Origin of the sequence: Actinomadura sp. 6N118, assembly GCF_044326415.1 — a bacterium.
Taxonomy (GTDB): domain Bacteria; phylum Actinomycetota; class Actinomycetes; order Streptosporangiales; family Streptosporangiaceae; genus Spirillospora.
The window spans coordinates 1-55,867 of sequence record NZ_JBIRAZ010000009.1 but is presented as its reverse complement, the minus strand read 5'-3'; the positions used below and the strand labels follow the sequence as shown (position 1 = coordinate 55,867).

Below are 55,867 nucleotides of genomic sequence, written 5' to 3'. Positions count from 1 at the left end.
ACCATCCAGGGCATCCACCACCGCCACGTCCGGCTGCTCCAGCGAGCAGACGGCTACGCCTACACCACCCACCCCGAAACCATCCACGAAAGGGCGACGACCACGTGAACCGCCTGCGCACTGCACCAGGATCCGCCCAGGGGGCGGATCCCCGCCCCCTGGGCTGCTCCGCAGGGACTCCGTTTCTTCCCCGGCCCGAAGGCCGGAGCATCCATGGAGGAATCCGATGACCAGCGGGCAAGACCCTCAGATCGACACCACCAGACCGCACTCGGCGCGGATGTGGAACTACTGGGTCGGCGGCAAGGACAACTATCCGATCGACCGTGAGGTCGGCGACAAGGTGACGGAGATCTTCCCGAACATCATCGAGGTCGCCCGTCACTCCCGGGCCTTCCTCGGCCGCGCCACCCGCTACCTGACGGAGCAGGCGGGGGTCCGCCAGTTCCTCGACATCGGGACGGGCCTCCCCACGCACGACAACACCCACGAGGTGGCGCAGCGGGTCGCGCCCGAGAGCCGCATCGTGTACGTGGACAACGACCCGCTGGTGCTGGTGCACGCCCGTGCGTTGCTGACCAGTACCCCGGGTGGCGCGACCGACTACATCGACGCCGACGTGCGCGACCCGCAGAAGATCCTCGACGGCGCGGCCGAGACCCTGGACTTCGACCGCCCGGTCGCGTTGATGATGCTGGGGATCATGGGCAACGTGATCGACGATGACGAGGCGTACGGCATCGTCCGGCACTTCCTCGACGCCCTGCCCTCGGGCAGCCACATGGCGCTCAACGACGGCACGAGCGTGGTCCACGGCTCGCAGCGCGACGAGTCGATCAAGGTCGCCAAGGAGCGCGGCATGCCCCCGTACGTGTCGCGCACCCCCGAGCAGATCACCCGGTTCTTCGAGGGGCTGGAACTGGTGGAGCCCGGCGTGGTGACGGTGTCGCGGTGGCGGCCCGAGGCGACCCCCTTCGGGGAACCGCCCGAGGTCGACGCGTTCTGCGGCCTCGGGCGGAAACCCTGATCCCCATTCCTCAGGGCTCGATGAACTGCATGTCCAGGGAGATCTTGACGACCTCGCCGAGCATGCCGGGCGCGAACTTCAGGCCGAACTCGCTCCGGCGGATCTCGCCGGTGGCCTCGAAACCGGCATGCCGGCGGCCGTCCACGACGGAGTCGACGACCCCGCCGAACTCGACCGCGAGCGTCACGGGCCGGGTGACGTCGCCGATGGTCAGGTCGCCGGTCATGGTCCAGTCCTCACCCTGACCGCTGATCTCGGTCGACCGGAACACCATCGTCGGCCGGCTCTCGACGTCGAGCAGGTCGGCGGAGCTGACGTGCGCGTCCCGGTCCGCGTTGCCCGTGTCGATCGAGGCGAGCGAGATCGTGGCGGTGACGGCGCATTCGGCCGGTGTCCCGCCGACGACGAGCCCGGCCTCGAACTCGGTGAAGCTGCCGCGGACCTTGGAGATCCCGAGGTGCCGGATGGAGAACCCGACCGCCGAGTGGTACGGGTCGAGCGGCCACTCCCCGGCCACCAGCGGAAGTTCGGTCGTCGTGGTGTTGATCGCGTTGGAAGTCATGCCACCAACCTGCCGACCCCGGCGAGACATAGGGAGACCGTGTCAAGACTGGCCCCGTCAGGGCCAGGCTCGACCTCGCCTACTGATCCGGTGGTGCCGCATCCGGGGCGGGGCGGGTCCAGCCCGTGGAGGCGGTCACCGGGCGGGTGCCGGGCTGGGTCGCCTCAACGGCGCGGCCCTCGTACGGGGTGGAGAGCACGACGTGCGAGTTCATCTCGCCGTGGTCGCCGAGCCGTTCGAGGAGACCTTCGAGGTGCTGCATCGAGGCGACGCGGATCTTGAGCATCGAGCACCAGTTGCCGCTGAGCTTGTGGATCTCGGTGACCTCGGGGAGGTCCTCGGCGGCGGTGGTCTTGAGCAGGCAGCGGCCGTGGGCGCAGCGCATCTGGACGAACGCGGTGAGCGGCAGGCCGACCCGGGCGGGGTCGATCCGGGCCTGGTAACCCGCGATCACGCCGGCCTCCTCCAGCCGCCGGACCCGGTCGGCGACGGCCGGGGCGGAGAGGTTGATCCGCTGGGCGAGCTTGTTGAACGAAAGCCGGCCGTCCCGCTGGAGCTCGGCGATGATCCGCCAGTCGGTCTGATCCAGTGATCTGTCCATGTGGAAGGCCTTCCGCGATAACTCCTTCCAAACTAGAGGCGTTCGCCGCTGAAGACCAGTCATCGCCCATTCCTCGACGAATCTAGGTTTTCTAGCGTAAAAGCATGACCAAAGTGGATGTGCACACCGCACCGGCCGCAGGGCCTGGTGTCCCGCCGGTCGCACGCTCCCGGGCGATGCTGGCGTTGTGCTCGGGCTCGGTGATGATGAACGCGGCGATGGCGGTCTCCAGCGCGACCAGCACCCTCGTGGCCGGTGACAGGCTGGGCGCGGGCTGGGGCGGCGTCCCCAACACGGCGGGGATTGTCGGCACCGGCGTCGGCGCGCTCCTCCTGACCGCGCTCATGAACCGGCGGACCGCCCTTGTCGTCGGCTATGTCGTGGCGGCGCTGGGCGCCTGCCTCGGGGTCATCGCCGTCGCCAACGACGACGTGCTCGGGTTGAGCGTCGGGATGTTGTTGCTCGGCCTCGGCAATGCGGGCGCGCAACTCTCCCGCTATGGCGCGGCCGAGCTGTACCCGCCCGGACGCCGCGGCACCGCCATCAGCATCGTGGTCTGGTCGGCGGCCATCGGCGCGGTCGGCGGCCCGCTTCTCATGGATCCGTCGGGGAACGTGGCGGACGGGCTGGGCCTCGTGCCGTTCGCCGGGCCCTTCCTCCTGGCGGCCGTCACGTGTGTGATCGCCGCCGTGGCGTCGTTCAGGGCACCGGCGGGCGAGATCGCGCCGTCGAGCATGACGTTGCGCTCGCTGTTGCGCACCTCGGCGGCTCGTTCGGCGCTGGTGGTCATGGCGACCGCGCAGGTCGTGATGGTGGCCGTCATGACGGCGGCGCCGCTCCACATGCACATGCACGGCCACGGCCTCGCCTCGGTGGGCTTGGCGCTCTCCACGCACACCCTCGGCATGTTCGCGCTGTCGCCGATCACAGGGCGGCTGCTCGACCGCTTCGGCCCGGCCCCGGTGATCCAGGCGGGTCTCCTCACACTCGCCACCTCGTGTGCCCTGGCCGCGCTGGGTCCGGACGGCACGCAACTGCCCGCGTTGTTCCTGCTGGGGTACGCCTGGAACCTCTGCTTCGTGGGCGGCAGCGCACGCCTGGCCCGTGATGTGCCCGCAGCCGACCGGCCTCACGTCGAGGGCGCAGTGGACGCGGCGGTCTGGACGCTGGCCGCAGCCGCAAGCCTGCTGTCCACGATCGTCCTGTCCGCAGGCGGCTACGACATTCTCGCTGGCGCGGCCGCCGTACTCGCCCTCGTCGTCGCCGTCGTCCTCATCCCCCGCCGAATTGAGCGGACGGCCACGAGCCACGACGGCTGACCCGCCAGCACCGCCAGGCCGCCATGCCGCCGGACCGGCCAAGGCCGCCGGAACACCCGGCGGCCCTGGCAGTTTCGCCGTCCTTTGTCACATTCCTAGCGCTTGTACTTCGCCGGGATCTCGTCGACCACCGTCTGCTTGACGATCGTCCACTGACGCAGCAGGGTGCCCGGCTTCATGCCCGCCATCTCGGCGGACTCCGAAGGGCCGCGACCCTTCGGGTACTTCTTGCCGCCCTTCGGCTGGAACGAACGGTCGTGGTCGACGACCTGGCGCGTGCCCAGCAAGCGGTACGTCTTGGCCTCGAAGATCAGCTCCAGCCGGATGCCGTTCCAGGTCTGCCCGACCGCGATGGCCGTGGGGCTCACCCGGGACACGGTCACGCCGGGGAGCGTTCCGGTCGCCTTGAAGATCGCGGCCTGTGCCGCAGGTGTCAGCCGGACACCGGAAACGGTCTCCTCGACAGTGTGGAAGACCTGCACGTCCGGGGGGTTGCCGCCCTGGCTGTTGCGGTAGAGCCAGGCGCGCATGGCCTTGGGGTCGCCCGGCAGGTCACGGCGGTAGAACGGCGTGTTGCGGCAGTCGCCCGGCACCTTGGACGGGTCGACCTCGGGGAGCTTCTTCGGCTCCTTGCCAGTGCTGTTCTTCCGCAGGGCCGCCTCGCACATCCAGAACCGTTCGTTCCAGTTGCCCGAGTCCATGATCAGGCCAACCCGCTTCCCGCTGACCGACCGCCACGATTTCGACTGGATCGTGTTGGCGACGGGGTGCCGGTCGCGCTGCTCGGTCTCGGTATAGACGTACTGGTCAGGGCGCGGCTCGGCGGTCCTTCCCACTGTCGCCGCAGCGCGGTCGAGGACCTCGACGGCGCTCACCGGCACGATCGCCGGTGTGGATCCGCCACCGCCCTGCCCGCCGTCCGGCCCGGCGTCCGGCACGGCGATCATGGCGGCGGCCATGGCACCGGCGAGACCGGCGGTGGCGAGGCCGCCGATCGCCCAGCGCCGGCCGCCGCCCGGCAGGCGACGTCGGGATCCGGCCATCCCGGCCATCTCGGCCATCTCGGCCATGAGGTGAACGCGGCGCGCGTCCTGGTGCTCGGCGGGCATGTCCTGCCGAGCCGGGGGGAGAGGGGACTGCTGGTCGATCATGATGTTTCCTCCGAGAAGAGCGCGGTGGGTCGATCGCCTCTTCTATGTCCGTCGGCCCGGTGCGGTTCCGTGTCCAACCGCAGCCGCTTGCGGGCCCTGGCCAGGCGTGACCGCACGGTGCCGATGGGGACGCCGAGCGCCGCCGCGGCCTCGGCGTAGCCGAGGCCCTCCCACACGCAGAGCGCGAGGATCTCCTGGTCACCCCGGGACAGTTTCTTGATCGAGTCGAGGACCACCCGCATCTCGCGTTCGGCTTCCAGCCGCACGGCGGCGGCCGTCGCGTCGTTGGGGGCGGCCGGCAGGGCGCGGACCCGGTCCAGCGCGGCCCGGTGGCGGCGCAGGCTGCGGCGATGGTTGTGGAGGACGTTGGTGGCGACGCCGTACAGCCAGGGCAGGAGGGAGTCGGCGCTCAGCCGCACCTGGTCGCGGCGCCGCCAGGTCTCCAGGAAGACGACGGAGGTGAGGTCCTCGGCCGCCGACCAGTCCGCCGTTCGCCGGAAGCAGTAGTTGTAGACGGTGCGTGAATGCCGGTCGAAGAGCTCGCCGAAGGCGCGCTCTTCGCCGTCCCGCGCACGGTCCCACAACTCCGTGTCCGTTGGGGGTTCGAGGGTCATGGCCTGCTTGTGTCCGTTCGGCCCGATCGGTTCCCGGCCAATCGGATCATTTTTGCCGCCGGTTTGTCGGGGCTGATTTGTCGGGGGCGGGGGCGCCCGACACACTATGCAGCCTCAGTGAGCGCGGAAGGGCTGGGTGTGGGCGCGAATCATTCGCACGACAGGGCGGTGCCGAAGTCGCCGAGATCGGTACGGGTGGCCGTGCTGGCCGTCATCGTGCCGGTGGCGGTCGCGACGCTGGCCGCGGTGCTGTTCATGTGGCCGGACCAGCCGAAGATCCCGGGCTCCGAGCCGCTGAAGGAGATCAGCGGGACGGTCGTCGGGATCGACCTCAAGCCGTGCCCGCAAGCCGAGCCCGGGACGGACGGAACGGGCACAGAGGGAGGTGGAGCGGACGGCGCCGTAACGGACGGGCGGCGGGCGACTCCGCCCGACCCGAGTCGTTGCGGCGACGCGAAGGTCAAGCTGACCTCCGGGGACAAGGCGGGCCAGGTGGTGGTCGCGCCGCTGCCCAATGAGCCGAGCTCGCAGCGCTACTCGGTCGGTGACGACGTCCAGGTCGTGCACATGACCGACTCCCCCGACGGCATCGCGTACCAGCTGTCCGACCATCAGCGGTCGGGCCCGCTGTGGCTGATCGGGGCGGCGTTCGCGCTCGCGGTGATCGCGTTCGGCCGCTGGCGGGGGGTGACCGCCCTGGTGGGACTGGCGATCACGTTCGTGCTGCTGCTCCAGTTCCTGATTCCGGCGATCATGGAGGGCCGGCCGCCGTTGCTGGTCGCCATCGTCTGCGCGGCCGCGATCATGCTGGCGGTGTTGTACCTGACGCATGGCTTCTCGATGCCCACCTCGATCGCGGTGATCGGCACCATCGCGAGCCTCAGCCTGACCGGTCTGCTCGCCACCGCCGCGATCAACCTGACGCATCTGGGTGGCCTGAGCGACGACGACGCTCTCAACCTCGACATGGCGTACCAGATCAACGGCCAGGGCCTGCTGCTCGCCAGCATCATCATCGGCTCCCTCGGCGTGCTGGACGACGTCACCGTGACGCAGGCCGTCACCGTGAACGAGCTGGCCCACGCCAACCCGGCCTACCGGTTCGCGCAGCTCTACCGTGCCGCCGCCCGGATCGGCCGGGCCCACATCGCCTCGGTGATCAACACCATCATCCTGGCGTACGCGGGCGCCTCCCTGCCGCTGCTCCTGCTGCTCAGCGTCGCCCAGCAGCCCCTCGGTGAGGTGGTCACCGCGCCCGCCATCGCCCAGGAGATCGTCCGCAGCGTCGCCGGCACCCTCGGCCTGATCGCGGCAGTCCCGATCACCACCGCCCTGGCCGCCCTGGCCCGCACCCGCGCCCATGCCCACGTCGGCGCCCACGCCGAGACCGACACCGAGACCGACGCGGACGCGGACGCGGACACACCCGTGCACGACCCTGACCACGATCCGGTCCCTGGTGATGACCTGAAGACCGTCAAAACGGACGCGGTCTAGTCACAACCCTCGAACTGCGGAACCGCGATGATTGACGGGTCCAGGCCCGTTCCGCCGAACCACTTGCGGACCAGCCGCGTAGCGGTGCCGTCCTGGTACATCTCGGTGATGGCCTTGTTGACGGCCTCGCAGCCGTCCGGGTCCCCCTTGCGCAGGCCGATGCCGGTGCGCTGCTCGGCATACCGGGCGTTGATGAGCCGGACTCCCTTGCCCTCCCGTCTGACGAGCCCCGCGAGGATCACATCGTTGGTGGTGAGGGCGTCGACCCCGCGGTTGCGGAGCAGAGACATGCAGCGGTCATAGTCGTCGGCGTTGACGATCTGGACCGACACGCCGCGCATCGCGGCCACCTTCTGGGCGGCGTCCGTGCCGCGCACCGCGCAGATCTTCCGGCCGCTGAGGTCGCGCACGTTCTTGATGGCGGTGTCGTCCGAACGCGTGAGGATGTCCTGGTACGACACGTAGTACGGCCCGGCGAACGCCACGTCGTTCTTGCGGTCAGGAGTGATGGAGAACGCGGCCACCATCAGGTCCACCTCCCCCGAGACCAGCTTGGGGATGCGGTCCGCCGCCAGCGCCTCGACGAACCTGACGTTCCGCCCCAGCTTCGTGGCCACGTACCGCGCCACGTCCACGTCGAATCCCTCGAACGTGCCGTCGGCCCGTTTCAGCCCCAGTCCCGGCAGGTCCGGCCGGACCCCGACCGCCCACGACCGTTCGTCGAGAATCGAAGCGTCCTCGGACGCGCCGCAGCCCGCGCCCATCAGCCCGCCCAGCAGAAGGGCAACCGCCAGCACACGCATGACTCCCCCAGAACCCCGGCTCGATCCCCACGATCATCCGGTTTCCCAGGCAGGAGTCAAGTCTCTTGCAGCCAGTCGTGCAGTCAGCCGCACAGTCACCGGTCGCGCAGCCAGTCGCACCTGTAGCGCGCCCGGCCACTCGTGCGGCGCCTTACGACGCGTCAGCGCGTGCGTTCGACATCGAGCCGAAGGCCGAACGGGTTGAAGGTGCGCGGCAAGGGCCGGTCCGGGGACAGCGGGTGCCCGCCGCTCTGCCGGTAGGCATGCCCGGCCAGCAGGTGTGCGAGGAACTGCGACGTCGTCAGGAGGACGAGGTTGCGGCCCGGGCACTCTGCTGGACCACCGCTGAACGGGATCGCAGCCCAGTTCCGCTGCGCGGTGCTGTCCAGCCAGACATCGGGCGCGAAGGCGTCCGCGTGGTGCAGCACCTCCTCGTCTCTCTGGACGAAGGCCGTCGGGATGAACAGTGCCGTGCCTGCGGGCAGTCTCCGGCCGTCCCAGTCGGTCTCGGTGGTGGTGTCGCGGAGGATGGCGAGCGTCGTCGGCCAGAGCCGCACCGACTCCTGGACGCAGGCGCGCAGGAACGGCAGGTCCTGGGGCTCTGACAGGTCCCGGCCCTCGATCTCCTCGTACGCCCGCCGGGCCTGGTCGGGATGGGTGGCCAGGAGGGCCAGGGCAGAGTAGGCCGCCATGCCCGCGGGCTCGAAGGCGAACAGCCACTGCGGCATCTGGTCCTGCGGCTTGGTGCGTCCGGTGGTGGGCGTCGTGGCGACGAGTTCGGCGAGGCTGCCGTGCTCCGCCTTGCGCACGTACGCGTCGAGGCGCTGCCGGAACTCCCGGTAGATCTGCGGGCGGCGCGGCACGAAGGCCCAGTTCGCCTCCATGCGGAGCCTGCTCAGCAGGTCGCTTACGCGGTCGTCGTCACGCGCGGTGTCACCGAGCACCACCCTGCGGATCACACGCCACCACGCGACACGGAAATCGTCCCAGGTCAGCGTGTGAGCACCGGCCATCAGTTCGGCCGCCTCCCCCGCTATCTTGCCCGCGATGAGATCCCCATGCCGGTGGATGGGCCTGTGGGTGTTCAGCACGGCTTCGTTGAACCGCCGCCGGTCGGTGCGGTCCGCGCCGGACGCCGTCAGCAGGCCGTGCGGCTGGAAGTGCCAGAGCGCCGCCCGCTTCTCGAGGTTGGCCACGGCGAACGGCTCGGGCGACCCTTCCAGCACCCGTCGTACGTCCTCCTCGGACAGGATGAGCGCGATCGGCCGCAGCGGCGACCACAGACGGATCGGGCCTGGCCCGTACTTGGCCCGCATGCGCTGGAGCAGTCGACCCGCCTTCCGGTCCGCGTCGAATTTCTCGGCGGCAGCCACCACTCTGGGCCGCCTGGCGAGAATGCCCCTCACGAGGATGGGCGCCAGCACCTCCAAGGCGATCCGGAGGCTGTCCCTGGCCGAGGCCTGCGACACCTCCCGCCGGGCATGCCGCGTACGTTCGATCGTCTGCGTCATCAGGTCTCCTTGATCCCTTCACTTCCGAAGGGTCTTCCCGGCCAAGGGCACACAAACGTCCCGGGCCTGCCAAGGGCACGCAAACGTCTCAGCGCCGGCCAAGGACGCGCGCAAACGTTTCAGGCGGACGCCCCGCCGCGTACGCGAACGAGGCCGTCTCCCCTGGGGGAGGCGGCCTCGGCACGGTGTAGCGGGCGTGTCAGACGCCCGATCTGGAGGTTGGTTTCAGACGCCCCAGTCCGGGCGCAGCGGCATGCGCGCGTTCTTGTTGTCGTCCAGCTTCACACCCAGGGTCTGGTGGAGCTGGATCCAGTTCTGCTCGAAGCCAAGGATGCAGCCGGCCATGTAGACCTTCCACACCCGGGCGATGCCCTCGCCGACCTCGGCGACGGCTTCGTCCCAGTGCTCGTCGAGGTTGTCGCACCAGCCCTTGAGCGTACGGGCGTAGTGCTCCCGCAGGTTTTCCTGGTGACGGATCTCGAAGCCCGCGTCGTTCATCTGCATCTGGATGTAGCCGGGACCTTCGAGCTCGCCGTCGGGGAAGACGTAGCGGTTGATGAACCCGTCCTGCTTCATCGAGGGCGCCAGGTTGTCGGGCCGGGTGATGGTGTGGTTGAGCATCCGGCCGCCCGGCTTGAGCTTCCCGTAGAGGAACGAGAAGTAGGCGGGCAGGTTGGCCTTGCCGATGTGCTCGGTCAGGCCGATCGAGCTCACCGCGTCGAAGTCGGTCGCGGTGACGTCGCGGTAGTCCATGTGCCGGACCTCCGCGAGGTCGGAGAGCCCCCGGTCGGCGATGGCCTTCTGTGCCCACTCGGCTTGCTGCTTGGAGAGGGTGACGCCGAGCGCCTTGACCCCGTACTCCTTGGCGGCGTGCATGACCATGCCGCCCCAGCCGCAGCCGACGTCCAGCAGCCGCATGCCCGGCTGGAGGCCGATCTTCTTGGCCACCAGGTCGTGCTTGTGGAACTGGGCCTCCTCGAGGGTGGAGTGCTCCTCGGGGTAACAGGCGCAGGTGTAGGCCATCGACGGGCCCAGCACCCATTCGTAGAAGGTGTTGGAGACGTCGTAGTGGTGTGAGATCGCCTTGGCGTCGCGCTTCTTGGAGTGGCGGAGCCAGTCGGGTACCCGGCTGAACGGCGCCTCCTGCGGCGGCGGGTCGAGCCGCCGGGTGACGGCGGCCCGCAGCAGCGGGTCGCGCGCGACGGCGGCGATGATCCTGAGCTTGTCGCGCGGCGTGATGTCGCCGAGCACCTGTTGCATCGTGGACAGCGCCGTGTACATGTCGCCGCTGACGTCGATCATGCCGCTGACGTACGCGCGGGCGAGCCCCAGCGCGCCCGGTGAGTGCACCACGTAGGACACCGCGTACGGGGAACGGACGTCGAACCGGATGTCGGCGCCGGGTACCCCGGCCCGCGATCCGTCGTACGCGGTGAACTCCACTGGCGCCTCAGCCCCGGCGAGCCGCTCGAAGACCCCGGCCAGCGTCATCTTGTGCCTCCCTCTCTCTTCGCCCCGGAAGGGGCGATGGGATCCACCATCGGCCCCCAGCGGGACCGTCCTCGGCCCCGTTCAAGGGCCTTCCCCCGATACGGCAGGCGCCCTTCAGCGCCCGCCCACGCACTTGTCGTAGAGGTCCAGCAGCCGCTTTGCGGGGTCGTACGACTCTTTGAGCCGTCGGTAGGTCTCCCCGTCGTAGTGGCGCCAGAACTCCTCCCGGCTGTAAAAAGCAGTCGAATAGAGGGACTTGTGGCCGTCAAGGGCTGCGACCTTACGTTCGATCAGACGGTTGTGGTATTCGGGGATCTGACCTGGTGGTAGCCGGACCGTGCCCCAGAAGCCGACGTTGACGTACGGCCTGCCCGGCTCGAGCGGGTAGAGCGGCCAGCGGTCCCTGGCCGAAAGCGGGCACAGCCAAATCGGGCTCATACCCACCTTGTCGTGGAAGAACTCCAGGAACTCAGCCAGTCGCTCGACCGGAACCTCGATGTCCTGGATGACGTCCTCGCGCGGCCGCAGCCCGCGCCAGCGCTCGATGCGCGCGACGACCTGGAAGCGCCGGTCGTACGCGACGAGTTTGCGGTAGACGTCCGACCGCTTGGCCTTGTCCGGCCAGATCCGGCGGACGGTGGGGTTTTGCACGCCGAACGCGCCGGAGCACCAGAACCAGTCGGTGTCCCAGCGCCAGATGTAGTCGCGCACGGTGAGGAAGTCGACCGACCGCTGCTGGATCGAGCGGTAGTAGATCTCCTGGCCGGTGTAGTCGGAGGTGTAGGGGGCCTCGTCGGTGAAGACGCCCAGGGTGATGTACTGCTCGCGGGCGCTGAAGACGGTGCCGTCCATGAAGTCGACCGGCTCGCCGTCGTAGGCCTTGGACTCGGTGATCTCGCCGAGCACCCGCGCACACTCGGCCGCGTCGTCGAACCGCAAGTGCCGGACACGCACATACGGCTTGACCGGAATGAGCTGGATCTTCAGCCGCAGCGAATAGCCGAGGGTGCCGTAGGAGTTGGGGAAGCCGTAGAAGAGGTCCCCGTGCTCGTTGTCGCGCGTCGCGGTGACGATCTGGCCGTCTCCGGTCAGCACGTCCATCTCCAGGACCGCCTCGTGCGGCAGCCCGAGCCGGAACGAGGTGGACTCGATGCCGAGCCCGGTGACCGCGCCGCCGAGTGTGATCGTCTTGAGCTGCGGCACGACGGTCGGCATGAGCCCGTGCGGGAGGGTCGCGTCGACGAGGTCCTCGTAGGTGGTCATGCCCTGGACCTCGGCGGTCCGCGACCCGGGATCGACGTTCAGGACCCGGTTGAACCCGGACACGTCCAGGCCGGGCGCCTCCGAAGGGTCACGCCACCGGAAGAGGTTGGAGGTCTTCTTGGCCAGCCGCACGGGCGTCCCAGGTGGAATCGCCTCGTACGACCTGCGAAGTGCCTCGACCGCCCGCCGGTGATCATCCTTGATCAAGAGCTCCGTCATGTACCCCTCCCGCACTCAGTAAACCGATCGTCCCATGTCTGTTCCACATAAGCGGGACGAGAGGGTGATCACAGGCAGGGAAGGGAATAGGCGCGCAGTGAGAAGCCCATTCGGGACATCAGTCCACCAGCGACGTCAGCGCGCGTTACTTCACCAGGCGCAGGATCCACGGGTAGCGGAACGACTTGCCGGTGAGCGCGATCACGGCCGCGATCCCGGCCACGATCCAGGTGATCGCGTACAACATCCCGCCGACCCCGAACGTGACGATCGTGATCAACAGCACGGTGAGCTGGAAGTTGAGCGCCTCCATCGCGTGCCGGCGGACGTACGCCGACCGTTTGCCGCTCAGCAGCATCAGGATCAGCGGGCCGACGACGAGGGTGGGGACTCCGATCGCGTGCGCGACCGCGGCGAGCATCCGGTCCTCACCGGTGGGCGGCGTCCCGTCCCACGTACTGTCCCCCGGCAGGGCCGGGCCTCTCTTGGGTGAGCCGGGAGGCACGGATGCGGGAGCGAGGTCGTACAAGACTCCCGCAAGCTCGCCCCTGGTCTTGGCCGTCATTGCGAGGTGCATGCGCATGTCGAACTCGGCGTGTTCGAGCCTGCCCTCGGCGTAGGCCTCTTGGAGCCGCTCGATGACGGGCTCCCGTTCGATGTCCGAAACCCGCAGGTCGGTGGGGTGACTGATGTCCATGACCTCATCGTCGGTCCCCGGAGCGCCACCTACCATCGGGGAAGTCCCTGAGGTGCCCCTGACTTCCCCTCGTCCCTGCGGACGTCGGCTCGTCCCCCGGACTTCAGCGCCTGCTGTATTTCTTGCCCGGGGTGAGCGGCCTGCCGTAGAGCTCGGAGACCGTCACGAAGACGTACCCCTTGGCGGCCAGCCTCTTGATGATGTTGGGGACGGCCGCGACGGTGGTCGGGTGGATGTCGTGCATGAGCACGATGTAACCCGGCCGGGTGGCCGCCACCACCCTGCGCTCGACGGTCTTGCTGTTGCGGTCGCGCCAGTCGTTCGGGTCGACGGTCCAGAGGATCTGCGCGAGCTTCATCTTCTTGGTGACCGAGGCGACGGTCCCGTCCGTGGACCCGTACGGCGGCCGCATCAGCTTGGGCGTGACACCGGTGGCTCGCTTGATCGCCGTCTGGGTCTTCACGAGCTCGGACTTCACCCTGCTCGACGAGGCGCGAGCCAGATCGGTGTGGGTGTAGCTGTGGTTGGCGACCTCATGCCCGCTCGACACCTCCCACCGCGCGACCTGCGGCCGCTTCGCCACGTTCTGCCCGATGAGGAAGAACGTCGCGCGCACCTTCCGCTGCTTGAGGATCTTGAGCAGCTTGGTCGTGCTGGACATCGGCCCGTCGTCGAACGTCAGCGCGACGCACTTCCGCTTCCGGCAGTCGATTCTCCGTGGCGGCGCCGCCATGGGCTGGGGTGTCCTCGCGGCCACGAGCTCGGCCTTTGCGTGGGTGGGAGCGGCGGCGGCCAGCGACACGTTCGCGTTGAGCGTGCTCAGCCAACCTGACATCGCCAGCACGGCGGCCACTCCGGCCCATCGCCTGGTCAAGACCGTCTCGCGCAATGCAGGTCCTCTCGGCCGCCACCCCAAAGGTGACCCTTACGGCCCGTCATCTTATGGGCGGGCCCCCTCACAGGAGCCGCAAAACGTGGTCCTGCGGGTGAGATCGTGACCTGCATGGAACCTTGCACGCACGGGCGATCGTTATTGTCGTACTCGCCCCAGTGCTCCGGAATAGTTCCGGGGCCACACCTAAGGACGGACAGGCGATGAGGTTCCGGGACCGGTTCGGGATCCGCAAGCACCGTGGCTCGACCGTCACCAGGCTCGACCGCGAGGCCACCGATTCCGACATCGAGGCACTGATCGCATTCGCGCGCGGCAAGCAGGGTGTCGAGTTCTTCGTCGAGCCGGAGACCTTCGCCACCGACACCACCGCCGTGGCCGTGGCCCACGACGGCGAATGGACACGCCGCCGCGTCGGCGCGCCCAAAGTGATCCACAAGGTCGCCCACGACCTGGGCCTCCCCGTCTACGACGTCCAGATCGTCGGCTACCCACCCCGCATGCGCGCCTGGAACGAGCGCAACCGCGACCGCCGCATCGACCCCGGCTCCCCAGGAGAAGCCGTCTCCTCCTAACCCAAGCGACCTGTCAGTGGCCAGGCTGCAAGTGCGGCACGGGCTGACTCCTCTACCGACAGGTTGCCGGTGTCAATGCGTATGTCGCTGCCCATGCCGCTGCTCTGGGGTGCTGCGGCGTCGCGGATTGCTTGCCGCGCGATCTCACGCAGGGTCGCGGCAGGCTGTCCTCGCAGGTCATCTCCAGGAATCGCGGGCCCGGCTCCGCCTCCCCGCGCCATGATGCGCTCGGTCAGCTGGTCTGGGCCGGCGTGCAGGCGGCACACGGTCACGGCGCATTCCGGGAGGACGGAGGCGTCCGGGTCGTCGACACCGCCCGAGACGATCAGGCACCGCGCACCGGCCTCGCTGAACACAGGCTGCATCGCGGCTAGGTTGGCCTTCCAGATCTCATCGGCGGAGCTCATGAAGCCGATCTGCTTCACGTCGACGTACGCTGCCCTGACGCCGTCGCGGATGACCTGCATGAAGATCTCGAACCCGATGGTCGACTTGCCGACTCCGACCGGCCCGCAGACCCACAGGACCGGCATCCCGTCACTCCGCCGCAAGACCGGCGTCCCGTCACTCCGCTCCAAGACCGGCCTCCTCCCATACGAGCCGGACCACGTCGGGCACTGGCAGGCCGCTGGTGTCGATGCAGAGGTCGGCGAAGTTCGTATGGTCCAGCGCTTCCGCCGCCGCGAGCGCCTCGTCGACCAGTTCCCGGCGCCAGCCACGCCCGACGAACCGCTCCCTGAGCTCGTCCGGGCGCGCCCTCAAGCGGCACAACGTCACTGTGGCGTCCGGCACGGCGTGGACATAGACCAGCGCCTCCTCGGCCGTGTTCACGACTCCGGAGAAGATCAAGCACTCCGCTCCGGCTGCCCGGAAGTTGGCACATGCGGCACGGAGGTTCTGTGCTCGAACGTGGTGGAGAACGTCGGGCGACGCCGGATAGAGCATGCCGATCTGGTCGGCGTCCACGTACGCCGCGTTCACCCCGGCACGAATGAGCCGCGTGTAAATCTCAAACCCCACCGTCGACTTGCCGACGCCCGGAGGGCCGCACAACCACAGAAGGGGAGCTCCGCCAACCATCGCCGTGACCCTAACGGGCCCCCCTTCCGAAGGGCGACTGGATTTCCTCGGGCCCGGGTGTGGCTCTTTCAGGCCTCGGGCCTGGGGTGTGGCTCTTCTCAGGCCTCAGGCCTCAGGTTGCGGAATGCGGCTCTTCTCAGACCTCGGATGCGGGGTGCGGCTCTTCTCGGGACTCGGGGGCGGCGGGCTTCTTGACCGGGATGAACTCGATCAGGCGGTCGGCGGTCTCGCGCGCGGGCGCGTCGTACCGTTCGCGCAGCTCATGCAGCACCCGCTGGGCTCGTACCGCTGGCCAGTCCTCGGGTAGGTGCTGGACGGGCAGCCGCGGATCCACCCGGACCAGCTGCAGCCATTCGGTCATCATCCACAGGTAGCGGGCCAGGTCGTGGGGCGCCTTGGGGATCGGGTCCCGCCGGTCCCAGCGATCGAGGAACTCCTGGTATCCGGCGGCCAGTTCGTCGAGGTCGAACGCGTCGCGCATCATCTGCGGCACGTCCGTGGGCTCCCCGGCGGTCCCGTGGAAGACCCGCAAGTGCCTGCTCAGGTCGAGATGCTCCAGGGAGCCGTTGAGCGAGCTGAGGATCGGCCCGAGGTCGACCTGCGACGGCGAGATCCACGTTCCGTTACCGAGGGGCCCGAACCCGGCCCACATCAGGCGTGAGCGCAGGTCGTGCCGCTGCCGCTGCCACGACTCGGGCATGGAGAACGAGAGCACGGTCCAGCGGCCGTCCCAGTCCCCGTTGACCGCTCCGCGCCGCCAGACCCTGGCTTCGCCGTCGAGCAGTATGCGCTCCGACCGTTTGGTCAGGCCGAAGTACATGCGCCGGCCCTGCCGGTGCCGGGCGAGCAGGCCGCGCCCGGTCATGCGGGTGAGCGTGGACCGGAGGGCGTGCTCGCCCACGCCGAGCCCGGCGAAGACCTCGATGAAGCTGCCCGAGAACACCGCGATGTCGCGCCGCAGCACGTAGTTGCCCAGGAAGGTCAGCAAGAGCGACTGGGGCCGCAGCCGCGGTGACGGGTCCTCGTACATGAGGTCAGAGTAGGGCCATTTCGCGATGTTGTGCACATTCTTGACTGCTGCAAATCGTACGCCTATCTTCGCAGGTAACCCGTCCCGCCTCAGGAGGTCTCCCCATGTCCATAGATCTGACCGGCAAGGTCGCCGTCGTGACCGGTGCCGGGCAGGGCCTTGGCTTGGCCTACGCCATCGCCCTCGCCCGTTCCGGCGCCGCGGTGGTCGTCAACGACGTCGACGAGATCGCTGCCAAGCGGGCCGTCCACACGATCACCGAGGAGGGCGGCAGCGCGGTGGCGGAGGTCGCCGCCGTCGGCTCGGCGGAGACGGCCGAACGGCTGGTCGCACGCGCGGTGGAGTCCTTCGGCAGACTCGACGTGCTCGTGACCAACGCGGGAATCCTGCGCGACCGGGTGCTCTGGAAGATGACCGACGAGGACTTCGACGCCGTCATCGGCGTCCATCTGCGCGGCACGTTCACCTGCGCACGGGCGGCGGCGGCCCACATGCGCGAGCAGGGCGAGGGCGGCACGCTCATCCTGGTCGGCTCCCCGGCCGGGCAGCGCGGCAACTTCGGCCAGACCAACTACGCCGCCGCCAAGGCCGGGATCGCCGCCATGGCACGCACGTGGTCGATGGAACTGGCCAGGGCAGGCATCACCGTCAACGCCATCGTCCCGGTCGCGGCGACCGCGATGACCGAGACGATTCCCGCGTTCGCGCCGTACGTCCAGGCACAGCAGCGCGGCGAGCCGTTCCCCGACTTCCTGCGCAAGCGCGAGGGCTTCGGGACCGCCGACGACTGCGCGGCGCTCGTTCCGTTCCTGGCCTCCGACGCCGCCCGCGAGATCACCGGCCAGTGCGTCGGCATCGGCGGCGACAAGCTCACGCTGTGGTCGCACCCGCAGGAGGTGTCGGTCGCCTACGCCGACGGCGGCTGGACGCCGGACACGATCGCGGCGGCCTGGCCCACCTCGGTCGGACGCGAGCCGCAGACCGTCGGCATCCCCGCACCCGTGTTCCCGGAGCCCGCGTCCCCTGCAGACCCCACGACCCCCGGAGCGTGACCGGGATGAACAGCATGACCGGGATGAACGTGGACGAACTCGTCGCCATCGATGTCCACACCCACGCGGAGGTCTCCTCCCGCGGGGACGCCTCCTCCCTTGCCGAGGATCTGCACGAGGCGTCCAGCGCCTACTTCAAGGTGGACGGCGCTAAGCGCAAGCCGACGTTGGAAGAGATCGCGGCCTTCTACCGCGAACGGAAGATGGCTGCGGTGGTATTCACCGTGGACGCCGAGCATGCCACCGGCGTCCCGCCCGTCCCGAACGAGGAGGTCGCCGAGGCAGCCGCCGCCAATTCGGACGTGCTCATCCCGTTCGCCTCCATCGACCCGTTCAGGGGAAAGGCCGGGATCCGGCAGGCGCGCCGGCTGGTCGAGGAGTACGGGGTCAAGGGCTTCAAGTTCCACCCCAACATCCAGGCGTTCTTCCCCAATGACCGGCTGGCCTACGGGCTGTACGAGGCGATCGAGGAGCTCGGGTGCATCGCGCTCTTCCACACCGGCCAGACCGGGATCGGCGCGGGCGTGCCGGGCGGGGGCGGCATCCGGCTCAAGTACTCCAACCCGATGCACGTGGACGACGTGGCGACCGACTTCCCCCACATGAAGATCATCCTCGCCCATCCCTCGTTCCCCTGGCAGGACGAGGCGCTCAGCGTCGCCACCCACAAGCCGACCGTCCACATCGACCTGTCCGGCTGGTCGCCCAAGTACTTCCCGCCGCAGCTCGTGCAGTACGCCAACAGCCTTCTCCAGGACAAGGTGCTCTTCGGCTCGGACTACCCGGTCATCAGCCCTGACCGCTGGCTGGCCGATTTTGCCAAGCTCCCCTTGAAGGACGAGGTCCGGCCGAAGATTCTCAAGAACAACGCGGCCCGTCTGCTGGGCCTGTGCAAGGACTCCTGATCCAGGACGAGGGAGCACACCATGCGCAACGAGGGAATCGGTTCATGGCCGGCGCGCCGTGCCCGCAAGACCCCGGACCATCCGGCCCTGATCCATGACGACCAGCCGTCCACGTACGCGGCGCTCCATGACCGCGTGACGCGCCTGGCGCACGCCCTGCACGGCCTCGGCGTACGGCGCGGCGACCGGGTCGCCTATCTGGCGCCCAACCACCCGACGTTCCTGGAGACGCTCTTCGCCACTGGCTGCCTGGGCGGGATCTTCGTCCCGCTCAACACCCGCCTGTCCGGTCCGGAGATCGCCTACCAGCTGGCCGACTCGGGCGCCTCGGTGCTGATCTACGGCGATTCCCATACCGACCTGGTCGCCGGAATCCGCCCAGACCTCCACATCAGAACCTACCTACCGCTAGGCCGGGGATACGAAGATCTCCTTCGGGACGCCCCCACCGATCCGATCGACGAGCCGGTCAGTCTCAACGATCCGTGCATGATCATGTACACCTCCGGAACGACAGGCCGGCCCAAGGGCGCCGTGCTCACCCACGGCAACATCACCTGGAACGCGGTCAACGTCCTGGTCGACACCGATCTCATCGCGGACGAGGTGGCGCTGGTGTCGGCTCCGCTGTTCCACACGGCGGGGCTGAACATGCTGACCCTGCCCGTCCTGCTGAAGGGCGGCACGTGCGTCATCGTCGGCGGCTTCGATCCGGCGGACACGTTCGACCTGATCGAAAAGCACCGAGTGACCTTCATGTTCGGCGTGCCGGCGATGTTCCAGCAAGCAGTCCGATCGCCCCGATGGGCCACCGCCGACCTGTCGTCCCTGCGGATCCTCACCTGCGGCGGCTCTCCCGTACCCCCGACCCTGATCGCCGCCTACCAGGAGCGGGGCCTGACGTTCCTCCAGGGCTACGGCATGACCGAGGCGTCGCCCGGCACGCTCTTCCTGGACGCCGCGCACGCCGTCTCAAAAGCAGGCTCTGCGGGCGTCCCGCATTTCTTCAGCGACGTCCGCATCAGCAACGGCGAAGTGCTCGTGCAGGGCCCGCACGTGATGTCCGGTTACTGGGGCCTGCCAGACGAAACAGCACGTGCCTTCACCGATGGCTGGTTCCGCAGCGGCGACGCCGCCCACGTCGACGAGGACGGCTACGTCTACATCGTCGACCGGATCAAGGACCTCATCATCTCAGGCGGCGAGAACATCTACCCCGCCGAGGTAGAACACGCCCTCATGACGGTCCCGGGTGTCCAGGAATGCGCCGTCATCGGAGTGCCGGACGACAAGTGGGGCGAGGTCGGCCGCGCCGTCATCGTAGGCGACCCGTCCCTCACCGAAACTGACGTTCTCACCGCCCTGGCCGGCCGCATCGCCAAATACAAGATCCCCAAATCGGTGGCGTTCACCGACACGCTCCCCCGCAACGCCGCCGGGAAGCTGCTCAAGGCCCGCCTGCGCGAAACGTTCGGAAACTGAAAGGACCTCCATGAACGTGCACATCGACGACCTGCCCAGCCTTGTAGGCAAGGAGTTCGGCCCCGGCGACTGGCTAGAGGTGACCCAGGAGCAAATCAACACCTTCGCCGACGCCACGGACGACCACCAGTGGATCCACGTGGACGTCGAACGGGCCAAGGAAGGCCCCTTCAAGGCGCCCATCGCCCACGGCATGCTGACCCTGTCGCTCTTCATCCCCCTGCACACCGCCCTCTTGGACGTAGAAGGGGTGACGACCAAAGTCAACTACGGCTTCAACAGGGTGCGCTTCCCCGCTCCCGTCCCCGCCGGCGCACGTATCCGCCTCACCACCCGCCTGGCCTCCGTCGAAGAGGTCGCCGGGAACGGCGTCCAGATCACGGTCGAAGGAACCATCGAGATCGAGGGCGGCAGCAAACCCGCGTGCGTCCTGCAAAGCGTCTCCCGCTTCTATCGCTGAAGCTCGCGCCCAGGCAAGCACTTATTTGGCGGTACGCCGCGGCCGGCCTTGAACGACCAGCCGCGGCACACGCCAGAATTTCAGGCGCGGAACATTAGGCCCCGATTCGTTCCTCTTGGAGTCGGGTAGGGCGATCACGGCGTTCTTGTCTTGCGTGACCTGTTAGACGGTGCTGCTGGAGTCGCCCTGAACGGAGGCGTTCTGGACGGCGTAGTTCAACACGACGACGCCCGACTGGCGGGCGTGCGTGCTGACCAGGGTCAGTGGTGTCTTTGGGTTTTCGACGAACGACCCGAGGGGCTGCCCCACGACGATGGGGTGCACCGCGAAGCGGAGCCGGTCGAGCAGGCCGTGCTCCAGCAGGGTGTGCGACAGCATCCCGTGGCCGAAGACGACCAGGTCCCCGCCACCTTCCTCCTTCAGTTTGCGCACCTCGGCGACCACGTCTCCATCCACGACGACTGAGTTGTTCCATTCGGTCCGCTGCAGCTTGGAGGAGAACACGTACTTGCGGATGCCGTTGATCGCGTCGGCGAAGTCGCCCTTCTGGCCCGGCCAGCGCCAGGACAGGTCCTCGTAGGTGCCGCGGCCCATGAGCATTGCGTCGCACCCCTGCAGAAGCTCGTGCGCCTCGGTGAGGAACTCGTCGTTGAAGTAGTCCAGGGCCCAGGACCCGGGATCGTTCATAACTCCGTCCAGGCTGATCAGTGTCGACTCGATGATCTTGCGCATATTGGTTCCTCTCAGGTTGCAGGGATGTACACGGCCCGGGCGGGACACAGGCCGCAGGGGTGGGCTGGGCGTCAGCTCTGCTGGGTGCCGGAGGCTGGCGGCCACAGGTGGACCTGATCCGCGGCGATGCGCACTGCCACCCGATCGGCGCCGGGTTCGGGCGGCGGTTCCCCGCCGTCCATGTACCGGTCGAACATCTCGCGCAGCAGCGCCTTGTCAGGGTCGTCGGTGATCGTCACCGTCCCGCGGATCTCCACGTACGCGAACGTGTGCGCCGACACCAACAGGCTCACGCGAGGATCGCGCTCCATGTTGCGGGTCTTCAGCCGTCCCCTGATCGTGCTGAACACCACCGCGTCGCCCTCGCGTTTGACGAAGATGACCGACGACTGCGGGCTTCCGTCGGCGTTGGTGGTCGCCAGGATCGCAGTGTGCTTCCCGTCGATCAGATTCCGAGCGGTGGCGGCCAGGGGAACGGCCATAAAGGTCTCCTCCACGGTCGAGGTGCAAGGGCGGGCGCGGTAGACGCTCCGCCCCCCGAGTGGACCGGCTCAGGTGGGCCGGGTTCCTTCATGTAGACCCGTCAGGCGGTCAGGAGGGAGCGCTTCGCCCGGTGGGTGTGACCCAGGCCACTTGGCGGGCGCCCGGCGGCTTTGAGGGCGTCGAGTCGGGTGTCCAGTGACTGGAGGACGGTGGAGGCGCAGGCGATCCGCTGGCTTCACCCGCACAGCCTGATCCACCTCGTCGGCGGTCGAGGCCAGGCTTCAGCGGGCGAAAGTGTTTCCTGGTCAGCTTGTCTAGGTACCCCAAGGCCAGATGGCCGGGCTGGCTACCGGGTCGGTTGGCTACCGGGGCCGGGGAGAACGTCGATGTCGCCGGCGTGCATCGGTTCGCCGCAGACCGCGCAACGCGGTTCCGCGTGGCTGATCTGGCCGCAGGAGTGGTGGCGGTAGAGCACGGGTGGTCCCGCCTCTCCCGCGGTCCAGCGGTCTCCCCACCGGACCATGGCCATGAGCACGTCGCACAGTTCCAGGCCCTTGGGGGTGAGGAGGTACTCGTGGCGTGGCGGGCGGCTGGAGTACTCCCGTCGCACCAGGACCTCGTTCTCGACCAGCCACGACAGCCGCTCGGCGAGCACCTTGCGGGAGATGCCCAGGTCGCGCTGGAGCTGCTCGAAGCGGGTGATGCCGACGAAGACGTCCCGCAGGATCAGCGGCGACCATTGTTCGCCGAAGACGTCAAGTGTGCGGGCGATCGAACACGTCATGTCGCCGAACCGGGTGCGCTGCATGGAATCCAGCCTAGACCGACACAGTTTCTTCTGGGAACGGGCTCTGCTACCGTCGGCCTTGTCAGTCTCTTTAGGAAATGCATGGAGGCGAGCTCGTCATGGACGTTCCTCCTGTCGTGTCGGCGCGGGAATGGCAGAACGCGCGCAATGCCCTGCTGGTGAGGGAGAAGGAGGTGAGCCGGGAGTTGGCCGCCGCACGGCGCAGGCTGCCCATGGTCCGGATCGACCGGGACGAGTACGAAACGCCCGCCGCCCACTGAACCACGACCGGCTCCACCACCCGGAGGACTTTCATGAACATCGCCATGCCTACTGCCGAGCTGCTGTTCAGCGAGAAGGACGCAACGCCGATCAGCTCCGACGACACGACGATCAAGTCGTGGAAAGAGGCGCTGGAATGCCTGGAATCAGCACCCAAGGCCTGGCTGTCCACCGCCCGACCCGACGGGCGTCCCCATGCCATGCCCCTCCTGGTGGTTCTCGTGGACGGCGTGCCGAGCTTCGCCAGCCGCCCCGGCTCTCGCAAGAGCACGAATCTCGCGGCCAGCCCCAGCTGCGTCATCACAGTCAGCGGCCAGACGCTCGACCTTGTCATCGAGGGTGACGCGACGCGGGTACACGACGAGGCCGGGCTCCGCCGCATCGCCGACGCCTTCAAGGCCAAGATCAGCTGGGAGTTCGCACTGCGCGACGGCCGGGCCCACCAAGACGACCTGCCCGGTTCTCCCGAGTACGCCTTCTACCGCCTCACGCCCCGGCGCGCCTTCGGCTACGGCTCCGACGGTCTGACCGCGACGCGCTGGCGCTTCGACCACCTGACGCTCTGAACAAGAGCTACAGCCGGGGCCCGTCACCGCCGCGGTGTAGATGCAGGCCGATGCGGTGAGTGGCGCGGGTCTACCGCGGCGGGCATGCGTGCAGGCAGGTTCTGATGTCGATGTAGTCGACGGTCATGGTGGAGGGGAAGTCGGCCGCGTCTGGCGCGCCGGGCCAGTGCCCGCCGACCTCAAAGGCCAGCGCGTGAACGAACGCCGATAACGAGGCAGCACTGCCTAAGCTGCGACGCTCACCCCGTCGCTCCGGACGATCAGGGGACATTCTCGCCTCGCGTCCCCTCGCCACGGCGCGCGCGTTGACGATTGACCCGGAGCCGCTGCTGCTCCTTGTGCAGCCGCCAGATGATCCGCGCGCAGAACACGAGCAGCGCCGCGGCTCCCAGAATGAACACGATGGACCCGAGTGTCTGTCCGATGAATCTGTCGGCATAGACGCCGGTGGGACTGCCGCTGTCCCGAGCGTCCACGCGCTGGCCCGGGTCGTCGACCCGGACATCGTCTCCCCGCAGCCACACGTCCCTCAGAGTTCGTGTGCCGTCATCGGATGCCCAGTCACCCTTCCACCCGCAGGTCCGGGACCGGCCCGTGCCGCCGCAGTACTCCTTCTCGGCGGTGAACGTGCCGCGCTCACCTGGGTGAACCATGGCTGAAACCGAATGCGTCAGCCCCTGGCTGGCAGAGAAGATGACGGCAATGGCCGCCGCTGGCAGGAGAATTCCCCAAAATAAGACCGTCCACCGAGCCCTGGTCGGCCCGTAAACCCTTGAACCCATGTCACCCCCAATGGTGTCTCCGCGGCTGAGACGCACGTGCGACAGATCATGGTTCCGCTCCGGGGTGCCGGGATCCCTCACGGCCGCTGCCTCGGGGCTCTGGTCGCCACGAACAGCGCGGCAAAGGTGACCACCGCGCTCGTGGCTGTTGTCGGCCGGGAGAAGCACACCTCGCGGCGCGATTCCAGAGTGGCCCGTTGCCCCAGAAAGCTGGGGGTCCTGGGGCAACGGGTGAACTGGACCGGGGCGTGGGGCGGCAAAGGGGGCCGTTGTATAACGCCCACGCCTTGGTTTGATTTCGCTGCTTGGTTGACCTCCTTTCTTGGGCGGTTGCCCGGGTGCGGATGAGCAGGCCTCCTTCCTGGGGCGGTCGCCCGATGGGTGTAGAGGCTTCTTTTGGCTATTGGGGGCGGCCTTTGTCTTCGTAGGCGGTGGCCAGGGCTTCGGGACTCATGGTTAGGCGCATTTGGGACGGTGGGATGCCTGCTTCGACCACGGCGCGCAATAGGTGAGCCAGGGAGTAGGTGGGGTCAGCGTCTTGCGCTCGGTCTAGGGCCAGGTTGGCTAGGCCCCCGTCGCCGGCGGCGTAGGCGGCTATGGCCAGCAGGCAGGCAGGGGCTGCGGCGTAGGGCTCTTCGACACGGCGGAGGATGGCGCGCCAGAAGTCGATGTCGCGTTGGGGGTCGTCTGCGTTTACGCGGATCCAGGCTTCGTCTCGTACGCGCATGCTGGTGAGGGCCACACCCAGCCACGCGACCTCGTCGTCGGTCAGGTCCGGGGTCAGTGTGGAAAGGGCGGTCAGGCCGCTGGCCACCAAGCGGGACTGGATCTCGGCGGGGGTGAGGGCCTCGCGGGTCCAGGAGAGAAAGCGTTCCTCGGCTCGGTCGGTGGCCTCGCGCATCGCTTTGCGCGGCTCCCCTTCCAGAGGTGCGAGTGTGCGGGCCAGGTCGGCTCTGTTTTCGAGGGCCACGTGACCGGAGAGGGTGGCCTGGGCCGCGACGACCGTGGTGGAGATGTCGTACGGGTGACCCTCGGGTGGGCAGCAGTCGCCGTCTACGCAGGTCAGGGACCACCAGCGGTCTGGGGTTATACGCAGAGCCTCGGTGATCTGCAGCTTGTGGGCGGTCAGGACTTCCCAGGCTGCAGTTACTACCGGGGCGACGTCGTCGACACTGCCGTAGCCGAGGAGTAAGGCTTGGCGGAATGCGTTCTGGGTGAGGAGCGCGGCTATGCGTTCAGCGGCTGCCTTGGCGTCGGGCTGCGGTAAGTCGAGCCGCATCGCGCATGTGTTGTGCGGACCGTCGTACGCGATCACCACGAGGCTGTCGGTGGGGTGGAAGCCCAGGAGGTACGGCACGGCGGCTATGGCGTCCTGGGGAGAACGGATCACCAGCGGCGTTTTCGTCTTCATGCTGGTGATGGTTGCAGGGCGTGGCACTCAGTGACAGTAGAATCACGTTCTGTGGATAACCGTCGGCTTGGTCGCCGCAGGCGATCGTGGATGCGTCGCGAAGAAGGACCACAACATCTCGCTGCCGTCGACACCGGCGGTCTTGGTGGGCACCGGCCATTCGTGCCCGCCGCCGGTCACCGTGCACAGGGCGACCTCGGTACGGGAGGCACCCCGGCCTGTGGTTTTGCAGCGCGTCGCCGCCTTCTCGAAGTAGGAACGGGTCAGCGCGGGCAACTCGGCCAGCCGCCGCCAGATATCGACGACGGCTTGAACGGGCAGGAACGGCACCTTGACGTTGAAGTCCAGATTGCCGCCGCCGTTGTAGGGAACGGAAAAGTCGTCCGTTCCGTGGAAGGCGAGCAACGACACCTTTGGCCGTGACGGGCACAACGTGGCGAGCGCACCGGAGACCACGCCTATGGCGGCCACACGATCGGGACGTTCACACACGTACTTGTAGGCCAGCCCGCCGCCGTTGGAAAACCCCGTCAAATAGATCCGCCGGGGGTCGGCCAGCTTCTCCTTGATCAGCGTAGTGATGAGCTCGTCGATGAACGCGACGTCGTCCACTCCGGCCAAGCGGGCGAACCAGCAGCAACCACCGGCGTTCCACGTGCGCAGGAAGCCGTCGGGATACGCCACGACGAAGCCGTGACGCTCGGACACGGCGTCCAGGCCGCTCTGCTGCTGGATGTACTTACTGTCGTCGAGACCGCCGTGCAGCGCGATCACGAGTGGGGGCGGCTGGCCGGTTTTGCGTCGCTTCGGCACATGGAGCGTGTACGGCCGGTCCCACTTCTCTTTCACGAGCCAGTTGAACGACGGCATGGTGATCGTGCGCGCATGTGTACCGGGCGCGATCGGTGTCGAGGGCGTGCTCGGCGGCGAGGGCGCGCTTGGTGTCGGCGGCGCGCTTGGTGTCGAGGGCTCGCTCGGTGGCGGGGGCGGCGCGGCGGCCACTGCGGGCGGGGGGTGGGCGCCGGTGGCCAGGCACAGGACCATCGCCATCAGCGCCGCCCGCATGATGATTCTCATGGAGCGATCTTGCGGTGCGAGCCATCCCTTCCGCTACGTGCCGGACGAGTGGAAAACGATCGCTTGTTTGTGTGATCTGGCTAAGGATTCGAGGTCAAAGCGGCGCGCCTGCTTGCTGCAGCCTGGACGTTCCTCAATCACGGGAAGAGTTGGTCGCAATAGCCGGGGGGCGGGACGCCGGCTGCGATCCAGCCGACGGCCAGGAGGAGGACGAAAACGGCGCCGAGCACTGTGATCGAGGCTCCCAGGATCGGGCCGAAGCGTGAGTCGCGGAACGCCGCGTGCGCGGCGCCGGTCAGGGCCCGGTCTTCACCGGACCACTACAGAGTCTCCACATGGCCCATCTATCAGTTGGCTGACAAAGGGTGCCGTTGGACGTAGCGGCGAAGACATCGCCCCGCGCCGGAAGGGCCCCTAGTGTCGGCTCCCGCTCTAGCGTGCGTCGAAGGGAAACGTCGTGAAGCTCGCGTTCGGTGCGGGACTGCTCGTGGTCACCGCCCTGCTGGCCGGTTGTGGCGGGGATGACAAGGACAAAAAGGACGCCGCTCCACCGGCGTCCGCACCGGCCGTTCCGTCGGCCTCGACGCCGGTGACATCCTCCACGGGCTCCCCTCCCACGCCGCCTCCCGCGACCAGACCGTCTCGGCCCGCGCCGCAGGTGAGCGCCTCGTTCGTCGCGTGCATGCGAAGCCATGGGGTGAAGATCCCTGACCAGGGCGAGAAGTGGACTCCCCCGCCGGCCTCCGACCAAGTCAAGATCCAGAAGGCGCTCTCCGACTGCATGCGCAGCCTGTCGTCCCCGCCTCCGCAGTAGGCGCACCGCGGCCGAAGCGGCGGCCACATCGGGACAGAGCCTTATCGAAGTGCCTTGGGGCCGCCTACATTCGCCGGATCGGGGATGTGACTGCGCCATCGGGGGCGCGCAGGGGGGTTCATGATGAGGCATTCGTTCCGGTGGTGCGCGCTGACGGCCGTGGTCACCGGGCTGTCGCTGGCCGGGGTCACCGGGCTCTCGCCTGCCGGGGTTTCCGCGGCGGCCGTGCCCGGCGTTCCGTCGGCCACGTTCGATCCGAACGCGATCGGCTGGCTGTCGCTGCGGGACCAGTCGAGCGCCGGGTTCACCACCTCGTACACCCAGAACCGCAACGCCGGCTATCTGGTCACCGACCTGGACATCGAGGTCAACGGGACCGACTACCGCGTCGGCTCGGTGTGGCAGCGAAACACCGGCAACCGCGACTGGCGGCTGCTGCGCGACCTGACGGGCACCCAGTTCGGCGACGCCTGGACGCAGGCGATGAACGACGGCATGCGGCTGGTCGACCAGGAGACGTACATGCTCAACGGCACCCGCCGGTTCGCGGGTGTCTGGATCAAGAACGTGGAGGGGTACGGCTGGGCGTCCTACCGGGGCATGACCGAGGCCCAGCTCGCGACCCGGCTCGCCGAGCAGCGCGCCGCCGGGCGCATGCCGGTCGACGTCGACCAGTACGTCACGCCGGACGGGGTGCGTTACCTGGCGGCCTGGGTACAGAACGCCGACGGACTCGACTGGCGGTTCGAGTACGACCTCACCTCGGCCGAGTTCGCGACCAAGTTCGACCAGTACAAGGCCGCGTTCCGGATGCTCGGCGTCACCTCGGTGCGGACGGGCGCAGGCCAGCGTTATGCCGGGATCTGGGTCGAGAACCGCAACCGCCGAGACTGGTCGGAGTACCGGGACATGAGCGCGCAGACCTTCGCCAACCGGTGGAACCGCGCTAACGACGAAGGCTTCCGGCTGGTGGCGTTCGACCGGTACGAGACCGCGAGCGGGACGCGGTACGCCGGTGTCTGGCGGCAGAACGGCGACCGCCCGGACTGGGCACCCAAGGGCCAGATCGACACCCGCGTGCAGAGGGAGCTGGACGACACCGCCGTTCCCGGCATCAGCGTCGCGGTGTTCCAGCGTGGCCAGGCCAGGTACCTGCGCGGCTTCGGCATGGCCGACATCGATGGCAACGTGTGGATGGACACCCGCCATGTCGGATCGCTGGCCTCGGTCAGCAAGGCGGTCGCCGGAGTCCTGACCATGCGGATGGTGGAGCAGGGCCAGGTCGGGCTAACCGACACCACGCGCAGCCGGGTCCCGGCGATGCCCGCGCACCACACCCACACCGTGGGGAACCTGCTGAGCAACCGCGGCTGCGTCGGCCACTACGACGAGATCCCCGACGACGCGTTCGACAACATGCCGTACGCCACCGCGCTCGCCGCGTCCCGGCAGTTCTGGAACGAGCCGCTGGCCTGCACGCTCCCGGACTACCACTACAGCACCCACGGCTACACCCTGCTCGGCGCGGCCCTGGAGTCAGCCGGCGGGACGAACGTCGAGAACCTCGTGCGGACCAGGCTGACCAACGCCTTCGGCCTCGGCACCCTCGCCCCGCAGGACCCGAACGACACGACCGTGCGGCGCATGGCGCAATACACCACCGCCGACCGGGAGATCGCGCTCGAGAACAACGACTGGAAGACGCTCGGCGGCGGCATCGACTCCTCCGTCGCCGACCTGGCCCGGTTCGGCGACATGCTCGCTTCGGGCAGGATCCTCACCGCGGCCTCGCGGACCACGATGTGGACGGCGCCCGACACACTGGACTCCTACGCCTACGGCTGGGACACCGGATCGCAGCGGGACTCCCAGGCACGTTCGCATCGGCTCGTCGCCAAGGACGGATCTCAGCCGGGCGCCCTCACCCACATCCGCGTCTACCCGGACGACGGGATCACGATCGCCGTCATGATGAACGACCGCTCCCAAGAGTCCGGCAAGCCCATGCAGAGTCCGAACGCGGTCGCCCGCGACATCGGGCTGATCGTGCTGAACTCACTCCCCTGATCCGGGCGTGACTGCGAGGGCGTGTCTCAAGCTGACTGCGAGGGTGTGTCTCAAAGTCAGCTGCCGACCTCGAGACACGCCCTAGCTGGTCACTCGCTGGCTGCCGACCGCCTGCATGATCGCCGGCCATGAGGTCTTCATCTCGCGGTCCCAGTATTTCCACTGGTGCCAGCCGTCGCCGTACAGGTTCGCGGTGACGGGGATGCCGAGCGACCTGAGCCTGTTCACGAAGGCGGACGAGGTGAGGCCGGTCATCTGCTCGCTGATCCCGCCGACCAGCCGCGCCCTGATGGCCTCGGGGAGGGTCATGTCGGTGGGGTCGAGCGGGCCGCGGTCGCCGGTGGTGCCGGACGAGACGTAGAGCCCGGTCCCGCGCATCTTCTCGGCGAGGTCATAGGGGTTGTTGGCCCGCCAGTTCGCCCGGTGCAGCAACGGGACGCCCCAGATCCGGAAGGCGTCTCCGACGGAGGCGTTGAGCAGCATGAGCTGGGCGTCGATCCCCGGCATGGTGATGTGCAGCAGGCCGCTGTAGGAGGCGGCGTACTTGAACAGGCCGGGGTGCCGGCCCGCCATCGTGATCGCGCCGAGTCCCCCGGAGGAGATGCCGATGGCCGCCCGGCGGTCACCGCCCCGGAAATTGCGCTCGATGAGCTGGCGCAGTTCGACGGTGTGGAACGTCTCCCACGCCGGGGCCCCGAAGGCGCCGTAGTTGTACCAGTCGGTGAAGCCCGCTTGGCCGGGGTCCGGCATCACGACGAGGGCGTCCCACTGCGCGGCCACGTCCTCGATGTCGGTGCTTTCCATCCAGGTGGCCTGGGTGTCCGCACTGTCGCCACCGCCGAGAGCGAACACCACCGGCCACGTCCGCGCGGAGTCACGCTGCCAACCTTGGGGAACGCGCACGCGGACCGTCACCGTCTGCGCCACAGCCGGGGACTGCACGGTCATGTCGACCGTGGAGGGGTCCAGCCATCTCTCGCTGGTGATCTGCGCGCCGTCGTCGGCGGGGACCGACGCGGCCGCCCGCGCGGTCGTGGTCGCGGACACCGAGGGCGTCGCCGGCACGAGGCCGATACCCAGGACGAGCGCGGTGAGGGCGGCCGTCAGGGCCGACGCTCGCGACTTCGATCTACTCATGCCTCGGCCCTTCGTGCCACCCGTTAACGATCAAGACTGGGTGGAGGATACAGAAATCCCGCGAACCGGAACACTCAAGCAAATCAACACTTTGCGCCGAACACCTGGGCCTGCATGACTAACGAAGTGTCAGAACGCCGGACAGTCAGCTCACGGGCGCGGAGAGCATCGGCCGGAACTGGTCATAAAAGGCCTCCTTGAGCCGGAGTGCCCCTTCCTCGACCTCTTTGAATGCCTCGGGTGACTCCTCGCGGACGAGGAGTTCGCTCACACGCAGGCCGAGGCGATCGGAATGCGTGCCCGACAGGAGCGACACGGTCGCCAAGGGATGCGCCTTCGCATCGTGAACGTAATGCGGGTAGTAGAAGCGCGAACGGTTCTCCCCGTTCCGGATCAGGATCGGCGCCATCCGAGGCCAGAGCAGTTCGTACTCGACGGATACCAGCACCTCACCCCAGAACCGCAGGAACGTCAGCAGCCGGAGGTCGGCATTGCCCTGCCGTCCGGCATCGGCCACCAGGGCGAACGTCTCGGTGATCGCGGCCGCCGTCTCCGCCGTGGGCCTGCTCTCGACGATCTCCTTCCTGGGGATGCCGAGCTGGATCAGGTCCTCGGTCGTGTCCTCGCGGTGCGACCGGGTGTGCCCGCTGTCGTCGGGATACTCCTCGCGCAGGATGACGCGCGCCATCCGCAGGCCTGTCTCGTCCTCCAGCAGATCGATCGCCAGGTCATAGACCGGGGTGAACGCGAGCGAGAGGAACCGCCGCTGCAGGAGGATCGCGGCGAAGCCGTCGTCCGCGAGCCGCGCGACGTCCGCCAGCACCGGGTGCCGCTTGAAGCGTCCGATGAGCCCGTCCTCGAACTCGTCCACGTCGTGCATGGTCCCAGCCTCTCCCCCACCCGCGTCACCGCTCAAGGGCTGATGTCACCGCTCAAAGGCTGATGTTCCCGATCGACCGGCGCCAGTCCTGGAGGTCGACGTCGCAGCCGATGCGCCACAACATGTCCAGCTCACGCTGCACCTCCTGCCCCATCGCGGTGTCGCTGCCGTCGACCTCGACCTGGATCGAGTCGATCGCCAGCTGGCCGTGCAGGAAGGAGCTGACGAGATAGCGCTCGCCGGCCTTGTAGACGGCGATGGACGGCAGCGAGTTGTAGACGCGCACCTTGAGCCGTTCGCCGTCCTCGCCAAGGTTGGTGTGGAGCTCGGCCAGCTTGGCCAGGCACTGCCGCACGCTCGCGCCCACGTCGCCCGAGAGCTCGGGATCGCGGAACTGGCTCAGCGCCTCGTCGCGCAGCCGTGCCACGGGGGACGACGGATGCAGGATGAGGACGCGCACCTGCACCTCCCGATCCTTGATGGCGGCCCCCAGCTCGTCCACGAACAACCGCAGGTTCGGTATCCAGGTCTGAAGGATCATGACCTCGGTGGTCGCGGCCTCCAGATATCTGCTGAACACCGCCTCGGGGAAACGATGGTGCACCTGGATGACGCCGCCGTAGTGCCGTTGCTTGCGCTCCAGCGCAATGCCCTCGATATCGAGCTTGGAAAGCTGCGCATTGACGTTGTCGAGCACCTTGAGGCGGTCGACTTCCATCAGGAGAAACAAGGTGACGGTGCTGAGTATCAGCAGCGTCACCTTCGGAAGTGCACCGCCGGGCGCCAGTTTGTCGAGCCACCCGAAAAGATCCGCGAGCAGCACCGCGATGCCCGCCACGGCCATCATGGCCAGCGCTATCCGCTCGACTCTGTAGCGTATGCCGCCTTCCATTCACACCCCTGCCCGCATGGCGGCCACCGGCCACTACCGTCGGTCAAGACCGTACACCGCAAGGTGTTGCCGAGACAGAGGTATCGGCGCGACGAGACAGAGGTATCGGCGCGATGGGAAACGTCATCGAGTGACCCATCAACGGCAATTCCTGCTCGTCAACCGCGGTCGGCCTGGCGGCACGAGGCACCCGCACATGCGCGATAGCGCTTCAGCCAGGCCGACAGCCGCTTGATGTGGGCGCGGACGCGGTTCGCCTTCGGTCCGCCGCCCTTGCTGATGAGAGCAGGGTCCGCGATGAGATTGCGCAGCTGATGAGGGTCTGCCGTGAGATCGAACAGCTGGCGTTCGCCCGTCATGTACTCCACATAGGTGTAGCGGCGGGTGCGCAACGCGGCGTACGTCGGCGGGAGCGGGCAGCCGCGGCTGTGCTTCGGGCGCGTGTCGCAGTCCTGCCCTTCGGGGTTGTGCTTGGCCCTGCCCGCGTAGAACTCGACCAGCATCGCGTGTCGCCAGGCGCGCGGCTTGCGTCCGCGTAGCAGCGGCGTCAACGGCCGCCCTTCAGCGAACGCGGGTACACGAGCCCTAGCGAGGTGGGCGAACGTCGGCGCCAGATCCACGGTCCCGGCCATGGCGGACATCGTGCCGCCCGCAGTGACACCGGGGCCGCGAACGAGCATCGGCACCCGGATGTCCTCCTCGAACGGCGTGGTCTTGCCGGGCGGCAGCCGGTGCTGGCCAAGGTGGAAGCCGTTGTCCGAGGTGAAGAAGAAGTAGGTGTTCCGCAACCGCCCAGTGTCGCGCAGGCTCTTCATCAGAGCACCGACCATGTCGTCGACCGACAACATGGACCGCAGGCGGTCACGGTAGATGCTGTCGATCCTCTGGATGCTCCTGTCGCTGAGCTTCGGCTTGCCGCTGAGCCAGTGCGGCTCCCTGAGACCTGCGGCGTCCTTACCCGGCTTGCCGGTCTCGAGGCTGAGGACCTCCCCGGGGGGATTGACCGCGCGGTTGAACGAGGCGGTGCGCGGGGCCTTGGCGTCTGGAAACGCCCCCGCATGACGGATCGCGTAGGCCGCAGGCAGATGCGGGGCGATCGGTGCCGCATAGAGGAAGAACGGCGTGGCCTTGGACGCGCCGTGCACGAAAGAGACGGCCTTGCGGGTAAGGACGTCGTCCAGGTGGTCCTCCGGCGCCATCCCGTATGAGACGGGAACGCCCTGTTCGATGAGCCGGTAGCCGCTCTGCTGGTACATGCGGCGCGGTGCCGGGACATGCCAGGCGTCCCAGCCCGGCGGGACGTACGTGGGGCCGGCCGTATTGGGATAGCCGTTGAGGAACTTGCCTATGAAGCCCGTCCGGTACCCGGCCTTGCGCAGCCACGTGCCGATCGTCGAACGGTCGTGGCCCCGGGCGTGGAACTCCGGGAAACCGCCGTTCGGCGGGTTGTTGGTCCGTACCCCGTGGCTGTGCACGTACTGCGACCGCAGGATCGTCGAACGCGACGGGCAGCACCACGAGTCGGAGACGATGAAGTTCGTGAGGCTGGTGCCTTCGCGCCGGAGCCGGGCGATGTTGGGGAAGAGATTCAGGTCCATGCTGTTGAGGTCGTCGGCCAGCACCACGACGATGTTGGGCTTGGTCTTGCCGGCGGCCGCCCCCGCGGGCAGCGGCGCGCCGCCTGCCGAACCCCCGTGGAGGAGCACCAGCAGCGGCGCCAGAAGCCCGGCGAGCCAGGTCCGGTGACAACGACGACGGCGACGGCGAACGGCGCGGTGCAACGGCCTCTCCCTGCGCAGGCTACAACTCTCCATCCTCCCCTGAGCTGGACATCATCACGCTAAGTGACACACTGTAACCAGTGACTTTCCTTCCGGCGGGGTCCGGCAACTCACCCGGCCGGACGCGGGAGAGCGCCTGGACCGGTAGCGTTGGCCGACGTGCCCGCCCCAGACCTGCTGAGCCCCAGCGACACCCAGATTCCGGACATGGCGACCCTGCTGGCCGCCGCCGTCGAGGCCATCGGAGGGGCTGAGCGCCCAGGCCAGGTACGCATGGCCGAGGCGGTCGAGCGGTCGATCCAGGCCAAGGAGCATCTCGCCGCGCAGGCGGGCACCGGCACCGGCAAGTCCCTCGCCTACCTCGTCCCGGCGATCCGGCACGCGGTCGACAAGGGCACCACGGTCGTGGTGTCGACGGCGACCATCGCGCTCCAGCGGCAGCTCGTGGACCGCGACCTGCCCCGCCTGGCCGAGACGCTCGGCCCGCTGCTCGGCAAGGAGCTGAAGTTCGCGATCCTCAAGGGCCGCCGCAACTACCTGTGCCTGCATCGTGTGCAGACCGGGGTGCCCGACGATCCGGAATATGGCGGCGAGAGCCTCTTCGACCCGCAGCAGCTGTCCTCCCTGGGCCGCCAGGTCAAGCGGCTGAACGAGTGGGCCGACGAGACCACCACCGGCGACCGTGACGAGCTCGTTCCCGGGGTGGGCGAGCAGGCGTGGCGGCAGGTGGCCGTCAGCGCCAAGGAGTGCCTGGGCGCGACCCGCTGCCCGCAGGGCACCGAGTGCTTCGCCGAGCTGGCACGGGCCGAGGCCGGCGAGGCGCACATCGTGGTCACCAACCACGCGCTGCTCGCGATCGACGCGCTGGAGGAGTTCCAGGTCCTGCCCGAGCACGATGTTGTGATCGTGGACGAGGCGCACGAACTGGTCGACCGCGTCACCTCCGTCGCCACCGGCGACCTGAGCGCCGCCGCGGTCGAGACCGCCGCGCGCCGCTGCGGCCGTCTCATCGAAGAGGGCATCGCCGACCGGCTCAAGGACTCCGCCGAAGGGCTGGGCCTCCTGCTGGAGGAGATGCCCGCGGGCCGGATGGACGCGCTCTCCCACGCGCTCGGCACCACCCTCGTGGCCGTTCGGGACGCCGCGCACGCCTGCCTCAGCGCGCTCGGCCCCGAGAAGAAGGACCAGGAGCCCGGCGACGCCGCCGCGCGCAAGGCCGCCCGGTCCGCGCTCGACGACCTGCACGACACCGCGGTACGGATGCTGGAGTCGTTCCAACCCGAGATCGCCGCGCGCTTCGACGTGGTGTGGCTGGACAAGCCGTTCGTCCAGGACGGCCGCCCCAAGCGCCCGCCGACACTGCACGTCGCACCCATCGGGGTCGGCGGCCTCCTGCGCACGACCCTCTTCGAGAAGCGCACCGCGATCCTCACCTCGGCGACCCTGACGCTCGGCGGGTCCTTCGAGCCGCTCGCCCGCCAGTGGGGCCTGCCGCCGCTGGAGGCGCCGGCCGTGCCCGACGCGCGGACCGCCGCCGAGGGGCTGGCGGCGACGGCCAACAAGCCGGGCAACGGCAAGGAGCCGGAAAAGGACCCGGAAAAGGAAAAAGACAAGCAGGAGGACCAGGAGCTCGTCTGGTCCGGCATCGACGTCGGCTCCCCGTTCGACCATCCCAAGGCCGGGATCCTGTACGTGGCGCGGCACCTTCCCCAGCCCGGCCGGGACGGCCTGGCCGACGCGTACCTCACCGAGATCACCGAGCTGATCGAGGCCGCCGGCGGGCGCACCCTCGGCCTCTTCTCCTCGATGCGGGCCGCGCGCCAGGCCGCCGACGAGCTGAAGGACCACCTGTCCCACCCGCTGCTGTGCCAGGGCGAAGACTCAACGTCCCTGCTGGTCAAGCAGTTCGCTGAGGACGAGCGGACCTGCCTGTTCGGCACGCTGTCGCTCTGGCAGGGCGTCGACGTGCCGGGGCCGTCGCTGCAACTGGTGATCATGGACCGCATCCCGTTCCCCCGGCCCGACGACCCGGTCTCCTCAGCCCGGCAGCGGGCCGTCGCCGCGCGCGGCGGCAACGGCTTCATGGCCGTCGCGGCCACGCACGCCGCGCTCCTTCTGGCCCAGGGCTCCGGGCGCCTGCTGCGTTCGATGGACGATCGCGGCGTCGTCGCGATCCTCGATCCGCGGCTGGCGACGGCCCGCTACGGCGGCTTCCTCAAATCGTCGCTTCCGCCGTTCTGGGCCACCACCGACGCCGGCACCGTCCGTGGCGCGCTCCGTCGTCTCGACGCCGCCGCGGCCACCGTGGATTGACCGGGATTTGACCGGCTGAGGGCACGACACGCACGGACCGCCGCCCGTGGTTCCGGCCGTTCGTGTGGTCGACTACTCCCTGTCCTCCCGGTCGTTAACGATCTTCGGCGGGCCCACGCGATCCCGGAGGTAGGGCGTGACCGGATCCCATCCGTTCCCCCGGCGCCGGTTCCTGGCCGGGACCGGGGCCGTGACGGCAGGCGGGATCATCGGCCCGGTCCTCCTGGACCCGGTGACCGGCGCCCGCGCCGGAGTCCGGACGGCCGCCGGCGGGCCCCTGCCCACCGGCCTTTTCACGCTGGGAGTCGCCTCGGGCGATCCCTCGCCGGACGGCGTCGTGTTGTGGACCCGGCTGGCGCCCAAGCCCACCGAGGGCGGCGGCATGCCCCAGCAGGACGTCATCGTCCGATGGCAGGTGGCCGGGGACGGGCGGTTCGGGCGCGCCGTCCAGGCCGGAACCACGGTGGCGAGGCCGGATCTCGGGCATTCGGTGCATGTCGAGGTGAAGGGGTTGCTCTCCGACCGGGAGTACTTCTACCGCTTTCGTGTCGGCCAGGAGATCTCCCCGGTCGGCCGGACCCGCACTGCTCCGTCGGCGCGGAGCATCCCGCGCCGTCTGCGTTTCGCGTTCGCCTCATGCCAGAGCTGGCAGGACGGCTACTACACGCCGTACGAGCACATGATCCAGGAAGACCTGGCGTTCGTGCTGTTCCTGGGTGACTACATCTACGAGACGCGGGCCTCCAAGAACGGCGTGCGGCCCCATGAGGGCGCGGACGAGCCGTACACCCTCGACCAGTACCGCAACCGCCACGGGCAGTACCGCACTGACAAGTGCCTCCAAGCGGTACACGCTGCCCATCCCTGGATCGTCACGCTCGACGACCACGAGATCGACAACAACTGGGCGGACGAGGTCCCGCAGGACACGGTCGTGCAGACACCCGAGCAGTTCCGCGCACGCCGGACCGCCGCTTTCCAGGCGTACTACGAGCACATGCCGCTCCGCCGCGAGTCACTTCCCGTCGGGCTCGACATGCAGCTGTACCGGCGGCTCGGCTTCGGCCGCCTGGTGTCCTTCCACGTCCTCGACACCAGGCAGTACCGCAGCGACCAGCCCCTCAACGAGCACCAGGCGAACCTCGCCTCTGTCACGATGACGGGTGCCGAGCAGGAGCGCTGGCTCACACGCGGTCTCACCCGCTCGGGCACGCGCTGGAACATCCTCGCCAACCAGGTGATGATCGCCCAGAGCGACGGGGCGCTCGGCGCCGCCCGCTACTTCGGTGACTTCGACCAGTGGGACGGCTACCGCGTCCAGCGTGCGCGGCTCATGCGGCTCTTCGGCTCCGGCCTCGTCCACAACCCGGTCGTGGTGACCGGCGACCGGCACGCCACCTGGGTCTCCGACCTCAAGCTCGACTTCGACGACCCCGCCTCCGCGACCGTCGGCGCCGAGCTCGTGGGCCCGTCGATCTCTTCCGGCGGCGACTCCGACCAGGCGGCGTTCCACCGGCGCTGGGATCCGCTGGAGGTCGAGAACCTGCACTGGAAGTACTGGGACGGCCGCCGCGGCTACTTCGTCTGCGATGTCCGGCCCGACCACATGATCAGCAGCCTCCGCGTGGTGGACACCGTCCGCAAGCCGACCGGCGCCACCATCAAGACCGCCGCCGAATTCCGGGTCCAATCCGGCAAGCCCGGCATCGAGGTGGTCACTCACGACACGCCGCCCACCTCGCAGAGCATGCTGCTCCGCCCGTCGGCACCCGACAACGACCAGCCGCTCTAGCCCTCTCCGGGACCTCCTCGCCTCTCTGGAGCCTTCCTCGCGCTAGCTCGGACACTAAACAACTATCCGGACTAACACTGACATTCTCCGCAAATAGGTCTTGTTAACCACAAGAACGACGTTCACACTCACATCGGCGCCGCAAGAGCGAAGCTTCCGTTCCCCCCGTACGGAGGTGTCCCGTGGGTCAGAGCCCACCCCGTCGTCCGACCCCACGCCAGCGTCCGATCCCCCGCCTCCTGATCCCCCGCCGCCGGCTCACCCCGACCACCGTCGCCACGACCGCACTCACCACGGCCGTACTCACCGCCAGCCTGATCACGATCCCCGCCACCGCCCAAGCCCGGACCGCCGCCGCTCCCCCCGTACCCGCCCGGATGGCCTCGCTCGGCGACTCCATCACCCGCGCGTTCAACGCCTGCGGCTGGTACAGCGACTGCCCCAGCCGGTCCTGGTCGACCGGCTCCACCAGCTCGGTGAACAGCCACTATCTGCGGCTGCGCGCCCAGAACAGCGCGCTCACCGCCTACAACGACGCCCGTTCCGGCGCGAAGATCGCCGACCTCGACGGACAGGCGCAGACGGCCGTGTCCCAGCAGGCCGGCTACGTCACCGTCCTCATGGGCGCCAACGACGCCTGCACGTCGTCGGAGTCCAGCATGACCTCTGTCGCCAACTACGAGACCCGTTTCCGCGCCGCGATGAGCACGCTGCGGTCCGGCCTGCCCAACGCGCTCGTCTTCGTCGCGAGCGTCCCCGACATCAAACGTCTCTGGGACGTCGGCCGCACCAGCGCCGCCGCCCGTACGGCCTGGTCGACGTTCGGCATCTGCCAGTCGATGCTGGCCAACCCCACCTCCACCGCCGCGGCCGACACGGCCAGGCGCGACCGTGTCCGCCAACGCGTCATCGCCTTCAACCAAGTGCAAGCCACCGTCTGCGCTGAGTACGGGCCGAACTGCCGTTTCGACGGCAACGCGGTCTTCTCCTACCCGTTCGCCCTCTCCCAGGTGAGCGGCTGGGATTACTTCCACCCCAACGCCAGCGGCCAGACGGTCCTGGCCCAACAGACCTACGCGCGGAGCTTCTGGGCGTCAGCCCTGATCTCCCGCAAGGCCGCCGCCTGAGCAACGACACGAAGGGCCTGTGCGAGGTAGGGCCGAACGACCCTGCCCGCACGGGCCCTCTCGGGCTCGGCAGGTCTCAGCGGCGATAGGACTGGAGGAAGTCGGCCATGCGGCCGATGGCCTCTTCCAACTCGTCGGCATGCTGGAGGGTGACCACGCGGAGATGGTCGGTGGAAGGCCAGTTGAAGCCGGTGCCCTGGACGACGAGGATCTTCTGCCGCTCCAGGAGGTCGAGCGCGAAACGCATGTCGTCCTCGATCGGGTACATCTCTGGGTCGAGGCGCGGAAAGACGTAGAGGGCACCCTGTGGCTTGACGCAGGAGACGCCGGGGACGTCGTTGAGCAGTTTCCAAGCACGGTCGCGCTGCTCACCCAGGCGGCCGGTGGGGAGCACCAGGTCTTCGATGGTCTGGTGACCGCCGAGGGCCGCCTGGATCGCGTGCTGGCCGGGGACGTTCGGGCAGAGGCGCATGTTGGCGAGGATGTCGAGGCCCTCGATGTACGACTCCGCCTGGTACTTGGGACCGGACAAGATCACCCAGCCGGAGCGGAAGCCCGCGACGCGGTAGTTCTTGGAGAGGCCGCCGAACGTCAGGCACAGCAGATCGGGCGCGAGGGAGGCGATCGAGATGTGCTTCGCGCCGTCGTACAGGATCCGGTCGTAGATCTCGTCCGCGAAGATGATCAGGCTGTGGCGGCGGGCGATCTCGACGAGCTGCTCGAGGACGGGGCGGGGATAGACGGCGCCGGTGGGATTGTTCGGGTTGATCAGGACGAGCGCGCGGGTGCGGTCGGTGATCTTCGACTCGATGTCGGTGACGCTCGGGGCCCAGTCGGCCAGCTCGTCGCACAGGTAGTGGACGGGGGTGCCGCCGCTCAGGCAGGTCGCCGCCGTCCACAGCGGATAGTCGGGGGCCGGGATCAGTACCTCGTCGCCGTTGTCGAGCAACGCCTGGAGGGTCATCACGATCAGCTCGGAGACACCGTTGCCCAGGTAGACGTCCTCGATGTCGAGGCCGGTGAAGCCGTGATCGTTCTCGTACCGCTGCACCACCGCGCGGCGGGCGGGCAGGATCCCCTTGGAGTCGCTGTAGCCGTGCGCCTCCGGCAGGTTGCGGACCATGTCCTGGATGAGCTCGGGCGGGGCCTCGAAGCCGAACGGGGCCGGGTTGCCGATGTGCAGCTTGAGGATCCGCTGCCCCTCGGCCTCCAGCTCCTTGGCGCGCTTGAGCACCGGTCCCCGGATGTCGTAACAGACGTTGGTCAACTTCGACGACTGGTTCACCTGCATAAACCAAATCTAGTCGGGCCCGCCGTGGCGCGGGCGGCGAGCCCTCGCCGGCCCGTGGCGGGTGCCACGAGCCCGGCGATCGATGGAGACGATCGATGGAGACAGTCGGTGAGGACGGTTGGTAAGGACGGTCGATGGAGACGGGTCGATAGGAGACGGTCGGTGGACCGGTCCTCACGGCGCCGCGATGGCGGTGAGGGCGGCCAGCCGTGAGGCGCGGCGGGCCGGCCGGATGGCCGCCAGGATCCCGGCCAGGGCGCCCACCAGGGCGATGATCGACAGGGGCAGGGTCTCGGCGGCGAACGGATTGCCCAGCGCCCGGGTGAGCGCCCAGCCGAGGAAGACCCCCAGGCCGATGCCGCCGGCGGTGCCGAAGAGGGCGACGATCACCGACTCCCAGCGCACCATCGAGCGCACCTGGGCACGGGTCGCGCCGACCGCGCGCAGCAGGCCGAGCTCACGGGTCCGTTCGTGGACCGACAGCGCCAGGGTGTTGGCGATGCCCAGCAGCGCGATGATGATCGCCAGCGCCAGCATCGCGTACACGATGCCGAGGAATGCGTTCATATCCTCGGACTGGCTTGCGACGTAGGCGTCCCGGTCCTGCGCCTTGGGCGTGCCGTACGGCTTGACCAGCGCCTCGATGGCCTTTTGCGCGTCGGCCGCCGAGGCCCCGGGCTTGAGATCGATGAACGTGACACGGTCGAGCGCCTGGCGGTTGTGCGCACTCCATGCCGTGCGCGGCATCAGGTAATCGCCCGCGACGTCGTCGTTCCGGAAGATCGCGCCGATCGTGAACGTCTGCTTGGAGCCGTCGGCGAACGTCACCGGGACAGGCGAGCCGATCCTCCACTGATGATCGTCAGCCTCGTCCTGTGACACCGCGAAGGTGTCGGCGGCCGCGAGACTTCCGGCTGCCACGTCCAGTGCCAGTACCTTGCCGAGGCGTGCCGGGTCAGCGATCCGCACGTCGGCGTTGTCGCTGCCGACACGCACGGCGCCCTGCCCGAGCCCCGCCGCGTTCTCCACCTGCGGCAGCCGCGCGACCTCGTCGGCCACCCGCGGGCTGAAACCACCCTGGTCGTTCGACCCGGCGTTCACCACGAGCGCACCGTGGAACGACCCGGCCACGCCGTCCTCGACCGACGCGCGCAGCGACCCGGCGAAGACCGTCATCAGCGTGACGACGCCGACCCCGACCATGAGCGCGGTCGCCGCGCCGGCGGTGCGGCGCGGGCTGCGCGTGGCGTTGTCACGGGCGAGCACGCCCGGCACGCCGCGCCAGCGAGCCGCGGGCGCACCGGCGACCGTGGCGGCGGGCCGCGCGACCACGGGACCGAGCACGACCATCACGATCAGGCACATCACCGCGCCCGCACCCGCCATGGCCATCGACTCGGTCAGCGCGCCCCAGACGACACCGCCCACCGCGACCGCCGCCAGCACCGACCCGATGATGATCCGCGAATCCGACGGGCCGGGCCGTTCCGTCGCGACCTCGCGCAACGCCGCCAGCGGCGGCACCTTCGCGGCGCGCAGCGCCGGACCCAGGGCCGACAGCAGCGTGACGACCATGCCGACCGGCGCCGCGATCAGCACCGTGCCGAGGCTGATCACCAGGCCCTGCGCGACCAGCCCCATGCCGAAGCCCGCGAAGAGCAGCTTCAGGAGCGCCGCGCAGCCGACACCGCCCGCCAGCCCGGCCACCGTCGCGATCGCGCCGATCGCCAGCGCCTCCGCGGTGACCAGCGTGAGGATCTGCCGGCGGGACGCGCCGACCGCGCGCAGCAGCGCCGACTCGCGGGTGCGCTGGGCGACCGTGATGGCGAGCGTGTTGTGGATGCTGAACGCGGCCACCAGCAGCGCGACGCCGCCGAACGCCGCGAGCCCGGCCCGGAAGATCCCGAGGAACTGGTCGACCCGGTCACGGTCCTGCGCCGCCAGCTCGTCGCCCGTGACGGCCTCGGCGCCCGGCGGCAACACGGGCCGGATGCGCCCGGCGAGCGTGTCCTGCGAGACGCCCGACGCGGCCCGGATCGTCACGGCGGTCACTGTGTCGTCGCCCCGGGTCACGTGCTTGCGCATGCCTTCCAGGGTGAACGCCGTGAACGACGTGTCGCCGAAGCCGTCGTCCTCGCCGAACTTGGTGATTCCGACCAGGGTCACCGGCACCCGCTGTGGAGTGAGCACCATGGTCCGGTCCCCGACCTTCAGCTTGCCCCGGTCGGCGGTGGCCCGGTTGATCACGACCTCGTCGGGGGTCCGCGGTGCGCGTCCCTCGACGATCCGGTAGGGGTTGAGCTCGGGATCAGTGATCCAGTTCCCCGCGACACGGGGCCCCTGGGACTCGATGATCTTTCCGTCCACGGTCAGCGGCTGGCCCGAGCCCTGCACGACCGGTTCGGCCACCGCCACACCCGCGATCCCCCGTACCCGATCCACCGCCGAGCCGTCGATCTCGCCGCGCAGCTGGCCCGGCATCTCGGTGACGGTGGTCGCGTTGCGGACGGTGACGTCGGTGCCCGCGTACGCGTTGGCGAAGAACCGGTCGATGCTCTTGGCCAGCGTGTCGCCCAGCACCAGCGTCCCGGTCAGGAACGCCACCCCGAGGAACACCGCCACCAGCGAGCCGGCCAGCCTCCGCCGGTGACCCCAGAGCTCCTTGACCACCAGCCCGGTCATGACGTGCCTCCGAGTTCACCGATGCGGTCCAGGACGCGGGCGGGGGTCGGGCCGGTCATGATGTCGACGACCTGCCCGTCCGCCAAGAAGATCACGGCGTCGGCGCAGGCCGCCGCGACCGGGTCATGGGTGACCATGGCGACGGTCTGCCGCAACTCGTCCACGGCTTCCCGCAGCAGCCTCAGCACCTCCGCACCCGACCGGGAGTCGAGGTTGCCGGTGGGCTCGTCCGCGAAGATGATCTGCGGCCGGGTGACCAGTGCCCGCGCCAGCGCGACCCGCTGCTGCTGGCCGCCCGACAGCTCCGACGGGCGGTGCCCGAGCCGGTCGCCGAGCCCCAGCACCGCCACGATCGACCCGAGCCACTCCTCGTCCGGCTTGGTGCCCGCGAGCGTCATCGGGAGCAGGATGTTCTCCCGTGCGGTGAGCGTCGGGATGAGGTTGAACGCCTGGAACACGAACCCGATCCGTTCCCGCCGCAGCTTCGTCAGCTGCCGGTCGGAGAGCGCGCCGAGCTCCTCGTCGCCCACGAAGACCTGCCCCGACGTCGCGGAGTCGAGCCCGGCGACGCAGTGCATGAGCGTGGACTTGCCGGCACCGGAGGGCCCCATGATGGCGGTGAACCGGCCGCGCGGGAACTCCACGCTGACCCCGTCGAGTGCGCGTACGGCCGTGTCACCCGAGCCGTACACCTTGGTCAGCCCGGCCGTACGGGCGCCGCCCGCTGTCACCGTGCCGGTCGTGGGCAAGGCACGCCTTGCCTCTGCTGCGTTTCGCATGGCTTCTGCTGCATTTCCCATGCGGAGGATCGTCGCCGCAGGGTTCCCGAGGCGTCGTCGGGTGAGGAGAGGCATCACCACTGCGCCAAACGGAGCACGTGCCGCCGGGCCCCTACTCCCACGGGGGTAGAGGCCCGGCGGGACGCTGGAAATACGGGACTTCTGGACTCCGGAGACTCATTGACTCAGTGTCCAATTGTGATGGGCGCAACATACAAGCAGGCTTGCTTGCTTGTATGTTGCGCTCGTACCGTCGTAGCTGTGTCAGTAAGCAACCGCCGACGCCATTCGCGCAGGCACAACGAGGGCGGCAGCCGCCGGACCCAGGAGGAACGGCGGTCGCGCACGCAGGCCCGCCTGCTCGAAGCCACGATGGAGTGCCTGGTCGACCTCGGCTGGTCCGGCACCTCCACGACCGAGGTCGCCCGCCGGGCGGGAGTCTCGCGGGGCGCCCAGCAGCACCACTACCCCACCAAGATGGTGCTGGTCGCCGCCGCGCTCGAACACATGCTGGAGGCGCAGCGGCTGGCGTACGAGACCGCGTTCGCGATCCTGCCGCCCGAGCGGCGCAACGTCGAGGGCGCGCTCGACCTGCTCTGGGAGGTCTTCCGCGGCCGTCCGGCCAAGGCCCTGCTGGAGCTGGCGGTCGCCGCCCGCACCGACGAGGAGCTCCGCCCGCTCTGCCGCGACCTCAACGAGCGCATTCTCGAGGTCATCCTGGAGACCTTCGAGCGGCTGTTCCCGAGCACGAACCTTCCCGCGGACTTCGTGCCGACCATCCTGCGCGGCATCTTCGCGCTGCTCGTCGGCCTGTCGGTGCAGAACGCGCTCGACGACGACAGCGACGGGCACCAGGCCGCCGTACTGGCCCAGATCAAGAGCGTCGCCCGCCTGATCATCCCCGATCCCGGCGTCACCGCCGCCGCATCACCCCAGAGGGAGCGCCCGACATGACGCAAGCCCCCGCAGAGCTCGCCGAGGAAGTGCGCGAGCAGGTCAAGGACAAGAAGTCCTACCTCGGCGTCATCGACCGTCTCAACAAGGCCTCAGTGGACAAGCACTGGGAGGCCTATGCCGACATCCCCTGGGACGACCCCGAGTTCCAGGTGGACAAGAACGACCCGCGCTGGGTGCTGCCCCCGTTCGACCGGCTGGGCGAGACCGAGTGGTACACATCGCAGCCGCCGGAGATCCAGTCGCAGATCGGGCTGTGGCGCGTCGCCACCGCCATGAAGATCGGCCTTCAGTTCGAGAACCTGCTCAAACGCGGCCTGCTCAACTACGCCTACCGGCTGCCGAACGGGCGGCCGGAGTTCCGGTACGTCTACCACGAGACGACCGAGGAATGTCACCACGGGATGATGTTCCAGGAGTTCGTCAACCGCACCGGGATGCCGATCAAGGGCATGCCGCGGGCGCTCAGCGCGGTCGCCCAGGTGGCACCGTGGATCCCGCTGGTCAACACCGAGCTGTTCTTCGTGTTCGTGCTCGGCGGCGAGGACCCGATCGACTACGTGCAGCGCAAGTCGCTCAAGGGCGGGCACATCAAGCACCCGCTCGAAGAGACGATCATGAAGATCCACATCGCGGAGGAGGCCCGGCACATCTCGTTCGCCCGGCACTACCTCAAGCACCGGGTGCCGGGCATGAACCCCATCCGGCGGCGGATCCTCGGCGTGGTCACCCCGATCATCCTCGGCGTGATGGCGCGGATCATGCTCTCTCCGCCCGGCCCGATGGTCCGCCACTTCGGCATCCCCAAGGACGTCGTGCGCGAGGCGTACAAGAACCCGGCCGCCCGTGCCGAGATCACCGCCTCGGTCGGCAAGATCCGCGACCTGATGGCCGAGCTCGGCCTGATCAACCGGCGCAACAAGCAGATCTGGAAGGCCATGCGCATCTGGGACACGCCCCAGGTGCGCGGCGCCGCCGCGAAGTCCGCCGGCAAGCCGGCAAAGGCCGCCTAGTCCAGCCGACCTCTTAGTCCGGCCGACTTTCGCGCTGAACTGCTAAGACGGGTGATGAAAACCATCACTCACGTACAACACCACAACGCTACCGGCGAGTAAACTGTCGACCTTATTAACACATGATCCAATTAAGTACGAACGGATCTCCCCATGCTCCGGGCCGGGGCGCACTCCCTTTTCGTCTCGGCCCGGATCCTCCTTCCAGTGGGACACCCCAGCTTCGAGCGGAGCCACCCCTATGAGCATTGCGATCGTGACCGGAGGCGCCTCCGGCATCGGGCGAGCGATCGCCACGTCCCTGGTGAACCGTGGCGACACCGTGATCGTCGCCGACCTCAACGTGGCCGGCGCGGAGAAGGTCGCCGACAAGCTCGGCACCCTGAACCAGGGCCGCGCGATCCCCGCCGCCCTCGACGTCACCGACGTCGAGGCCGTCGCCGACCTCTACAAGGGCGTGAAGGCCGAGCACGGCCGGCTCGACCTGGTCTTCAACAACGCCGGGATCTCCATCGGCGGCGCGGCCGAGGAACTCACCATCGACCACTGGAACCGCGCCATCGACATCAACCTCAGGGGCGTCGTGCACGGCGTGCACGCCGCGTACCCGATCATGCTGGAGCAGGGGGCCGGCCACATCGTCAACACCGCGTCGCTCGCGGGCCTGGTGCCGATGCCGCTGGGCATCCCCTACACCGCCACCAAGCACGCCGTCGTGGGCCTCTCCCTCGGACTGCGCGCCGAAGCCGCCGGCCGCGGCGTCAAGGTCAGCGTGGTCTGCCCGAGCTTCGTCGACACTCCGCTGCTCACCAACGTCAACCCGGACCTGCCGGAGACATCGCTGAGCGGCGACGCCAAGGACGACATCAAGAAGGCCGCGCCCCGCCTCTATACCGCCGAGAAGCTGGCCCGCGACATCATGCGCGGCGTCCGCAGGAACCAGGCCCTCATCGTGGCCCCGGCCCACGGCCGCGCCGCCTGGCGCGCCGTGCGCCTCAGCCCGGGCGGAGCCGTGAAGGTCTCCGCGTTCGCCGTCAACCGCATCCGCGGCAAGTCCTGACCCGGCACCCCACGGCGCCCGACGGTGCCGTGGGGTTGCCTTACCCCCTGGGGTTCGGAACGGGCCACGCGGCGGGAACACGTGACCCGCCCGCCGTCACCTCGGCCAGGGCGCTCCCTTCCGGAGGGCGTCATATCCGACGAAGGTGAACAGCCTCACCCCGCGTTCCAGCGGCGCGGGCTCACCCCTGTAGCGATGCACCCCGACCCCGTAGCCGCGTTCCAGAGGCGGGGACGACCACCGTTTCTCGAAGCCGTGTTTCTCGAACCACCGATGGATATGGGGTGTCACGTCAGGCGGCCGGCGGTTGCGTGTCCACACCACATGCGCACCCTCCGCGCACAGTTGCGGGAGCAAGGAGATGGTCCTTTCGATGTCGGCGTCGGCGAGGTTGCCGAACACGCCACAGACCAGGACCAGGTCGGCCGGGACAGCTCCGGCGAAGGCGTCGGTGCGCGACGCGTCGCCGGCCACGGCCTCGACGTTGGCCAACCCGGCCTCCTCGATCGCGGCCCGCGCCACCCGGACGTTGTGCTCGTCCAGCTCGACCAGCCGGGCGGCGACGTCGGCGCTGCGCGGATGACCTGCGAGGACGCCGAGCAGGTCCCGGCCCTGACCCGCGCATGAACTCACGGCGATGATCGGGCCAGGCGGCGCCTCGTCGAGCACGTCCCGGATGCGCTCCTGCACGGTCAGCAGCCGCCGCGACAGCGGCGAGCCGGGATCGTCATAGGCCTCATGCCATTCGGCCCAGTCACGACGGACTGGACCCTCCGATTCCACCATGCGGTCAAGTTATTACGCAGTGTGATCGACAAGTCGCGAACGTGACGACGTGACCACTCTAGGTCACCGCATACCCATTCGGGCCGGACGTCTACCCGCCAGGCTCGGAGATGTGCTTTGGCTGCTCTGCCGGAAGCCTCGGGTAGTGCAGGTCGAACGCCGGCCTTTCCGAACGGATCCGGGGAATCGACGTGAAGTTGTGGCGCGGAGGCGGGCAGGACGTCGCCCACTCCAGCGAGTTCCCGAATCCCCACGGGTCCTCGGCATCGACCCGGACGCCGTGCCGCGCGGTCCGGTAGACGTTGTAGATGAAGAACAGGGTCGACACCCCGAGGATGAACGCGCCGGCGGTGGAGACCCGGTTGAGCACGACGAACTCCTCGGCGTAGTCGGCGTACCGCCGTGGCATGCCCTGCGCGCCGAGGAGATGCTGGACGAAGAACGTGGTGTGGAACCCGATGAACAGGAACCAGAAATGGATCTTGCCCAGGGGTTCGTTCAGCATCTTCCCGGTCATCTTGGGCCACCAGAAGTAGAAGCCCGCGAACATCGCGAACACGACCGTGCCGAAGACCACGTAATGGAAGTGGGCGACCACGAAGTAGGAGTCCTGCAGGTGGAAGTCCAGCGGCGGTGAGGCGAGGATGATCCCGGTCAGGCCGCCGAAGAGGAACGTGACGAGGAAGCCGACCGAGAACAACATCGGCGTCTCGAAGCTCAGTTTCCCCCGCCACATCGTTCCGACCCAGTTGAAGAACTTCACCCCCGTGGGCACGGCGATGAGGAACGTCATGAACGAGAAGAACGGCAGCAGGACCTGCCCGGTCGTGAACATGTGGTGCGCCCAGACCGCCATCGACAGCCCGGCGATGAGGATCGTCGCGCCGACCATCCCGAAGTAGCCGAACAGCGGCTTGCGGCTGAAGACCGGGATGACCTCGGTGATGATGCCGAAGAACGGCAACGCGATGATGTAGACCTCGGGATGGCCGAAGAACCAGAACAGGTGCTGCCATGTGAGCGCGCCGCCGACGGCTGGGTCGAACACATGCGAGCCGAGCCGCCGGTCCGACTCCAGCACCAGCAGCGCCGCCGCCAGGATCGGGAACGCCATCAGCACCAGCAGGCTGGTCAGCAGGATGTTCCAGGTGAAGATCGGCATCCGGAACATCGTCATGCCCGGGGCCCGCATGCCGATGATCGTGGTGATGAAGTTGACCCCGCCCAGGATCGTGCCGAAGCCGGACAGCGACAGCCCCATGATCCACAGATCCGCGCCCACGCCCGGCGACCGGATGTCGCTCGTCAGCGGCGCGTACGCGGTCCAGCCGAACGCGGCCGCCCCGCCCGGCGCGATGAACGAGGAGAAGACGATCAGCCCGCCGAGCAGGAACAACCAGTAGCTGAACATGTTGAGCCGCGGGAACGCCACGTCCGGCGACCCGATCTGCAGCGGCATGATCACGTTCGCGAACCCGACGAACAGCGGCGTCGCGAACAGCAGCAACATCACCGTGCCGTGGATGGTGAACATCTGGTTGAACTGCTCGTTGCTCACCAGCTGCGTGCCCGGCTCGCCGAGCTCGGCCCGGATGACCATGGCCATCAAGCCGGCCAGCAGGAAGAACACGAACGACGTGATCAGATACAGGTATCCGATCACCTTGTGGTCGGTGGTGGTGAGCCAGGACACCAGGACGGAGCCCCGGGGACGCGGCCGCGGCGGCGCCTCCGGGAGCGGACGGCGGAGCAGGACCATTGCCGGACTCCCTGCGTGACGGGATTCTTCAACTATTCGCCAGCGCCCAGTGAGACGCAAGGCACATTCCTGAACTCCCGCCTCCGCCGCCTCATCAGGCCGGACATAGGCTAAAGATGTGGAAAAGATCCTGGTGAGCGCCTGTCTGCTGGGCCGGCCGGTGCGCTACGACGGCGCCGCCAAGCGCGTGGACGACGAGTTCGTCGAGCGCTGGCGGGCCGAGGGCCGCCTGGTCTCGTTCTGCCCGGAGGTGTCCGGCGGCCTGCCCGTGCCGCGCCCGCCCGCGGAGATCGTCGGCGGCGACGGCGCGGGCGACGGCGCGGCGGTCCTCGACGGCACCGCCGCGGTGCGCACCGACCGGGGCGACGACGTGACCGAGGCCTTCGTACGCGGCGCACGCCTGGCGCTGGAGGCCGCACAGGACGCCGACGCGCGGATCGCCATCCTCAAGGAGGGCAGCCCGTCCTGCGGAAGCCTGCGTGTCTACGACGGCAACTTCACCGGAACGTCCGTCCCGGGCCACGGCGTCACGACCGCACTGCTGGAGCGCGCGGGCATCCGGGTCTTCAACGAGGACCAGATCGTGGCCGCAGCCGCCTGCCTGAACGAGCTCGAAACCCCCCGCCCGTAAGGCTTCCCGGACCGTAAGATCGGGATCACCCAAGGCTCACCCCCGGAGGCTTACGGTTGCGTATCAAACGGGCGTTCGAGTGGCTCTTCCGGTACGTCGACGTTCTCGTCGCGCTCACCCTGGCCATCGTGATCCTCGGCCTCGACGTCATCGGTGTGGCCTCCAGCAAGGTCGTCGCGAACGCGACCGTCGCGACCCTCGCCGTCGTGGCGATCGTGCTGCTCCGCGACCGGCAGCGGGGCGACGAGCGTGGCGCCGCCGTGCTGACGTCCGTCGAACGCGCCAACGAGCGGCTCGCGCGGCTGGAGCGGAGCGCGGTGCTGCGCGAGGTCACCGGCGACGAGTGCAGCGAGGCACTGGCGCAGGCGCGCAAGGGCGCCGCCCGCTGGTTCTTCAAGGGGTCGACCGGCACGTACGTCCGGGCCGTCACGCTGCCCGAATGCGTCGAACGGTCCCGGCGCGCCCGCCGTTCGCTCACGTTCCGGCTGGAGATCCTCGATCCCGCCGACGAGGCGTTGTGCAACCGGTTCGTCGCGCTCCACCAGCGCCTGGCGACGAGCCCCGACAGCGCCGAACGTTCCTGGACGATGGACGGCACCCGGCGCGAGCTGTACGCGACCGTGCTGGCGGCATGCTGGCACCAGCAGCGCTACGAACTGCTCGACATCGACGTCCGGCTCTCGTCCACGTTCTCGCTCCTGCGCTACGAGCTGACCGAGAGCTGCCTGATCATCACCCAGCGCGGGCCGGAGTTCCCCGCCACGATCATCGACTGCGGGACGCCGACGTACGACTGCTGGGAGTCGGAACTGCACGTCAGCCTCCAGCAGGCCCGCCGACTCCCCCTGCACCGCGTCCGCGACATGCCCCTCAGCGAGGAACCCACCACCGATGAAATCCGGGCACTCTTCCGAGCCCTGGACCTCGATCTCCCAGCCGAGTACGACGAAGACGACGTGATCCAACTGGGCCAGATGAGCCTCGCGACCCCCAATCCCTACGCGTAACCATTCCGGAATGGCCGCATCGTGGATGACCGGGACCTGAGGGGCCGATGACTCCGTATTCTTCGGCGCATGTCAGGCGGGATGTACGAAGACTGGTCCGGGCACGTGATCGTGTGGGGATTGCGCGGCCTGGGTCTGCGCATCGTGGAGCAACTGCGCGAGGCCAGGGAACGCGTCGTCGTCGTGGACGACGAGGACGACGCGGGCCTCGCGCGGCTCGTGATCGGCTGGGGGATCCCCCATCTCACCGGGAAGGCCGCCCCGGCCGAGACCCTGCGCGAGGCGGGGGTGGCCGGGGCGCTGGCGGTGATCTGCGTCGAACGCACCGACCTGCGGAACCTGGAGATCGCCTTGATGGCCCGGGAACTCCGCCCGGACCTGCGCGTGGTCGCGCACATCCGCAACGCCGCCGTCGGCCGCGCGCTCGGTGAGGACGAGGGCCCCGGAGCCGTGCTCGACGTCGCGGCGTTGTCGGCGCCGTCGGTCGCCGAGGCGTGCCTGCGCGACACCACGCACGAGCTTGAGCTCGGCGGCACCGAGTTCCTCGTCGCCGAGACCCGTGCGCGGCGTCCTGGGAAGCTCAAGGATCTCTATGGCGAGCACGTCATCCCGCTCGCGATCGCCAAGGGCGACGACGAGGTGCTGACCAGCCCTCCCCCTGAGCGCGAGGTCGAACTGGGTGATCGGGTCACCCTCGTGGGCGTGCGCAAGGAGCTCGCCGCGCACGGCGTGGACGTCGACGACGCGGCGGAGGCGAAACCGATCCGGCGCGGGTCTCTGCGGGAGCGGATCCGCTGGGTGTCAGACGAGGCCGGACCGGGACTGCGCCGCGCCCTGACCTCGTTGTGCCTGCTCGTGGCCATGTCGACGGTGGTGCTCTGGCACGGGTACGTCGAGCCGGGCATGAGCCTGCTGGACGGGCTCTACTTCAGCATCGAGACCATCGCCACGGTGGGCTTCGGCGACTTCTCGTTCGCGAACCAGCCGACCTGGCTGCGGATCTACGCGACCATGCTGATGATCCTGGGCGTCACCAACACCGCCGTGCTCCTCGCGTACCTGACCGACCTGCTCATCAGCCGCCGGCTCGAACGTTCCTCGGGACGGCGCCGTGCCGCACGCATGTCCGGTCATGTGGTCATCGCGGGCCTCGGCACGGTCGGCGTCGCGGCGATGAACGCGCTGCACGCCCGGGGGCGGCGGGTCGTCGTGATCGAACGCGACGACGAGAGCACGTTCCTCGACCATGCCCGTGCGCTCGACGTCCCGGTCATCTTCGGTGACGCCACGGTCCCGGCCACGCTCGCCGCCGCAGGGATCTCACGAGCCGCAGCGGTGGCGGTGCTGACGAGCGACGACATGGTCAACATCGAGACGGCGCTGGCCCTCCGGGACGTCCTTGGCGAACGCTGGCACCAGGTCCCCGTCGTACCCCGGGTCTTCGACCGCACGCTGGCCCAGACCCTCTCCCACCGGTTCGGCTTCACCTACGTGCGCTCAACGGCAGAGCTGGCAGCACCATGGTTCGTGGGCGCCGCCCTGGGGCTGGACGTCCTGGGCACCTTCACCGCCGAGGGCCGGCCTCTGATGGCCGGACGCTTCACCGTCACCGCAGGCAGCGGGCTCGACGGAACGAGCGTGGACGAGGTGGCAACTCACATCCTCGCACTCGACCGGAACGGCGGCGGCCTGGAGCTCCCGGCACCCCCCGGCGCGAGTTTCCGGCCGGGTGACGGCGCGTACGTCATCGGACCGCACGCGGAGCTGCTGCGGCTCCTTCAACAGGCCCGCTCGACCGCGCCACGTTCCCCCACCGTTCACGGCGAACGATCCGATCTTTCATGAAGTGATCATGCTCCGGGTCGAGGCTCGGCACGTTCAATCCCCTCGTAAGGAGAACACCGTGCCGACCAGACCCCGCCGCCTGACCCTGGCCGTCACCGCCCTGCTGGCCGGCGTCACCGCCGTCGCATCCGCACAGCCTGCCGCCCAGGCCGCCGGCCGCGACGCAGTGCGCATCAACCAGATCCAGGTGATCGCCACGCACAACAGCTACCACCGCGAACTCACCGACGCCGAGAAGGCCGCCCAGGCCAAGCGCGACGCGAACTGGTGGAACCTGACCTACTCGCACTCGTCGTTGCCGATCCAGTTCGAGGCGCAACGTGTGCGATCGATCGAGCTGGACATCTTCCCGGACCCGGAAGGCGGGCTCTACAGAACACCGATCGTACGGAAAGAGGCCGGACTCGGCGCCAACCCGGACCCTGACCTCGCCAAGCCCGGCTTCAAGGTCCTGCACTGGGCGGACCACGACTACGGGACGTCCTGCTCGACGTTGACCCGGTGTCTGCGCCAGGCCCGCGCCTGGTCGGACGCCAACCCCGGGCACGTGCCGATCCCGGTGCTCCTGGAGTTCAAGTCCACCGACCCCGCGTACGAGAAGCTCGGCGGCCCCCGCAGCCCCCGCTGGGACGCGCCCCTGATGGACAAGCTCGACACCGAGATCCGCGCGGCCGTCGGCGACCGGAAGATCATCAAGCCCGATGACGTGCGCCGCAGGGACCTCACCCTGGAGCAGTCGGTCCTGAAGCACGGCTGGCCGACGCTCAAGGAGTCGCGGGGCAAGTTCGTCTTCCTGATGGACAACGGCGGGGCCGACATCCAGACCCCGTATCTCACGGGCCACCCGAACCTCGAAAACCGCGTCATCTTCACGAACGCCGTCCCGGGCCGCCCCGACGCCGCGTTCATCAAGCAGAACGAGCCTGCAGGCGCCGGGAAGACCGCCATCCAGGACCTCGTCCGCCGCGGCTACCTCGTCCGTACCCGCAGCGACGTCCCGTTCACCGAGGCCAGAAGTGGCAACACCACCCGCCTCCGCGACGCCCTGGCGAGCGGAGCGCAGATCGTCAGCACCGACTTCCCCGTCCCCGGCATGGCCGCCCGGCACGGCAGCGACTACGTGGCCCAGCTCCCCGGCTGGCTGACCGCCCGCTGCAACCCCATCAGCGCGACCCGCACCTGCCATACCCCCAACCTGGAGCGCTGACGAGACAGGAAGGGCCGCGTCCGCGCCACGCCGCTGCTCGCAGTGATCACCAGCGAAGCGCGTCGGTCAACGCGAGAGTGGTGGCGGCCGGCTCCAGGCTCATCAGAACGGCGAACGTCGATGAGGGCGTGCCCCTCCCCGGAGGACATCAACGCCACCGCAAGGCCGTGACCGAACCACGAGGAAAGCCTGCGGCACCCAGCGGCAGCGTCGGAAGCGCGCAAGCACCAAGCCATCCGCTGTGAGCAGCGGCCAGTCCGGGCTCCGTAGACGATGCAGGCGGCCCGCATGGGCCCCGGCAAGGGGTGCGCACCGCCCCCACCGGCGCGGTGCAATCAAAGCCCAGGGCAAGACCTGGCGGAAGGACTTCAACCTCACCTTCGAGCGGGCCTGAACCACAACATGGCTGGCCATCTAGGCCTGCATGGCCCACAGCAACGCAGAAGATATTGATCCGGTGCGCGAGCTACAGGCCAGCCATCCGGTCTGGCACGGGCGAGCCGCAGCGAGCAGGCGCCACCAGAGCCGCTTGAGCCATTTGAGGATCACGGCGTGCTCAAGCTGCGACAACTGCCTCGGATTGCGCATGACTCTTCCTAACGCCGGCCCGGGTGGGTGCGCATGGACAGATGGGACCAGCCGCCAGCAGGGCTCAATTGCCCGAATGCCCACACGGCTATCAATTGGGCGAATGCCACAGCTCCGGATCAATCCGACGCCGGAGCAAGATGTCAAATGCGTTATCCACAGAACGGGCAAGTCCTGGTCCCGCGAATTCGACTGCGTCAGCATTGTGTCCACGACTCACAAGGACGACCCATCGCTAGCTGTGGTCCACGATGAGGCACAGCGAGGCCTGGACATCCAAGACAAGACCTCCGAGCGCATCGACACCAAGGCGCGGCTACTCTCGCCTTCGCCGGCCTCCTGGTGACGCTCACCCGTCAAGACGACCGGTTACTCGTCTCAGCAGTCGCGTTACGGCGGTGGCCGCCGCCGTAACGGCTCTCTGTGCCTTCTTTCCCTGGCCGCGCCGGCGCATGATGAACCTTATGCGGCTGCGCCGTTATCTGGTCAGGGAGTCTGCCGAGACGACTCGTTACCTCATCCTGGTCAAGACGGTCTACGAGGACAGGCTCGCTCCCGAAATCTCACGCAGACGCCTCGCATTGCGGACAGCGCTGGTCATCGTCGTCATTTCGATGACCCTCATCGCACTCGGCGCTACGCTGAGTGATACAGGGAGGTAGTGCGATGAGGCTGATCAGACTTCGCCCCAGAGAATGTCCCGAAGAGCCGTGGCCGAAGGACATTCTGCGGGCTTTCGGTGACGGCGAAAAGATCGACTGGGCCAAAGAGATCGGCACCGGAACGCGCTTCGACCGCATGACGGTCGAGCTCTTCACCAGATGGCACGAGTGGGCAAGAACCGGCGTCGAACCACCGCCATGGGGACGGGTCCGCCGCTTCTTCTGGAAGATCCGGAAGCGCCTGGAGTACGGCCCCGAAGCCGCTCCCGAGAACCTACGGAAATGAGAAAGGCCCCGCCGTGAGGCGGGGCCTTTCTAATATGTGTCCGGCGGTGTCCTACTCTCCCACACAGTCTCCCGTGCAGTACCATCGGCGCTGAAGGGCTTAACTTCCGGGTTCGGGATGGGACCGGGTGTTTCCCCTTCGCCATAACCACCGAACGACCAAC

At 68.5% G+C, this 55,867-nt stretch carries 53 protein-coding genes and 1 rRNA gene (1 of these 54 cut by a window edge); 25 read left to right on the top strand and 29 right to left on the bottom strand.

The genetic code is table 11. From position 1 onward, the window contains the following. Both iscB and ACH34W_RS23775 read left to right on the top strand, forming a co-directional pair. Positions 1–108: the end of an RNA-guided endonuclease IscB gene (iscB, locus tag ACH34W_RS23780; RefSeq protein WP_395963196.1), read on the top strand. 1,344 nt of this gene lie to the left of the window's left edge; the window shows 108 of its 1,452 coding nt (coding positions 1,345–1,452); its start codon lies beyond the left edge, outside the window; it ends in the stop codon at positions 106–108. A 118-nt stretch (positions 109–226) separates the two neighbouring features. Then, positions 227–1,027 (top strand): SAM-dependent methyltransferase, encoded by an 801-nt coding sequence (locus tag ACH34W_RS23775; protein WP_395963195.1) that lies wholly within the window; start codon positions 227–229, stop codon positions 1,025–1,027. A 10-nt stretch (positions 1,028–1,037) separates the two neighbouring features. Here ACH34W_RS23775 and ACH34W_RS23770 read toward each other — a convergent pair whose 3' ends face one another. Both ACH34W_RS23770 and ACH34W_RS23765 read right to left on the bottom strand, forming a co-directional pair. After that, positions 1,038–1,589, bottom strand: a complete 552-nt coding sequence (locus ACH34W_RS23770) for a YceI family protein (protein WP_395963194.1) — start codon at positions 1,587–1,589, stop codon at positions 1,038–1,040. Positions 1,590–1,668: 79 nt separating this feature from the next. Beyond that, positions 1,669–2,190, bottom strand: a complete 522-nt coding sequence (locus tag ACH34W_RS23765; protein WP_395963193.1) for an Lrp/AsnC family transcriptional regulator — start codon at positions 2,188–2,190, stop codon at positions 1,669–1,671. 104 nt (positions 2,191–2,294) lie between these two features. Here ACH34W_RS23765 and ACH34W_RS23760 point away from each other — a divergent pair, with 104 nt between their 5' ends. Continuing rightward, positions 2,295–3,509 carry an MFS transporter gene (locus tag ACH34W_RS23760; RefSeq protein WP_395963192.1) on the top strand — a complete coding sequence of 405 codons (1,215 nt, stop codon included), beginning with the start codon at positions 2,295–2,297 and terminating at the stop codon, positions 3,507–3,509. Between the two features lie 95 nt (positions 3,510–3,604). On the opposite strand, the gene ACH34W_RS23755 is transcribed toward ACH34W_RS23760, so the two are convergent. Both ACH34W_RS23755 and ACH34W_RS23750 read right to left on the bottom strand, forming a co-directional pair. Then, positions 3,605–4,660, bottom strand: a complete 1,056-nt coding sequence (locus tag ACH34W_RS23755; protein ID WP_395963191.1) for a CU044_5270 family protein — start codon at positions 4,658–4,660, stop codon at positions 3,605–3,607. Continuing rightward, positions 4,657–5,274 (bottom strand): RNA polymerase sigma factor, encoded by a 618-nt coding sequence (locus tag ACH34W_RS23750; RefSeq protein WP_395963190.1) that lies wholly within the window; start codon positions 5,272–5,274, stop codon positions 4,657–4,659. Before ACH34W_RS23750 ends, ACH34W_RS23755 begins: the two co-directional genes overlap by 4 nt. Positions 5,275–5,442: 168 nt before the next feature. Here ACH34W_RS23750 and ACH34W_RS23745 point away from each other — a divergent pair, with 168 nt between their 5' ends. Continuing rightward, a complete protein-coding gene (locus ACH34W_RS23745; protein WP_395963189.1) occupies positions 5,443–6,771 on the top strand; it encodes a YibE/F family protein in 1,329 nt (442 codons plus the stop codon). Here ACH34W_RS23745 and ACH34W_RS23740 read toward each other — a convergent pair. The 6 genes from ACH34W_RS23740 to ACH34W_RS23715 form a co-directional block, all read right to left on the bottom strand. Beyond that, the gene (locus tag ACH34W_RS23740; protein WP_395963188.1) at positions 6,768–7,574 is read right to left on the bottom strand and encodes a transporter substrate-binding domain-containing protein; all 807 of its coding nucleotides are present in this window, start codon (positions 7,572–7,574) and stop codon (positions 6,768–6,770) included. The two genes, ACH34W_RS23745 and ACH34W_RS23740, sit on opposite strands and share 4 nt — an antisense overlap. Before the next feature lie 161 nt (positions 7,575–7,735). Beyond that, the gene (locus ACH34W_RS23735) at positions 7,736–9,085 is read right to left on the bottom strand and encodes a cytochrome P450 (protein ID WP_395963187.1); all 1,350 of its coding nucleotides are present in this window, start codon (positions 9,083–9,085) and stop codon (positions 7,736–7,738) included. Positions 9,086–9,310: 225 nt separating this feature from the next. Beyond that, the gene (locus tag ACH34W_RS23730) at positions 9,311–10,576 is read right to left on the bottom strand and encodes a class I SAM-dependent methyltransferase (protein ID WP_395963186.1); all 1,266 of its coding nucleotides are present in this window, start codon (positions 10,574–10,576) and stop codon (positions 9,311–9,313) included. A 114-nt stretch (positions 10,577–10,690) separates the two neighbouring features. Then, the gene (locus ACH34W_RS23725; protein ID WP_395963185.1) at positions 10,691–12,058 is read right to left on the bottom strand and encodes an FAD-binding oxidoreductase; all 1,368 of its coding nucleotides are present in this window, start codon (positions 12,056–12,058) and stop codon (positions 10,691–10,693) included. A gap of 145 nt (positions 12,059–12,203) precedes the next feature. Then, on the bottom strand, positions 12,204–12,755 hold the full coding sequence (locus tag ACH34W_RS23720) for a DUF1707 and DUF4870 domain-containing protein (RefSeq protein WP_395963184.1): 552 nt from the start codon (positions 12,753–12,755) through the stop codon (positions 12,204–12,206). A 103-nt stretch (positions 12,756–12,858) separates the two neighbouring features. Beyond that, entirely contained in the window at positions 12,859–13,644 is a 786-nt protein-coding gene (locus ACH34W_RS23715; RefSeq protein WP_395963182.1) for a polysaccharide deacetylase family protein, read from the bottom strand. Positions 13,645–13,850: 206 nt separating this feature from the next. Between ACH34W_RS23715 and ACH34W_RS23710 the strand changes: the two genes are divergently transcribed. Further along, positions 13,851–14,222, top strand: a complete 372-nt coding sequence (locus tag ACH34W_RS23710; protein ID WP_395963181.1) for a hypothetical protein — start codon at positions 13,851–13,853, stop codon at positions 14,220–14,222. Here ACH34W_RS23710 and ACH34W_RS23705 read toward each other — a convergent pair. The 3 genes from ACH34W_RS23705 to ACH34W_RS23695 all read right to left on the bottom strand — a co-directional run bounded on the left by ACH34W_RS23705 (position 14,219) and on the right by ACH34W_RS23695 (position 16,332). Beyond that, on the bottom strand, positions 14,219–14,800 hold the full coding sequence (locus ACH34W_RS23705; RefSeq protein WP_395963180.1) for a hypothetical protein: 582 nt from the start codon (positions 14,798–14,800) through the stop codon (positions 14,219–14,221). The genes ACH34W_RS23710 and ACH34W_RS23705 overlap by 4 nt on opposite strands. Then, positions 14,787–15,302: an AAA family ATPase gene (locus tag ACH34W_RS23700; protein ID WP_395963179.1), complete on the bottom strand. Its 516-nt coding sequence runs from the start codon at positions 15,300–15,302 to the stop codon at positions 14,787–14,789. The genes ACH34W_RS23705 and ACH34W_RS23700 overlap by 14 nt, the downstream gene beginning before the upstream one ends. A gap of 136 nt (positions 15,303–15,438) precedes the next feature. Continuing rightward, a complete protein-coding gene (locus ACH34W_RS23695; RefSeq protein ID WP_395963178.1) occupies positions 15,439–16,332 on the bottom strand; it encodes a PaaX family transcriptional regulator C-terminal domain-containing protein in 894 nt (297 codons plus the stop codon). A gap of 104 nt (positions 16,333–16,436) precedes the next feature. Between ACH34W_RS23695 and ACH34W_RS23690 the strand changes: the two genes are divergently transcribed. From ACH34W_RS23690 to ACH34W_RS23675, 4 genes are read left to right on the top strand one after another with little or no spacing between them, the layout of a single operon-like run. Next, a complete protein-coding gene (locus ACH34W_RS23690) occupies positions 16,437–17,384 on the top strand; it encodes an SDR family NAD(P)-dependent oxidoreductase (protein WP_395963177.1) in 948 nt (315 codons plus the stop codon). A 14-nt stretch (positions 17,385–17,398) separates the two neighbouring features. Beyond that, positions 17,399–18,289 carry an amidohydrolase family protein gene (locus ACH34W_RS23685; RefSeq protein WP_395963519.1) on the top strand — a complete coding sequence of 297 codons (891 nt, stop codon included), beginning with the start codon at positions 17,399–17,401 and terminating at the stop codon, positions 18,287–18,289. A 21-nt stretch (positions 18,290–18,310) separates the two neighbouring features. Beyond that, entirely contained in the window at positions 18,311–19,771 is a 1,461-nt protein-coding gene (locus ACH34W_RS23680; protein ID WP_395963176.1) for a long-chain fatty acid--CoA ligase, read from the top strand. Positions 19,772–19,781: 10 nt separating this feature from the next. Beyond that, complete coding sequence (locus ACH34W_RS23675; protein WP_395963175.1) at positions 19,782–20,231, top strand: MaoC family dehydratase; 450 nt, start codon at positions 19,782–19,784, stop codon at positions 20,229–20,231. 162 nt (positions 20,232–20,393) lie between these two features. On the opposite strand, the gene ACH34W_RS23670 is transcribed toward ACH34W_RS23675, so the two are convergent. The 3 genes from ACH34W_RS23670 to ACH34W_RS23660 all read right to left on the bottom strand — a co-directional run bounded on the left by ACH34W_RS23670 (position 20,394) and on the right by ACH34W_RS23660 (position 22,254). Continuing rightward, a complete protein-coding gene (locus tag ACH34W_RS23670) occupies positions 20,394–20,963 on the bottom strand; it encodes a dihydrofolate reductase family protein (protein ID WP_395963174.1) in 570 nt (189 codons plus the stop codon). A gap of 71 nt (positions 20,964–21,034) precedes the next feature. Next, positions 21,035–21,445 carry a PPOX class F420-dependent oxidoreductase gene (locus tag ACH34W_RS23665; RefSeq protein WP_395963173.1) on the bottom strand — a complete coding sequence of 137 codons (411 nt, stop codon included), beginning with the start codon at positions 21,443–21,445 and terminating at the stop codon, positions 21,035–21,037. A gap of 347 nt (positions 21,446–21,792) precedes the next feature. After that, on the bottom strand, positions 21,793–22,254 hold the full coding sequence (locus tag ACH34W_RS23660; RefSeq protein ID WP_395963172.1) for a winged helix-turn-helix transcriptional regulator: 462 nt from the start codon (positions 22,252–22,254) through the stop codon (positions 21,793–21,795). A gap of 98 nt (positions 22,255–22,352) precedes the next feature. On the opposite strand from ACH34W_RS23660, the gene ACH34W_RS23655 reads away from it, so the two are divergent. Both ACH34W_RS23655 and ACH34W_RS23650 read left to right on the top strand, forming a co-directional pair. Further along, complete coding sequence (locus ACH34W_RS23655; RefSeq protein ID WP_395963171.1) at positions 22,353–22,514, top strand: DUF899 family protein; 162 nt, start codon at positions 22,353–22,355, stop codon at positions 22,512–22,514. Positions 22,515–22,547: 33 nt separating this feature from the next. Continuing rightward, positions 22,548–23,081, top strand: a complete 534-nt coding sequence (locus tag ACH34W_RS23650; RefSeq protein ID WP_395963170.1) for a pyridoxamine 5'-phosphate oxidase family protein — start codon at positions 22,548–22,550, stop codon at positions 23,079–23,081. A 260-nt stretch (positions 23,082–23,341) separates the two neighbouring features. Here the strand turns inward: ACH34W_RS23650 and ACH34W_RS23645 are convergent, their stop codons facing one another. The 3 genes from ACH34W_RS23645 to ACH34W_RS23635 all read right to left on the bottom strand — a co-directional run bounded on the left by ACH34W_RS23645 (position 23,342) and on the right by ACH34W_RS23635 (position 26,351). Next, the gene (locus ACH34W_RS23645) at positions 23,342–23,734 is read right to left on the bottom strand and encodes a hypothetical protein (protein ID WP_395963169.1); all 393 of its coding nucleotides are present in this window, start codon (positions 23,732–23,734) and stop codon (positions 23,342–23,344) included. A 529-nt stretch (positions 23,735–24,263) separates the two neighbouring features. Further along, positions 24,264–25,274: a DUF4192 domain-containing protein gene (locus tag ACH34W_RS23640; protein ID WP_395963168.1), complete on the bottom strand. Its 1,011-nt coding sequence runs from the start codon at positions 25,272–25,274 to the stop codon at positions 24,264–24,266. Between the two features lie 42 nt (positions 25,275–25,316). Next, complete coding sequence (locus ACH34W_RS23635; protein WP_395963167.1) at positions 25,317–26,351, bottom strand: alpha/beta hydrolase family esterase; 1,035 nt, start codon at positions 26,349–26,351, stop codon at positions 25,317–25,319. Between the two features lie 457 nt (positions 26,352–26,808). On the opposite strand from ACH34W_RS23635, the gene ACH34W_RS23630 reads away from it, so the two are divergent. Both ACH34W_RS23630 and ACH34W_RS23625 read left to right on the top strand, forming a co-directional pair. Next, positions 26,809–27,165 (top strand): hypothetical protein, encoded by a 357-nt coding sequence (locus ACH34W_RS23630; protein WP_395963166.1) that lies wholly within the window; start codon positions 26,809–26,811, stop codon positions 27,163–27,165. 120 nt (positions 27,166–27,285) lie between these two features. After that, positions 27,286–29,232 carry a serine hydrolase gene (locus ACH34W_RS23625; RefSeq protein WP_395963165.1) on the top strand — a complete coding sequence of 649 codons (1,947 nt, stop codon included), beginning with the start codon at positions 27,286–27,288 and terminating at the stop codon, positions 29,230–29,232. An 81-nt stretch (positions 29,233–29,313) separates the two neighbouring features. Here the strand turns inward: ACH34W_RS23625 and ACH34W_RS23620 are convergent, their stop codons facing one another. The 4 genes from ACH34W_RS23620 to ACH34W_RS23605 form a co-directional block, all read right to left on the bottom strand. Then, the gene (locus ACH34W_RS23620) at positions 29,314–30,369 is read right to left on the bottom strand and encodes an alpha/beta hydrolase (RefSeq protein WP_395963164.1); all 1,056 of its coding nucleotides are present in this window, start codon (positions 30,367–30,369) and stop codon (positions 29,314–29,316) included. Between the two features lie 145 nt (positions 30,370–30,514). Continuing rightward, a complete protein-coding gene (locus ACH34W_RS23615) occupies positions 30,515–31,249 on the bottom strand; it encodes a hypothetical protein (RefSeq protein ID WP_395963163.1) in 735 nt (244 codons plus the stop codon). Between the two features lie 52 nt (positions 31,250–31,301). Further along, complete coding sequence (locus ACH34W_RS23610) at positions 31,302–32,141, bottom strand: hypothetical protein (RefSeq protein ID WP_395963162.1); 840 nt, start codon at positions 32,139–32,141, stop codon at positions 31,302–31,304. A gap of 158 nt (positions 32,142–32,299) precedes the next feature. Further along, the gene (locus ACH34W_RS23605) at positions 32,300–33,922 is read right to left on the bottom strand and encodes a sulfatase (RefSeq protein ID WP_395963161.1); all 1,623 of its coding nucleotides are present in this window, start codon (positions 33,920–33,922) and stop codon (positions 32,300–32,302) included. A gap of 207 nt (positions 33,923–34,129) precedes the next feature. On the opposite strand from ACH34W_RS23605, the gene ACH34W_RS23600 reads away from it, so the two are divergent. The 3 genes from ACH34W_RS23600 (at position 34,130) to ACH34W_RS23590 (ending at position 39,154) form a co-directional block, all read left to right on the top strand. Further along, entirely contained in the window at positions 34,130–36,235 is a 2,106-nt protein-coding gene (locus ACH34W_RS23600; protein WP_395963518.1) for an ATP-dependent DNA helicase, read from the top strand. Between the two features lie 136 nt (positions 36,236–36,371). After that, on the top strand, positions 36,372–38,027 hold the full coding sequence (locus ACH34W_RS23595; protein ID WP_395963160.1) for an alkaline phosphatase D family protein: 1,656 nt from the start codon (positions 36,372–36,374) through the stop codon (positions 38,025–38,027). A 182-nt stretch (positions 38,028–38,209) separates the two neighbouring features. Then, entirely contained in the window at positions 38,210–39,154 is a 945-nt protein-coding gene (locus ACH34W_RS23590; RefSeq protein ID WP_395963159.1) for an SGNH/GDSL hydrolase family protein, read from the top strand. 76 nt (positions 39,155–39,230) lie between these two features. Here the strand turns inward: ACH34W_RS23590 and ACH34W_RS23585 are convergent, their stop codons facing one another. The 3 genes from ACH34W_RS23585 to ACH34W_RS23575 form a co-directional block, all read right to left on the bottom strand. Next, positions 39,231–40,445 carry a pyridoxal phosphate-dependent aminotransferase gene (locus ACH34W_RS23585; protein ID WP_395963158.1) on the bottom strand — a complete coding sequence of 405 codons (1,215 nt, stop codon included), beginning with the start codon at positions 40,443–40,445 and terminating at the stop codon, positions 39,231–39,233. A gap of 174 nt (positions 40,446–40,619) precedes the next feature. Then, complete coding sequence (locus ACH34W_RS23580; RefSeq protein ID WP_395963157.1) at positions 40,620–43,127, bottom strand: ABC transporter permease; 2,508 nt, start codon at positions 43,125–43,127, stop codon at positions 40,620–40,622. After that, the gene (locus tag ACH34W_RS23575; protein WP_395963156.1) at positions 43,124–43,906 is read right to left on the bottom strand and encodes an ABC transporter ATP-binding protein; all 783 of its coding nucleotides are present in this window, start codon (positions 43,904–43,906) and stop codon (positions 43,124–43,126) included. The genes ACH34W_RS23580 and ACH34W_RS23575 overlap by 4 nt, the downstream gene beginning before the upstream one ends. 261 nt (positions 43,907–44,167) lie before the next feature. Here ACH34W_RS23575 and ACH34W_RS23570 point away from each other — a divergent pair, with 261 nt between their 5' ends. The 3 genes from ACH34W_RS23570 (at position 44,168) to ACH34W_RS23560 (ending at position 46,933) form a co-directional block, all read left to right on the top strand. Then, a complete protein-coding gene (locus ACH34W_RS23570; RefSeq protein ID WP_395963155.1) occupies positions 44,168–44,860 on the top strand; it encodes a TetR/AcrR family transcriptional regulator in 693 nt (230 codons plus the stop codon). Continuing rightward, positions 44,857–45,873: a diiron oxygenase gene (locus ACH34W_RS23565; RefSeq protein WP_395963153.1), complete on the top strand. Its 1,017-nt coding sequence runs from the start codon at positions 44,857–44,859 to the stop codon at positions 45,871–45,873. Before ACH34W_RS23570 ends, ACH34W_RS23565 begins: the two co-directional genes overlap by 4 nt. Positions 45,874–46,114: 241 nt before the next feature. Then, a complete protein-coding gene (locus tag ACH34W_RS23560; RefSeq protein WP_395963152.1) occupies positions 46,115–46,933 on the top strand; it encodes an SDR family NAD(P)-dependent oxidoreductase in 819 nt (272 codons plus the stop codon). A gap of 96 nt (positions 46,934–47,029) precedes the next feature. Here the strand turns inward: ACH34W_RS23560 and ACH34W_RS23555 are convergent, their stop codons facing one another. Continuing rightward, a complete protein-coding gene (locus tag ACH34W_RS23555; RefSeq protein ID WP_395963151.1) occupies positions 47,030–47,719 on the bottom strand; it encodes an SAM-dependent methyltransferase in 690 nt (229 codons plus the stop codon). A 91-nt stretch (positions 47,720–47,810) separates the two neighbouring features. Then, complete coding sequence (ctaD, locus tag ACH34W_RS23550; RefSeq protein WP_395963150.1) at positions 47,811–49,478, bottom strand: cytochrome c oxidase subunit I; 1,668 nt, start codon at positions 49,476–49,478, stop codon at positions 47,811–47,813. Positions 49,479–49,596: 118 nt separating this feature from the next. Between ctaD and ACH34W_RS23545 the strand changes: the two genes are divergently transcribed. From ACH34W_RS23545 to ACH34W_RS23520, 6 genes are all read left to right on the top strand, one after another. Next, positions 49,597–50,109, top strand: coding sequence for a DUF523 domain-containing protein (locus ACH34W_RS23545; protein ID WP_395963149.1), 513 nt, complete (start codon positions 49,597–49,599; stop codon positions 50,107–50,109). 56 nt (positions 50,110–50,165) lie between these two features. Continuing rightward, positions 50,166–51,116, top strand: a complete 951-nt coding sequence (locus ACH34W_RS23540; protein ID WP_395963148.1) for a hypothetical protein — start codon at positions 50,166–50,168, stop codon at positions 51,114–51,116. Positions 51,117–51,185: 69 nt separating this feature from the next. After that, the gene (locus tag ACH34W_RS23535; protein ID WP_395963147.1) at positions 51,186–52,961 is read left to right on the top strand and encodes an NAD-binding protein; all 1,776 of its coding nucleotides are present in this window, start codon (positions 51,186–51,188) and stop codon (positions 52,959–52,961) included. Positions 52,962–53,019: 58 nt separating this feature from the next. After that, positions 53,020–54,168 (top strand): phosphatidylinositol-specific phospholipase C1-like protein, encoded by a 1,149-nt coding sequence (locus tag ACH34W_RS23530; protein WP_395963146.1) that lies wholly within the window; start codon positions 53,020–53,022, stop codon positions 54,166–54,168. 986 nt (positions 54,169–55,154) lie between these two features. Next, the gene (locus tag ACH34W_RS23525; protein ID WP_395963145.1) at positions 55,155–55,418 is read left to right on the top strand and encodes a hypothetical protein; all 264 of its coding nucleotides are present in this window, start codon (positions 55,155–55,157) and stop codon (positions 55,416–55,418) included. Between the two features lie 4 nt (positions 55,419–55,422). Beyond that, entirely contained in the window at positions 55,423–55,704 is a 282-nt protein-coding gene (locus tag ACH34W_RS23520; RefSeq protein WP_395963143.1) for a hypothetical protein, read from the top strand. Between the two features lie 38 nt (positions 55,705–55,742). Here ACH34W_RS23520 and rrf read toward each other — a convergent pair. Next, positions 55,743–55,859 (bottom strand): 5S ribosomal RNA (gene rrf, locus ACH34W_RS23515). Between the last annotated feature and the right edge of the window lie 8 nt (positions 55,860–55,867).

Excerpts from the sequence above, each read along its gene's own strand:
- ACH34W_RS23560 (WP_395963152.1), top strand. The coding sequence starts at position 46,115 with ATGAGCATTGCGATCGTGACCGGAGGCGCCTCCGGCATCGGGCGAGCG.
- ACH34W_RS23645 (WP_395963169.1), bottom strand. The coding sequence starts at position 23,734 with ATGGTTCACCCAGGTGAGCGCGGCACGTTCACCGCCGAGAAGGAGTAC.
- ACH34W_RS23520 (WP_395963143.1), top strand. The coding sequence starts at position 55,423 with ATGAGGCTGATCAGACTTCGCCCCAGAGAATGTCCCGAAGAGCCGTGG.
- ACH34W_RS23685 (WP_395963519.1), top strand. The coding sequence starts at position 17,399 with ATGACCGGGATGAACGTGGACGAACTCGTCGCCATCGATGTCCACACC.
- ACH34W_RS23650 (WP_395963170.1), top strand. The coding sequence starts at position 22,548 with ATGAACATCGCCATGCCTACTGCCGAGCTGCTGTTCAGCGAGAAGGAC.
- ACH34W_RS23735 (WP_395963187.1), bottom strand. The coding sequence starts at position 9,085 with ATGACGCAGACGATCGAACGTACGCGGCATGCCCGGCGGGAGGTGTCG.
- ACH34W_RS23760 (WP_395963192.1), top strand. The coding sequence starts at position 2,295 with ATGACCAAAGTGGATGTGCACACCGCACCGGCCGCAGGGCCTGGTGTC.
- ACH34W_RS23600 (WP_395963518.1), top strand. The coding sequence starts at position 34,130 with ATGGCGACCCTGCTGGCCGCCGCCGTCGAGGCCATCGGAGGGGCTGAG.
- ACH34W_RS23615 (WP_395963163.1), bottom strand. The coding sequence starts at position 31,249 with ATGCACGACGTGGACGAGTTCGAGGACGGGCTCATCGGACGCTTCAAG.
- ACH34W_RS23575 (WP_395963156.1), bottom strand. The coding sequence starts at position 43,906 with ATGCGAAACGCAGCAGAGGCAAGGCGTGCCTTGCCCACGACCGGCACG.
- ACH34W_RS23675 (WP_395963175.1), top strand. The coding sequence starts at position 19,782 with ATGAACGTGCACATCGACGACCTGCCCAGCCTTGTAGGCAAGGAGTTC.
- ACH34W_RS23655 (WP_395963171.1), top strand. The coding sequence starts at position 22,353 with ATGGACGTTCCTCCTGTCGTGTCGGCGCGGGAATGGCAGAACGCGCGC.
- ACH34W_RS23565 (WP_395963153.1), top strand. The coding sequence starts at position 44,857 with ATGACGCAAGCCCCCGCAGAGCTCGCCGAGGAAGTGCGCGAGCAGGTC.
- ACH34W_RS23690 (WP_395963177.1), top strand. The coding sequence starts at position 16,437 with ATGTCCATAGATCTGACCGGCAAGGTCGCCGTCGTGACCGGTGCCGGG.
- ACH34W_RS23755 (WP_395963191.1), bottom strand. The coding sequence starts at position 4,660 with ATGATCGACCAGCAGTCCCCTCTCCCCCCGGCTCGGCAGGACATGCCC.
- ACH34W_RS23585 (WP_395963158.1), bottom strand. The coding sequence starts at position 40,445 with ATGCAGGTGAACCAGTCGTCGAAGTTGACCAACGTCTGTTACGACATC.
- ACH34W_RS23580 (WP_395963157.1), bottom strand. The coding sequence starts at position 43,127 with ATGACCGGGCTGGTGGTCAAGGAGCTCTGGGGTCACCGGCGGAGGCTG.
- ctaD (WP_395963150.1), bottom strand. The coding sequence starts at position 49,478 with ATGGTCCTGCTCCGCCGTCCGCTCCCGGAGGCGCCGCCGCGGCCGCGT.
- ACH34W_RS23720 (WP_395963184.1), bottom strand. The coding sequence starts at position 12,755 with ATGGACATCAGTCACCCCACCGACCTGCGGGTTTCGGACATCGAACGG.
- ACH34W_RS23535 (WP_395963147.1), top strand. The coding sequence starts at position 51,186 with ATGTCAGGCGGGATGTACGAAGACTGGTCCGGGCACGTGATCGTGTGG.
- ACH34W_RS23610 (WP_395963162.1), bottom strand. The coding sequence starts at position 32,141 with ATGGAAGGCGGCATACGCTACAGAGTCGAGCGGATAGCGCTGGCCATG.
- ACH34W_RS23750 (WP_395963190.1), bottom strand. The coding sequence starts at position 5,274 with ATGACCCTCGAACCCCCAACGGACACGGAGTTGTGGGACCGTGCGCGG.
- ACH34W_RS23725 (WP_395963185.1), bottom strand. The coding sequence starts at position 12,058 with ATGACGGAGCTCTTGATCAAGGATGATCACCGGCGGGCGGTCGAGGCA.
- ACH34W_RS23765 (WP_395963193.1), bottom strand. The coding sequence starts at position 2,190 with ATGGACAGATCACTGGATCAGACCGACTGGCGGATCATCGCCGAGCTC.
- ACH34W_RS23625 (WP_395963165.1), top strand. The coding sequence starts at position 27,286 with ATGATGAGGCATTCGTTCCGGTGGTGCGCGCTGACGGCCGTGGTCACC.
- ACH34W_RS23620 (WP_395963164.1), bottom strand. The coding sequence starts at position 30,369 with ATGAGTAGATCGAAGTCGCGAGCGTCGGCCCTGACGGCCGCCCTCACC.
- ACH34W_RS23660 (WP_395963172.1), bottom strand. The coding sequence starts at position 22,254 with ATGCAGCGCACCCGGTTCGGCGACATGACGTGTTCGATCGCCCGCACA.
- ACH34W_RS23740 (WP_395963188.1), bottom strand. The coding sequence starts at position 7,574 with ATGCGTGTGCTGGCGGTTGCCCTTCTGCTGGGCGGGCTGATGGGCGCG.
- ACH34W_RS23775 (WP_395963195.1), top strand. The coding sequence starts at position 227 with ATGACCAGCGGGCAAGACCCTCAGATCGACACCACCAGACCGCACTCG.
- ACH34W_RS23665 (WP_395963173.1), bottom strand. The coding sequence starts at position 21,445 with ATGGCCGTTCCCCTGGCCGCCACCGCTCGGAATCTGATCGACGGGAAG.
- ACH34W_RS23670 (WP_395963174.1), bottom strand. The coding sequence starts at position 20,963 with ATGCGCAAGATCATCGAGTCGACACTGATCAGCCTGGACGGAGTTATG.
- ACH34W_RS23635 (WP_395963167.1), bottom strand. The coding sequence starts at position 26,351 with ATGAGAATCATCATGCGGGCGGCGCTGATGGCGATGGTCCTGTGCCTG.
- ACH34W_RS23695 (WP_395963178.1), bottom strand. The coding sequence starts at position 16,332 with ATGTACGAGGACCCGTCACCGCGGCTGCGGCCCCAGTCGCTCTTGCTG.
- ACH34W_RS23730 (WP_395963186.1), bottom strand. The coding sequence starts at position 10,576 with ATGACGCTGGCCGGGGTCTTCGAGCGGCTCGCCGGGGCTGAGGCGCCA.
- ACH34W_RS23555 (WP_395963151.1), bottom strand. The coding sequence starts at position 47,719 with ATGGTGGAATCGGAGGGTCCAGTCCGTCGTGACTGGGCCGAATGGCAT.
- ACH34W_RS23640 (WP_395963168.1), bottom strand. The coding sequence starts at position 25,274 with ATGAAGACGAAAACGCCGCTGGTGATCCGTTCTCCCCAGGACGCCATA.
- ACH34W_RS23710 (WP_395963181.1), top strand. The coding sequence starts at position 13,851 with ATGAGGTTCCGGGACCGGTTCGGGATCCGCAAGCACCGTGGCTCGACC.
- ACH34W_RS23680 (WP_395963176.1), top strand. The coding sequence starts at position 18,311 with ATGCGCAACGAGGGAATCGGTTCATGGCCGGCGCGCCGTGCCCGCAAG.
- ACH34W_RS23700 (WP_395963179.1), bottom strand. The coding sequence starts at position 15,302 with ATGGTTGGCGGAGCTCCCCTTCTGTGGTTGTGCGGCCCTCCGGGCGTC.
- ACH34W_RS23770 (WP_395963194.1), bottom strand. The coding sequence starts at position 1,589 with ATGACTTCCAACGCGATCAACACCACGACGACCGAACTTCCGCTGGTG.